The 57,671-nt window shown below is 44.6% G+C and carries 53 protein-coding genes and 1 riboswitch (2 of these 54 only partly in view); of the genes, 13 read left to right on the top strand and 40 right to left on the bottom strand.

The window, feature by feature from the left end; genetic code table 11:
- The 4 genes from metG to AWM73_RS01520 all read right to left on the bottom strand — a co-directional run.
- Positions 1-841, bottom strand: partial view of a methionine--tRNA ligase gene (metG, locus tag AWM73_RS01535; protein WP_060777768.1) — the start only. Its footprint begins 1,160 nt before the window's first position; only the first 841 of its 2,001 coding nucleotides appear in the window; it begins with the start codon at positions 839-841; the stop codon falls past the left edge of the window.
- Between the two features lie 108 nt (positions 842-949).
- Complete coding sequence (gene tyrS / locus AWM73_RS01530; RefSeq protein ID WP_060777767.1) at positions 950-2,212, bottom strand: tyrosine--tRNA ligase; 1,263 nt, start codon at positions 2,210-2,212, stop codon at positions 950-952.
- Positions 2,213-2,542: 330 nt separating this feature from the next.
- Positions 2,543-5,185 (bottom strand): magnesium-translocating P-type ATPase, encoded by a 2,643-nt coding sequence (gene mgtA / locus AWM73_RS01525; RefSeq protein ID WP_060777766.1) that lies wholly within the window; start codon positions 5,183-5,185, stop codon positions 2,543-2,545.
- Between the two features lie 209 nt (positions 5,186-5,394).
- A riboswitch (M-box (ykoK) riboswitch) is annotated at positions 5,395-5,563 on the bottom strand.
- A 134-nt stretch (positions 5,564-5,697) separates the two neighbouring features.
- Entirely contained in the window at positions 5,698-6,324 is a 627-nt protein-coding gene (locus tag AWM73_RS01520) for a cyclodeaminase/cyclohydrolase family protein (protein WP_060777765.1), read from the bottom strand.
- A gap of 314 nt (positions 6,325-6,638) precedes the next feature.
- On the opposite strand from AWM73_RS01520, the gene glnA reads away from it, so the two are divergent.
- Positions 6,639-7,976, top strand: a complete 1,338-nt coding sequence (glnA, locus tag AWM73_RS01515; RefSeq protein ID WP_013669162.1) for a type I glutamate--ammonia ligase — start codon at positions 6,639-6,641, stop codon at positions 7,974-7,976.
- Positions 7,977-8,061: 85 nt separating this feature from the next.
- Here the strand turns inward: glnA and AWM73_RS01510 are convergent, their stop codons facing one another.
- Together AWM73_RS01510 and AWM73_RS01505 are read right to left on the bottom strand one after the other, a co-directional pair.
- On the bottom strand, positions 8,062-8,769 hold the full coding sequence (locus AWM73_RS01510; protein ID WP_060777764.1) for a zinc metallopeptidase: 708 nt from the start codon (positions 8,767-8,769) through the stop codon (positions 8,062-8,064).
- Between the two features lie 71 nt (positions 8,770-8,840).
- Positions 8,841-9,806 carry an alpha/beta hydrolase fold domain-containing protein gene (locus AWM73_RS01505; protein WP_060777763.1) on the bottom strand — a complete coding sequence of 322 codons (966 nt, stop codon included), beginning with the start codon at positions 9,804-9,806 and terminating at the stop codon, positions 8,841-8,843.
- Between the two features lie 262 nt (positions 9,807-10,068).
- Between AWM73_RS01505 and AWM73_RS01500 the strand changes: the two genes are divergently transcribed.
- Positions 10,069-10,677 (top strand): YkyA family protein, encoded by a 609-nt coding sequence (locus tag AWM73_RS01500; RefSeq protein ID WP_060777762.1) that lies wholly within the window; start codon positions 10,069-10,071, stop codon positions 10,675-10,677.
- Entirely contained in the window at positions 10,670-11,983 is a 1,314-nt protein-coding gene (locus AWM73_RS01495; RefSeq protein WP_060777761.1) for a putative glycoside hydrolase, read from the top strand. The genes AWM73_RS01500 and AWM73_RS01495 overlap by 8 nt, the downstream gene beginning before the upstream one ends.
- A 46-nt stretch (positions 11,984-12,029) precedes the next feature.
- Here AWM73_RS01495 and AWM73_RS01490 read toward each other — a convergent pair whose 3' ends face one another.
- Both AWM73_RS01490 and AWM73_RS01485 read right to left on the bottom strand, forming a co-directional pair.
- Positions 12,030-13,199: a pyridoxal phosphate-dependent aminotransferase gene (locus AWM73_RS01490; protein WP_060777760.1), complete on the bottom strand. Its 1,170-nt coding sequence runs from the start codon at positions 13,197-13,199 to the stop codon at positions 12,030-12,032.
- Positions 13,196-13,690, bottom strand: a complete 495-nt coding sequence (locus AWM73_RS01485; RefSeq protein ID WP_060777759.1) for an Lrp/AsnC family transcriptional regulator — start codon at positions 13,688-13,690, stop codon at positions 13,196-13,198. The genes AWM73_RS01490 and AWM73_RS01485 overlap by 4 nt, the downstream gene beginning before the upstream one ends.
- Before the next feature lie 214 nt (positions 13,691-13,904).
- Here AWM73_RS01485 and AWM73_RS01480 point away from each other — a divergent pair, with 214 nt between their 5' ends.
- A complete protein-coding gene (locus AWM73_RS01480; protein WP_060777758.1) occupies positions 13,905-14,882 on the top strand; it encodes a DUF1002 domain-containing protein in 978 nt (325 codons plus the stop codon).
- A 90-nt stretch (positions 14,883-14,972) separates the two neighbouring features.
- Here AWM73_RS01480 and rlmH read toward each other — a convergent pair whose 3' ends face one another.
- The 9 genes from rlmH to AWM73_RS01435 all read right to left on the bottom strand — a co-directional run bounded on the left by rlmH (position 14,973) and on the right by AWM73_RS01435 (position 26,551).
- Positions 14,973-15,452 (bottom strand): 23S rRNA (pseudouridine(1915)-N(3))-methyltransferase RlmH, encoded by a 480-nt coding sequence (rlmH, locus tag AWM73_RS01475; protein WP_060777757.1) that lies wholly within the window; start codon positions 15,450-15,452, stop codon positions 14,973-14,975.
- Positions 15,453-15,825: 373 nt separating this feature from the next.
- Positions 15,826-17,109, bottom strand: a complete 1,284-nt coding sequence (locus AWM73_RS01470; RefSeq protein WP_060777756.1) for a S1C family serine protease — start codon at positions 17,107-17,109, stop codon at positions 15,826-15,828.
- 88 nt (positions 17,110-17,197) lie between these two features.
- Complete coding sequence (locus AWM73_RS01465; RefSeq protein ID WP_060779042.1) at positions 17,198-17,986, bottom strand: MBL fold metallo-hydrolase; 789 nt, start codon at positions 17,984-17,986, stop codon at positions 17,198-17,200.
- A gap of 61 nt (positions 17,987-18,047) precedes the next feature.
- Positions 18,048-19,706, bottom strand: coding sequence for a DUF2207 family protein (locus AWM73_RS01460; protein ID WP_060777755.1), 1,659 nt, complete (start codon positions 19,704-19,706; stop codon positions 18,048-18,050).
- Between the two features lie 15 nt (positions 19,707-19,721).
- Positions 19,722-20,621 (bottom strand): two-component system regulatory protein YycI, encoded by a 900-nt coding sequence (locus AWM73_RS01455; RefSeq protein ID WP_060777754.1) that lies wholly within the window; start codon positions 20,619-20,621, stop codon positions 19,722-19,724.
- Positions 20,622-20,635: 14 nt separating this feature from the next.
- Positions 20,636-22,111, bottom strand: coding sequence for a hypothetical protein (locus AWM73_RS01450; RefSeq protein WP_060777753.1), 1,476 nt, complete (start codon positions 22,109-22,111; stop codon positions 20,636-20,638).
- Positions 22,111-23,982 carry a cell wall metabolism sensor histidine kinase WalK gene (gene walK, locus AWM73_RS01445; RefSeq protein WP_060777752.1) on the bottom strand — a complete coding sequence of 624 codons (1,872 nt, stop codon included), beginning with the start codon at positions 23,980-23,982 and terminating at the stop codon, positions 22,111-22,113. The genes AWM73_RS01450 and walK overlap by 1 nt, the downstream gene beginning before the upstream one ends.
- 6 nt (positions 23,983-23,988) lie before the next feature.
- Positions 23,989-24,696 (bottom strand): response regulator YycF, encoded by a 708-nt coding sequence (yycF, locus tag AWM73_RS01440; RefSeq protein ID WP_060777751.1) that lies wholly within the window; start codon positions 24,694-24,696, stop codon positions 23,989-23,991.
- Positions 24,697-25,081: 385 nt separating this feature from the next.
- Positions 25,082-26,551, bottom strand: a complete 1,470-nt coding sequence (locus AWM73_RS01435) for a LysM peptidoglycan-binding domain-containing protein (protein ID WP_060777750.1) — start codon at positions 26,549-26,551, stop codon at positions 25,082-25,084.
- A gap of 487 nt (positions 26,552-27,038) precedes the next feature.
- Between AWM73_RS01435 and AWM73_RS01430 the strand changes: the two genes are divergently transcribed.
- Complete coding sequence (locus AWM73_RS01430) at positions 27,039-28,586, top strand: ClC family H(+)/Cl(-) exchange transporter (RefSeq protein ID WP_060777749.1); 1,548 nt, start codon at positions 27,039-27,041, stop codon at positions 28,584-28,586.
- 388 nt (positions 28,587-28,974) lie between these two features.
- On the opposite strand, the gene AWM73_RS01425 is transcribed toward AWM73_RS01430, so the two are convergent.
- Positions 28,975-29,172, bottom strand: a complete 198-nt coding sequence (locus AWM73_RS01425) for a CsbD family protein (RefSeq protein WP_013669868.1) — start codon at positions 29,170-29,172, stop codon at positions 28,975-28,977.
- Between the two features lie 187 nt (positions 29,173-29,359).
- Between AWM73_RS01425 and AWM73_RS01420 the strand changes: the two genes are divergently transcribed.
- Positions 29,360-30,343, top strand: a complete 984-nt coding sequence (locus AWM73_RS01420) for a biotin--[acetyl-CoA-carboxylase] ligase (RefSeq protein WP_060777748.1) — start codon at positions 29,360-29,362, stop codon at positions 30,341-30,343.
- Between the two features lie 103 nt (positions 30,344-30,446).
- Positions 30,447-31,001 (top strand): biotin transporter BioY, encoded by a 555-nt coding sequence (locus AWM73_RS01415; protein WP_060777747.1) that lies wholly within the window; start codon positions 30,447-30,449, stop codon positions 30,999-31,001.
- A 50-nt stretch (positions 31,002-31,051) separates the two neighbouring features.
- Here AWM73_RS01415 and AWM73_RS01410 read toward each other — a convergent pair whose 3' ends face one another.
- Complete coding sequence (locus AWM73_RS01410; RefSeq protein ID WP_060777746.1) at positions 31,052-32,074, bottom strand: lipoate--protein ligase; 1,023 nt, start codon at positions 32,072-32,074, stop codon at positions 31,052-31,054.
- A gap of 181 nt (positions 32,075-32,255) precedes the next feature.
- Here AWM73_RS01410 and AWM73_RS01405 point away from each other — a divergent pair, with 181 nt between their 5' ends.
- The 5 genes from AWM73_RS01405 to AWM73_RS01385 all read left to right on the top strand — a co-directional run bounded on the left by AWM73_RS01405 (position 32,256) and on the right by AWM73_RS01385 (position 36,994).
- Positions 32,256-33,698: an RsmB/NOP family class I SAM-dependent RNA methyltransferase gene (locus AWM73_RS01405; RefSeq protein ID WP_060777745.1), complete on the top strand. Its 1,443-nt coding sequence runs from the start codon at positions 32,256-32,258 to the stop codon at positions 33,696-33,698.
- A gap of 64 nt (positions 33,699-33,762) precedes the next feature.
- Positions 33,763-34,608 carry a Cof-type HAD-IIB family hydrolase gene (locus tag AWM73_RS01400; protein ID WP_060785013.1) on the top strand — a complete coding sequence of 282 codons (846 nt, stop codon included), beginning with the start codon at positions 33,763-33,765 and terminating at the stop codon, positions 34,606-34,608.
- A gap of 71 nt (positions 34,609-34,679) precedes the next feature.
- Complete coding sequence (locus tag AWM73_RS01395) at positions 34,680-35,462, top strand: threonine/serine exporter family protein (protein ID WP_060777743.1); 783 nt, start codon at positions 34,680-34,682, stop codon at positions 35,460-35,462.
- Complete coding sequence (locus tag AWM73_RS01390) at positions 35,459-35,956, top strand: threonine/serine exporter family protein (protein WP_060777742.1); 498 nt, start codon at positions 35,459-35,461, stop codon at positions 35,954-35,956. Before AWM73_RS01395 ends, AWM73_RS01390 begins: the two co-directional genes overlap by 4 nt.
- An 18-nt stretch (positions 35,957-35,974) precedes the next feature.
- Positions 35,975-36,994 carry an alpha/beta hydrolase family protein gene (locus tag AWM73_RS01385; RefSeq protein ID WP_060777741.1) on the top strand — a complete coding sequence of 340 codons (1,020 nt, stop codon included), beginning with the start codon at positions 35,975-35,977 and terminating at the stop codon, positions 36,992-36,994.
- A 110-nt stretch (positions 36,995-37,104) separates the two neighbouring features.
- Here AWM73_RS01385 and AWM73_RS01380 read toward each other — a convergent pair whose 3' ends face one another.
- On the bottom strand, positions 37,105-38,058 hold the full coding sequence (locus AWM73_RS01380; RefSeq protein ID WP_060777740.1) for a nucleoside hydrolase: 954 nt from the start codon (positions 38,056-38,058) through the stop codon (positions 37,105-37,107).
- Between the two features lie 186 nt (positions 38,059-38,244).
- Positions 38,245-39,663 (bottom strand): leucyl aminopeptidase, encoded by a 1,419-nt coding sequence (locus AWM73_RS01375; RefSeq protein ID WP_060777739.1) that lies wholly within the window; start codon positions 39,661-39,663, stop codon positions 38,245-38,247.
- Positions 39,664-39,862: 199 nt separating this feature from the next.
- On the opposite strand from AWM73_RS01375, the gene AWM73_RS01370 reads away from it, so the two are divergent.
- Positions 39,863-40,639: an alpha/beta hydrolase gene (locus AWM73_RS01370; RefSeq protein ID WP_060777738.1), complete on the top strand. Its 777-nt coding sequence runs from the start codon at positions 39,863-39,865 to the stop codon at positions 40,637-40,639.
- A gap of 68 nt (positions 40,640-40,707) precedes the next feature.
- Here AWM73_RS01370 and AWM73_RS01365 read toward each other — a convergent pair whose 3' ends face one another.
- The 19 genes from AWM73_RS01365 to AWM73_RS01275 all read right to left on the bottom strand — a co-directional run.
- A complete protein-coding gene (locus AWM73_RS01365) occupies positions 40,708-41,475 on the bottom strand; it encodes a uroporphyrinogen-III synthase (protein WP_060777737.1) in 768 nt (255 codons plus the stop codon).
- Positions 41,468-42,466, bottom strand: coding sequence for a hydroxymethylbilane synthase (hemC, locus tag AWM73_RS01360; RefSeq protein ID WP_060777736.1), 999 nt, complete (start codon positions 42,464-42,466; stop codon positions 41,468-41,470). The genes AWM73_RS01365 and hemC overlap by 8 nt, the downstream gene beginning before the upstream one ends.
- Positions 42,463-42,921 (bottom strand): precorrin-2 dehydrogenase/sirohydrochlorin ferrochelatase family protein, encoded by a 459-nt coding sequence (locus tag AWM73_RS01355; protein ID WP_060777735.1) that lies wholly within the window; start codon positions 42,919-42,921, stop codon positions 42,463-42,465. Before AWM73_RS01355 ends, hemC begins: the two co-directional genes overlap by 4 nt.
- 12 nt (positions 42,922-42,933) lie before the next feature.
- A complete protein-coding gene (locus AWM73_RS01350; protein WP_060777734.1) occupies positions 42,934-43,521 on the bottom strand; it encodes a cob(I)yrinic acid a,c-diamide adenosyltransferase in 588 nt (195 codons plus the stop codon).
- A gap of 2 nt (positions 43,522-43,523) precedes the next feature.
- Positions 43,524-45,029 (bottom strand): cobyric acid synthase, encoded by a 1,506-nt coding sequence (locus AWM73_RS01345; protein ID WP_060777733.1) that lies wholly within the window; start codon positions 45,027-45,029, stop codon positions 43,524-43,526.
- A 4-nt stretch (positions 45,030-45,033) separates the two neighbouring features.
- A complete protein-coding gene (gene cobI, locus AWM73_RS01340) occupies positions 45,034-45,741 on the bottom strand; it encodes a precorrin-2 C(20)-methyltransferase (protein WP_060777732.1) in 708 nt (235 codons plus the stop codon).
- Complete coding sequence (locus AWM73_RS01335; protein ID WP_060777731.1) at positions 45,731-46,516, bottom strand: sirohydrochlorin cobaltochelatase; 786 nt, start codon at positions 46,514-46,516, stop codon at positions 45,731-45,733. The genes cobI and AWM73_RS01335 overlap by 11 nt, the downstream gene beginning before the upstream one ends.
- A gap of 11 nt (positions 46,517-46,527) precedes the next feature.
- Complete coding sequence (gene cobA, locus AWM73_RS01330) at positions 46,528-47,538, bottom strand: uroporphyrinogen-III C-methyltransferase (RefSeq protein WP_060777730.1); 1,011 nt, start codon at positions 47,536-47,538, stop codon at positions 46,528-46,530.
- Positions 47,531-48,358, bottom strand: coding sequence for a precorrin-6A reductase (cobK, locus tag AWM73_RS01325; protein WP_076340203.1), 828 nt, complete (start codon positions 48,356-48,358; stop codon positions 47,531-47,533). The genes cobA and cobK overlap by 8 nt, the downstream gene beginning before the upstream one ends.
- 42 nt (positions 48,359-48,400) lie before the next feature.
- On the bottom strand, positions 48,401-49,141 hold the full coding sequence (gene cobJ / locus AWM73_RS01320) for a precorrin-3B C(17)-methyltransferase (protein ID WP_060777728.1): 741 nt from the start codon (positions 49,139-49,141) through the stop codon (positions 48,401-48,403).
- Between the two features lie 6 nt (positions 49,142-49,147).
- Positions 49,148-50,320, bottom strand: coding sequence for a cobalt-precorrin 5A hydrolase (locus tag AWM73_RS01315; RefSeq protein ID WP_158083602.1), 1,173 nt, complete (start codon positions 50,318-50,320; stop codon positions 49,148-49,150).
- Positions 50,304-51,056, bottom strand: a complete 753-nt coding sequence (locus AWM73_RS01310) for a cobalt-precorrin-4 methyltransferase (RefSeq protein WP_060777726.1) — start codon at positions 51,054-51,056, stop codon at positions 50,304-50,306. Before AWM73_RS01310 ends, AWM73_RS01315 begins: the two co-directional genes overlap by 17 nt.
- A 33-nt stretch (positions 51,057-51,089) precedes the next feature.
- Positions 51,090-51,644 carry a decarboxylating cobalt-precorrin-6B (C(15))-methyltransferase gene (locus AWM73_RS01305; RefSeq protein WP_060777725.1) on the bottom strand — a complete coding sequence of 185 codons (555 nt, stop codon included), beginning with the start codon at positions 51,642-51,644 and terminating at the stop codon, positions 51,090-51,092.
- Positions 51,634-52,260, bottom strand: a complete 627-nt coding sequence (cbiE, locus tag AWM73_RS01300; protein WP_060777724.1) for a precorrin-6y C5,15-methyltransferase (decarboxylating) subunit CbiE — start codon at positions 52,258-52,260, stop codon at positions 51,634-51,636. Before cbiE ends, AWM73_RS01305 begins: the two co-directional genes overlap by 11 nt.
- Entirely contained in the window at positions 52,257-53,384 is a 1,128-nt protein-coding gene (gene cbiD / locus AWM73_RS01295) for a cobalt-precorrin-5B (C(1))-methyltransferase CbiD (RefSeq protein ID WP_060777723.1), read from the bottom strand. Before cbiD ends, cbiE begins: the two co-directional genes overlap by 4 nt.
- Before the next feature lie 45 nt (positions 53,385-53,429).
- Positions 53,430-54,083 (bottom strand): cobalt-precorrin-8 methylmutase, encoded by a 654-nt coding sequence (locus AWM73_RS01290; protein ID WP_060777722.1) that lies wholly within the window; start codon positions 54,081-54,083, stop codon positions 53,430-53,432.
- 2 nt (positions 54,084-54,085) lie between these two features.
- Positions 54,086-55,474: a cobyrinate a,c-diamide synthase gene (locus AWM73_RS01285; RefSeq protein WP_060777721.1), complete on the bottom strand. Its 1,389-nt coding sequence runs from the start codon at positions 55,472-55,474 to the stop codon at positions 54,086-54,088.
- Entirely contained in the window at positions 55,471-55,941 is a 471-nt protein-coding gene (locus tag AWM73_RS01280; protein WP_060777720.1) for a flavodoxin domain-containing protein, read from the bottom strand. Before AWM73_RS01280 ends, AWM73_RS01285 begins: the two co-directional genes overlap by 4 nt.
- Before the next feature lie 253 nt (positions 55,942-56,194).
- Positions 56,195-57,671, bottom strand: the 3' portion of a protein-coding gene (locus tag AWM73_RS01275) for a peptide ABC transporter substrate-binding protein (RefSeq protein WP_060777719.1). The gene runs 164 nt beyond the window's last position; 1,477 of the gene's 1,641 nt are visible here — the last part of the coding sequence; its start codon lies beyond the right edge, outside the window; its stop codon occupies positions 56,195-56,197.

Below are 57,671 nucleotides of genomic sequence, written 5' to 3'. Positions count from 1 at the left end.
TGGTATGGAAACGAACAATTTCCTTGCCCACTAAATGGACATTGGCAGGCCAGAATTTTTGGTAGCGGGAGTCATCCTCTGAACCATAGCCTAAGGCAGTAATATAGTTGGCTAGGGCATCGATCCAAACATAAATCACGTGTTTAGGATTAGAACGGACTGGAATTCCCCAAGAGAAAGAAGTCCGGGTCACTGCCAAATCTTCCAGACCAGGTTTAATAAAGTTGTTAATCATTTCTTTCTTACGGGATTCTGGTTGGATGAAGTCAGGATGGTCTTCATAGTATTGTAAGAGGCGGTCAGCATACTTAGACATCTTAAAGAAATAGGATTCCTCTTTAACCAGTTCAACCTCGTGTCCGGAAGGCGCCTTACCACCAATGACCTTGCCATCCTCATCACGGTAGACTTCCGCTAATTGGGTTTCGGTAAAGTATTCTTCATCAGAAACCGAATACCAACCCTCATATTCTCCCAGGTAAATGTCCCCTTGGTCTAAGAGTTGCTCAAAAATGTCTTGGACAGCTTTGACATGGTAGTCATCGGTGGTGCGGATAAATTTATCATTAGAGATATCTAAGCTCTTCCACAACTTTTGCATGCCCTCAGCCATCCGGTCGACATAGGCTTTGGGAGAAATTCCTTCTTCTTCAGCCTTTTGTTGGATCTTCAAACCATGTTCGTCAGCCCCAGTAAGGAAGAAGACTTCATGGCCCATTAGGCGTTTATAACGGGCAATGGTATCAGCAGCAATGGTTGAGTAGGAATTACCAATATGTAGTTGGCCACTAGGATAGTAAATCGGGGTGGTTACATAAAAAGGTTCTTTAGTATTAGTCACGAATGAGTGCCTCCTTTAATTATTTCTAAATCAGTATAGCATAAAGCGGGTCGCCTTTAGAATGGATAGTTTATGCTAGTATGAGCAAGTTTTTTGTATACGGTCTTTTTAATCGGCAAAAGTCATTAAGAAATATTTCTTCTTACCCCGACGCACGACAATATATTTATCCTCGATGGCATCGGCAGGTGAAATCTCATAATCAATGTCTTGGACCCGCTCACCATTAATATAGATGGCCCCATTTTTAATGTCTTCACGGGATTGGCGGCGGGAGCTCTCTACCCCGTTATCCACTAGCCATACTGCTAAGTTAGCCGTCTCTCTAGGCACTTGGGCTCCAGGCATATTATTAAAGCCCTGTTCAATTTGCTTGGCACTGAGATTCTTAATGTCTCCTGAAAAGAGGGCTTCAGTAATGCTTAAAGCATCGGCTAAGCCTTCCTCACCATGAACAAAGAGGGTCATTTCCTTAGCTAAAGTCTTTTGGGCCTCTCTTTTATGGGGCTCAGTGGCAACTTTTTCGGCTAATTCAGCAATCTCTTCTTTTGATAGGAAGGTGAAGTATTTCAAGTATTTAACCACATCCGCGTCATCTTGGTTGACCCAAAATTGGTAGAACTCATAAGGGGAGGTTTTTTCAGGGTCTAACCAAACTGCCCCACCGGCAGTTTTACCAAATTTCGTGCCATCTGCCTTCAACATGAGGGGGATGGTTAAACCGAACGCCTTAGCTTCAGGCCCTTCTACCTTACGAATCAAGTCTAAACCGCTGGTAATATTGCCCCATTGGTCGGCCCCACCAATTTGTAAACGGACATCTTCTTCTCGGTATAAGTGTAAGAAGTCCATGGATTGAAGAATTTGATAGGTAAATTCAGTAAAGGAAATCCCATGTTCAAGACGCGAAGCCACAACATCCTTAGCCAACATGGTATTGATATTGAATAATTTCCCATAGTCACGCAAGAAGTCTAGTAAGGACAAGTCCTTGGTCCAAACATAGTTATTGACTAGGCGGAATTGGGCGTTAGGATCCTTGAGGAAAAGTTTTTCCATTTGGGCGGTCAGCTTACGGGCATTTTCATTAACAACCTCCATGGATTGTAATTGCCGCTCTTCACTCCGACCAGAGGGGTCACCAATGGAACCCGTCGCCCCACCAATTAAGATTACCGGACGATGGCCTTGTAATTGGAAACGCTTCAGCATGATAAAGGGAATCAAGTGGCCAATATGCAAGGAATCCCCAGTAGGGTCAACTCCACAATAGAGGCTGATCGAATGGCTTTCAACATAGTCTTTTAAGCCGGCTTCATCGGTTTGCTGGTTAATTGCGCCACGCCATTCTAATTCATCAATAATATTCATGGAACTACTCCTTCTTGTCTCATTTTAGTCTGTTTAAAGTTCTGTCAATTCTCTTATTAAGCAATAAAAAAAGTCCCTGCCAGACAGACAGGGACGATTGTTACCGTGGTACCACCCAAGTTGCTTAAAAAAGCCACTCTCGCGCGATAAGGTAGCGCCACCTAGCAATTCCTCTAACAAGTGTAATTCATCATTAACAGGTACTAGTTTCCACCAACCACTAGCTCGCTATCAAGTCAACTGTTAACCACTACTGGGCTTGTCTTGCTTAATATTCTTCATCAGTATAGGTAATTTCACCCTAATTGTCAAATCCAAGCCCCAGTATACTTAGAGCAACTTTCCATAATGTTTAACATAGAAATGTTTGACCAAGGTCACTAAGACCAGATAGGAAATCACAATAGCCACCAGTAAGAGCCAGAAAGATCCGGGTAAGGGGGCTAAACCTAGATAGAAGCCTAACTTGGTCCGAGGCAATAAACTACCAAAGATAATCCCAATGGTCGTGATCGTGGTAAAGATAAAGGATGGCCGGCTTTGAATAAAGGGTAGTTTTTCCGTTCTTAGCATATGAAGAACTAGGGTTTGTGACCATAAGGAAACCACGAACCAACCTGAATGGAACAAGGCTTCAAAAACTGCTTGTTGTCCCGTCGATAAGCTCCAATAAGTTCCGTTTAGGACTTGGGGAATAATCCAATGATAAAGCGCCACAAAGGAAAGCACATCAAAGATGGAAGAAATTGGACCAAAGTAAATCATAAAATTCTTCACATGCGAAGCGTCCCAGTTCTTAGGTTCCTTCAAGTAGGAGGCATCCATGCGATCCCAAGGAATGGAAATGCAGGCGATGTCATAGATCAGGTTCAAGACTAAAAGTTGGGTCGGCATCATGGGCAAGAAAGGTAAGAATAAGGAGGCCATCAAGATGGAAAAAGTATTCCCAAAATTTGATGAAGTCGTAATATTAATATATTTCATAATATTTCCAAATATTTCCCGACCAGAAACGACACCCTTTTCTAAAATCATCAAATCTTTTTCTAAAAGAATGATATCGGCTGATTCCTTGGCAATATCGACTGCAGTATCAACAGAAATCCCGACATCAGAAGTCGTTAAGGCAGCGGCATCATTAATCCCGTCACCCATAAAACCAACCACATGGCCGTTATCTTGGAGAATTTGGGTAATTTGGGCCTTTTGTTGAGGAGAAATTTTGACGAAAACTTGGTAGTCTTCCACCGCTTGAGCCAAGGCCTCCTCGTCCATAGCTTCCAAGTCAATCCCATTAATAATACTATCTGCCGAAATCCCTACTTGACGACAAACTGACCGGGTAACTTCTTCATTATCGCCCGTCAGAACCTTCACATCCACATGGTGGTCAGCCAGAGCCTTGAGGGCCGGTTGGGTGGATTCCTTAGGTGGGTCAAGGAAGGCTAGGTAGCCAATCAAAAGCATATCCGACTCATCTTCAATGCTAAAAGCATCCACTGCTGGTGGGTTGGTTTTTTGAGCAATGCCGATGACCCTTAGACCGTCTTCATTGAGATCTTTGACTTGTTGACGGATTTCTTGCCGGAGATCATCCGTTAAAGGAATGGCTTGGCCTTGTTTGAGAACCAGGGAGGAAATGGCTAGCATTTCTTCCACCGCCCCTTTGGTAATTAGTTGCCGTTTTCCCGCTTTATCTTCCACAACGACACTCATCCGCCGCCGTTCAAAGTCAAAGGGGATTTCATCGACTTTATGGTAGTAGTTAGGGTCCAGGTCCAGTTCCCGGTGGGTCGCTTCAATAATGGCCACATCCATCAGGTTCTTCAAACCGGTTTGGTAGTAGGAATTCAAGTAGGCATGGCGGAGTACCCCACTGTCTTCATCGCCATCACAGTTCAAATGCATTTCTAAAACAATTTTATCTTGGGTCAGGGTCCCGGTTTTATCGGTACATAAGACATCCATAGCGCCAAAGCTTTGAATGGCATTCAAGTTTTTTACAATGGTACCGCCCTTGGCCATGGTTTGTGACCCCTTGACCAGGTTAGTGGTCACGATCATCGGAAGCATTTCCGGGGTCAAGCCGACCGCAACCGAAATGGCAAAGATCAAAGCATCCAGCCAATTCTTCATATGGATACCATTAATCAGAAAGACTACCGGAACCATCACTCCCATAAAGCGCATTAAGAGGGTAGAAATTTTACTAATTCCGATGTCAAAGTTGGTGACTTCTTCTTCAGTGGTCACCGTTTTAGCAATATCACCAAAGAGGGTGTCCTCCCCGACAGCAATCACTAGCCCGATTGCACTACCACTAATAACATTTGACCCCATAAAGGCCAAGTTGGCCTCATCTACCACAGTCTCAGCATGGTCTGTAGCCTGGGCCATTTTTTCTACCGGATAGGATTCTCCAGTCATGGCCGCTTGGGAAACAAAGAGGTCCTTACTTTCAATAATCCGCAAGTCAGCAGGGATAAGGTCTCCTGCCGATAATTTAACCAAGTCCCCGCACACAATCTCTTCGGTTGGAATTTCGTTAAAATCGCCCGCGCGTTTGACATTGGCAGTCACTTTTACCATTTCTTTTAAGTGTTCCGCCGCATCATTGGATTGCTTGGATTGGATAAAGGATACGGTCCCAGAAATAAAGACCAGGACCAGAATAATCACTGAACTAATACAATCACGACTATCCGCCGCCGCAAAGACATAGTCAGTAAAGAATGAAATGATAGCCAGACCAATTAAAATTAGGGTAAAGGGGGTGAGATAGGCTTGGACAAGTTCTTCCATTAAGGAAGCTTTGTCCCCATAATCGATCACATTTTCTCCGTATTCTTCTCGCAAGGCTTGGACTTGGTCATCGCTGAGGCCGTTTTTATCAATTTTATAGTAGTTAAAAAGCTCGCCTTCAGAATAAGCAGCAAATTGCCGGTAGCGACCTTGGTTTTCAAATTTTTTCATCGTTATGCTCCTTTCTGTGGGAGCCTAAAGCTAAATCAAAGACCCTGGTAATGGCCTTAAGAGATCAAGCATTAAACTCCCTTGCTGTCGACTTTCCGCTATCTGTTCTTGCTCTTCCTCCATAGCCATCACCTCCATCTTTTCCTTGGCAAAATAAAAAGAGCCCCTACCCAAGAAAGTAGAGACTCCATAATTAATAAGCTCAGTTGATTGAGTTGCTTCGTCTGAGTTTTAGCACTGTATAACGTAAAGAAAAAATTCTTAGCTACCTGGAGAAAGCCTTATTTCGACAATCTCTGTTTTACCCATTGGCGTCTCTCGACATTTTTGGGCGATAGCTTATGTTTATACAGGAGCCTCTGCCTAACACTTCGGTATTCAAATTTTCCACATAGTATAGTACACTACTTTTTCTTTATTTGCAAACTCTTTTTTTACAAATTGTCCGCGCATTAAAGCGTCACCAGACTAGTAGTGGCTCTCAATCGCCAAATTTAGCCAAGAAAGCTGGCTTATTTTCCCTTGCGTTTTTCAATTTCTTCAAGTAGGGCTTGGTCCAGCTTTTCAATCCGGTCTAAGAGGGCACTTTGTTTTTTAGCTAAAAATTGGGCGCTGGCCTGGTCTTTAATTAAGGCCAAATTGTTTTCTACATTATGGTTAGAGCCCTTAAAGGCAGTCAACAAGTGGTCCCTAGCTACCTCAACGTCAGCTAAGATGCTTGGCTTAACGAGACGAGCGACGTTTTCTAGTAGAGCCAAATCATCAACCACTAAGGCAATGACTTGCAGGGGTAAGTGAGTCGCTTGGATTAAGGTCACTTGGATCTGTTCACTGCGGGCTTGTTTTTCATCCTCACTACTTGCCTTTTGCTTGTAAGCCGCAAAGAGCCGAGCAGAGACCTTTTCGTCTTCACGAGCAAAATGTAAGAAACTGTCACTGTCCCGGTCCATTTGGTGGGCTAGGTCAGATAAGTTAGCCGCTGTGTTGGCATCCTTGGAAAAGTCAGTCCGGTCCAAAGTCACCTTAGCCGCCATACTTGCTAAGGCACAAGCAAAACTACCAGTGACACAGGAAACCGCCCCACCACCTGGGGCAGGCGCCTTAGAAGCCACTGCTTTAATTAATGATTCTAGTTCCATTTCAAGCTCACTCTTTTCTTTTTATTTGGTTAAATAATCAAACATTACTCCCAAGCTCATTAAGGGCCAGGTAAATCACTTGCAATCCTATCGAGCATGTTTTCCTTATTTTAACCAAAACACCAGGGAAAGGCATCAGCTTTTTTGATTATTTTTACTTATTAATAATACCATAGCTAGATGGTGTTCCTGATATAAGAAAAACTTTAGAATTTATGAATAATTTTTTCTTGTGATCTTATTTTACATGTGTTATATTTTCTTACATAGAAATCGATTAACTAAGCTGTTAAGAAGATTGGAGTTATAAAAAGATGAAACAAATTAGCGAAGAGCAAATCCGTTCCGATATCAAAAAAGAAAATGTCCACTTTCTCCGCCTCGTCTTTAGCGATGTCAACGGCACCCTAAAAAATGTCGAAGTGCCGATTAGTCAATTAGATAAGGTTTTGGATAATAAACTGATGTTTGACGGTTCTTCTATCGACGGTTTTGTTCGTATCGAGGAATCCGACATGTATTTAATTCCCGATTTAAATACTTGGTTAATCTTCCCTTGGACCGCTGGTGACAATAAGAAAATCGGCTTACTGCTCTGTGATATTTATTCCACAGATGGCACACCCTTTATCGGTGACCCCCGCGGTAACCTGAAACGCTGTGTCCAACGTCTAAATGACGATGGCTTTAAGGAATTCAACCTCGGTTTAGAAGCAGAATTCTTCCTCTTTAAATTAAATGACAGTGACGAACCAACGACTGAAGTTAATGACCATGGGGGTTACTTTGACCTGGCTCCCGTTGATCTCGGTGAAAATTGCCGCCGCGATATCGTCCTTACCTTAGAAGAAATGGGCTTTGAAGTGGAAGCCAGTCACCATGAATGTGCCCCTGGCCAACATGAAATTGACTTTAAGTATTCTGATGTGGTGGATGCTTGTGATAAGGTCCAAATCTTCAAATTGATTGTTAAGTCAATCGCCCGCAAGCATAATCTCTATGCCACCTTCATGCCTAAACCTGTATACGGTATCGCTGGTTCAGGGATGCACTGCAACATGTCCCTCTTTGATGAAAACGGCAATACCTTCTACGATGAAAACAGTGCTGACGGCCTTTCCGAAACCGCCCACCTATTTGTTGCTGGGATCTTAAAACATGCCAAGGCCATCACTGCTCTGGGTAACCCAATCGTTAACTCCTACAAACGCCTGACTCCTGGTTATGAAGCCCCAGTCTATATCGCCTGGTCTGCCCAAAACCGGTCACCATTAGTTCGAATTCCTGCAGCTCGTGGCAATTCGACTCGGATTGAATTACGGTCAGTAGACCCTTCCGCTAACCCCTACCTCGTTATGGCAGCTTGCATCTATGCCGGTTTAGACGGGATTGAAAACAAACTCCCTGTTCCTGAACCCATTGACCGAAACATTTACAACATGACTTCAAAAGAGTTACGGGAGTCTCATATTGAACAACTGCCTTCTAACTTAAAAGAAGCGGTTAACTTCCTCAAAGAAGACCAAGTGGTACTCGATGCTCTCGGTAGTCACCTATCCAATAACTTCATTACAGCAAAAACCATTGAGCACGATGAATATGAAACCCAAGTCACCCAATGGGAAGTTGAACGTTACTTAAAAGCTTACTAATTGAACAGTTTTCAAAAAAAGCGTGGCCAAAAAATTGGTCACGCTTTTTTAATATGCAATCCTATTCAAAAAAGAATAAATAGATTTAGTCACGGCGATTGCCACCGAAAAGAATAATAATCCGCAAGAGCGAAAGTAAGGTAGAGACTGTCCCAGCTACATAAGTGAGAGCAGCCGCTCTTAAAGTAGACTTAGCATAGGGTAATTCTTCCTGACTCAGAATATTCATTTCGTCGAGACAACGAATGGCCCGTCTAGAAGCATCAAATTCAACCGGTAAAGTCACCAATTGAAATAACAAGGCCAAGGAAAACAAGGCAATCCCAATATTAATCAGGGTTTGATTCATTCCAAAAAGGACCCCAAGTAACAGGATAGGCATGGACAGACTGGAGCCGAAGTTAACCACGGGGACGATTTTTTCTCGGATCCGCATAAAGGCATAGTTATCAGCATCCTGCAGGGCATGGCCGCACTCATGGGCAGCAACACCAATGGCTGAAATCGAGCTCTCTTGGGAAACTTGGTCCGAGAGATAGAGATTCTTATCACGGGGATCGTAGTAGTCCGTTAATTTCCCACGCACCGTACTCACCCCCACATGACCAATTTGGTTATGGTCCAACATCATCCGAGCCACCTGGTCAGCAGTTAAGCCCCGGCGGTTAGTATAGCGGCTATATTTATCAAAAGTTCGGTTGACATTCCAAGAGGCAATCCCGGCAATAATGGCACCGATAATTAACAAGATAATGGTAGGATCAAACATGTAGAATAAAGGAAATCCAAACACTTTTACATCTTCCTTTCTGATCTTTATTGACTATTATAACAAGAAAGCCAATAGATAACTATAAAAAAGTATTAAGGCAAGACGACTTTAGCGATTAAATCAATGACTTCATCCTGCTCAGGAATAGTCAAGAAATGGAAGTTGTGAGTCAAATAATCAAAAGCATAAAAATCGACCGCCAGTCCCTTTTGCTTTAATTTCCGGTAAAAGGCTAAGACTTCTAAATATTGGACATCTTTCTTCCCCATAAAGAGATGGACCTTGGGTAAGGCCCCTGCCTGGTCAGCGTCTAGGGCAATAATTCTGCCCTCACTCGCTTGCCATAGACTGGCAATGGCTTGGTAATCAGAAAAGGTCATCAAGTAATCTTTTTGTTCCTCGTCTTGACTGCTAGTGATGCTATGTTTCGTCGTTACCCAAGGTGAAAGTAAAATCAACCCTTCAAGGATAAGATCACTACTGCTATCTCTTGCAATGGGTAAGGCAAATAGCGCACCAGTATCTGAAGCCATTAAATAGAGGTCTTCATCGGTATAGTCCAGACTAATTTCATCCAGTAAAGCCTCTAAACGGTCCACTTCTTCATCAAAATAAGCGTAGGAAAGGGGTTCAATATAGGGGATTAATAGGCGCAGCTTATTATCTTCAGCAAAATTTTCCAAAAACCGCCATTCCTTAGGCGAAATTGCTTCAATCCGATGCCCCCCATGGAAATAAACCACTAGTTTATCTGGACGAGAGTTTTCTGGGCTGAGCACATAGGCTTTCCCATTTTGATAGCTTGAGAGAGAGATGTTCATGCCATGTTTCTTGGGATAGCTTAAATCTCCCTGCCGAGCAGTCTTTAGCTGGTCTTCTAGGAAGTGGCGGTAATCAGCCTCATCAGCATTTTTTAACCGGTCTTTGAGCCGGTAGAAGTCCTCTAAGAGCCGACTCTTTACGCTCCGATCTTCTTGGTAAAGGGCATGATAAGCATAGCCCGCTAAACTGGCAACCACCGTTGCTGCATAAGCTAATAAACGTTTCTTTCTTGACATGAATGCTAACCTCTTTCTTTTAGCCCTTAAACTTACCTCTTATTATACAATTAAAGCGCGGTCAAGGGCGATAGCCTAGGTCAATGTTATCAAAATGTTAAGCTTTCTTTTTGAATTGACACGCATACTATGAAACCTTTACTAAGAGCAAATTGAGCTAAATGACGGAGTGAAAAGGAGAATGAAGATGAGTAGGAAAGCCTTTCTTTTTTTGTTATACTGAAAACAGTTTTATTTTATTTATAAGAAAAGGATGAGAAATATGGTAAAGAAATTGGGACTATTGCTAGTCATGGTCTTTACTCTGGTCGCCTGTGGCAAACAACCTGCCGAACAGTCAGCCCTAGAAAATATTGAAACCATCACTAGCCAACTGAATCAGATTCAAGCACAGGAAGCTGAACTGCAAAGTCACTTTGAAACTGATATCAGCAAAGACTCTTCATTGAGTCGCTTAGGGGACAAAAATAGTCAAACAGGAAAGAACCTCAAACTACGTGAAGAAGCCACTCAAAAAGCCATCAAGGAACTCACTGCCTTAAAACAAGTCAGTGAAAAAATTGAAGATGAAGGCTTACGCCAATCGCTTAAGGATACAGCTGGCCAAGTTGAGCAATACCTCAATGACTATCAAAACTTCTTAGAAGAAGAAGAGCAGTATTACCAAGAAATCGGCGAAAAGGATGCCACCATCGATACCTTTGAGGATACCATGGCGGTCCTTAATGAGAAACATGTCAATTTACAAAACCAATTAAAGAATTTAGAAAGTCAGCTAGAAAAGAGCCGTCAAGCCTTGCAAGATGTGCAAAACAAAGACCAAGCCCTAGCTGGCCCCAACACTCACAAAGGAGGTTATGACTTTGTCTAAGCAAGAATATCGTCGTCCTCCCCATAGAAGACGTTGGTTACAGATTTCTGCTGCTTTATTGTGTTTATTAGCCGTCCTCTTAATTATTGTTTTCTTTAACCGCGACCGCTTTCAAAATCAAGCAGCCCAGTCTTCACATACCAATAATACTAACCAAGTCGCTAAGGCAGAAAAGGTGGAGGTTAGCGACCAAGAATTACAAATCAACGAAGGCAACCAAGCCCTACTCCGAGTACCCAGTGTTAAACCCGAACGCTTCTACAAGGCTAGTCAGGTCAACATTGCCTACCCTAAAGAAGGGGTTCGCGGCATCTACCTGTCTGCCCATGGTATGGGAACACCAAGTATTTTGGAGCGTAACATTAACTTACTTGACTCCACCGGCTTGAACAGTGTAGTCATCGATGTCAAGTCTGACTGGGGCTCAATCGCTACCCAATTGCCAACCGATAATGACTTAGTTAAGAAGAACGAAGAAATTACCTTTAATGGTCAAGAAATGATGCAAACCTTTGAAGAGAAGCAAATTTATCCAATTGCCCGCATCACCACCTTCAAGGATACCTATGCTGCTCAAGCCCACCCCGATTGGTCCTTTAAGAAATCCAATGGTGAGATTTGGTCTGACGCAGGAGGTCAAACCTTCCTCAACCCTTATAACAAAGACGTTTGGGCCTATGTGGTCGACGTGGCTAAGGGTGCTGCCGAACTTGGCTTCAAGGATATCCAATTCGACTATGTCCGTTTCCCAGAAGGTTTTGAAAACTTTGGAACCAGCCTGGTTTACGACATGGGGGATTATGCACATTATGGTAAAGATAGTGTCGAAGGCCGCTGCCAGGCCATCACCGACTTCTTAGCCTATGCTCAAAAAGAACTCCGTCCCTATGGGGTCGATGTCTCAGCTGATATCTTCGGTTATGTCACCACCATTGGTGCAGCCCCAGGCATCGGTCAAGACTTTACCGATATTGCCAATACCGTCGATGTGGTTTCTTCCATGATTTATCCGAGTCATTGGAGTAATGGTGACTTTGGCTTCACGGCACCTGACCTTGAACCTTATGGGGTCGTTGATAACTATATGGATGTCGAAGACCTCCGCTTAGAAAATATCGATGGCGACCATGCCCATTCCCGTCCTTGGTTACAAGCCTTTACCGCTAGCTACTTAGCTAATGGAACTTATCAAGAATACACCAATGTTGAAATCGAAGAGCAAATCCAAGCCCTCCGTGACCATGGTGTTTACGAGTACCTACTCTGGAATGCCGCTAACGATTACCCAAGCAATGTCGATTACTAATTAAGAAAGCAAAAACACTTGTCCGAAAATGGGCAAGTGTTTTTTACTAGTCTTGTCTTAGTTTTTGGATAAAGTGCTTAAGTTTTTCGACCGCTGCTTCTAATTCATTTAAGGAATAGGCATAGGAGATACGAATATGTCCTTCACCGCCTTCGCCAAAGGCTGACCCAGGGACAACCGCTAATTTTTCTTCATCTAATAATTTCAAGGCAAATTCTTCACTGGAGAGACCAAATTCTCTAATATCTGGAAAGGTATAAAAGGCTCCTTGGGGCTCAAAGCAAGGGAGGTTCATTTCCTTAAACCGGGCCATCAAAAAATTCCGCCTTTGTTGGTAGGACCGCCGCATCACTTGAACATCATGGTCACAGTCTCTTAGAGCGACAATCCCTGCATATTGAGAAATGGTTGGGGCTGCCATAATGGTAAATTGGTGAATTTTTATCATTTGTTCCATAATCTCATGTGGAGCACATGCGTATCCCAAGCGCCAACCGGTCATGGCAAAGGATTTAGAAAAGCCATTGATGTAAATGGTTCGCTCCTTCATTCCTGGGAAGGCAGCAATCGACACCAGCTGCTCTTGATTATAATTTAATTCAGAATAGATTTCATCAGTGATGACATAGAGATCATGAGCCTCAATCACTGGGACTAAGGCAGCTAGCTCTTCCTTAGTCATACTTGCCCCAGTAGGATTGTTCGGGAAGTTAATAATTATTGCCTTGGTTTTAGGCGTGATGGCTGCTTCTAAGTCTTCCGGAGTCAGAATAAAGTGTTGATCAGCCCTTAAAGTCACAGGGACAACGACACCATCAGCTAGTTTAATTGAAGGGGCATAGGAAACGTAGCTAGGGTCAATACAAATAACCTCATCACCAGGATTAATAATCGCCCGACATACCATATCAATAGCTTCACTTCCCCCAACAGTCACCACGATTTCTGAACTGGGATCATAATGCAGGTCATGTTTAACATCGATATATTGACTAATAGCCTGACGTAATTCCATCAAACCGGCATTGGCTGTATAGTAGGTTTTTCCTTCACGAATACATTGCATGGCTGCTTGTCGGATAGGCATGGGAGTCATAAAATCCGGTTCCCCCACCCCTAAAGAAATGACATCAGGGATTTCATTGGCAACTTCAAAGAAACGGCGGATGCCAGAAGGGGCTAATTGGACCGCTTTATGACTGATTGACTGGCTCATTGGCTAATCACCAACCGATTTCTACCATCCGTCTTCGTCTTAAATTGGGTCCCGTGGTCCTTATAGCGTTGCATAACAATATGGGTGGCAGTCCCTTGAACATGATCTAGGGTGGCTAATTTATTAACAAAACCTGATATCTTGTGCATAGGGAGTCGCTTGGTTAAGACAAGATAGTCATAGGCCCCACTCATTAAATACAGGGCTTCCACTTCATCGTACTGACTAATCACATCAGCGACTTGTTGGTAGGAAACGCCCTTATGCAAGTTCACTGTGATTTCTATCATGGCCGATGCATATTCATTATCCGTTGCATCCCAGTTGACCATGGCTTGGATACCAGAGAGGATATTAGCGTCTTTGAGCACCGTCTTCATCTCTACGACTTCATCTTTGCTTAAGGAAAGCATGTCGGCCAAAGTTTGGTTACTTAGGCTGGCATCTCTTTCTAATAAGCGTAATAATTCATGGGCTTTTTCTTTATTCATTGTCATCGCCTCTTTCATCTTCAATCGCTTTACAATTTTTTGATAGAACTATTTTAGCGCATTATGACCTCCTTAAAGCTTATTTATTTCTTAAAATAAAATTTTAGTTTTCGCGCAATTTTTTAACATTCCTTAGCCTCCCCTTAAGGAAAAGCTAAAAGATTATCTTTTTAGCCATGTTATAATAGAATTAACAATTAAGGAGGTTTTTCGAATGAATCAATTGAAACGTAGGCTCTTGGCCGTACTCGCTTGCCTAATGGCCATAACCCTCTTCATTCCCCAAACAAGTGCCCAGGCAGCTATCAAAGGATCTATTTTTACTTATGGTGAGTCCCTCAACCAAGGTCAATTCCAAGAGACTCAAAAGCTCTTAGGGGTTGATGCCAATGCCCGGGCTGTCCAAGTGAATATTAATGAATTGAACGGCCTATTACATGATAATTACCCCTACTACCAAGTTTATTCATCCGCTTATATTGCCCCAGCCAAGCACAGTGGGGTCAATGTAGAAATCGTCACCCCTAAAACCATTACCGCCATTACACCCTTACAATACGAGAACGCAGCCCTAACAGCCGGAGCAACCAATGTTGATATTAAAGTCGCTTCCGCTGTTCAAGTGGACGGTTCCGGTGCCTTGGCAGGTGTCTATAAGGCCTTCCAAGACAGCGGCCAAGCCTTAGATGGTAAGGCAGTTTCTGTCGCCCAAGAAGAATTACAAACCGCTTCAACCATTACTAAGGAAAACCAAAACAAAGAAAACTATTCCGACGAAACCTTGAATGCTGCCATCGCTGATATGAAAAACCAAATCCAACAAGCCAAGGAACAAAATGGTGGATCGATCGATGGCAATACCATCCAAGTCATTGTTAATAACGTCATCAATAATTACAATCTTAATGGCGTCCTTTCTGAAGAAAACATTCAACAATTACGGGACTTAATGACTAAATTTAGCCAAATTGAACTGACTGAAGAGCAAAAAAACGCTCTTTCCAACTTTGGACAAACCCTAAAAGAAAAGAGCGGCCAATTAGTGGATTCCGCAAAATCCGCTTGGGATAATATGGACGAGACTGATAAAAATGGAATCACCGATTTCTTCCACAGTCTCTGGCAAAGCCTCTTAGGCATCTGGGATTCAATCTTTGGCACCAATTATGCCCAAAATAACCAAGGCCAATAAAATTTTATAGTTAAAACCAAGCCACTAGGCCCTGGATAAGTTTACTTATCCACAGAGCCTAGTGGCTTTTTTGACTTTTGTCGCACGCTTTTATTTATGATAGGGTTCGTGGTGGATAATGCGAAAGGCCCGGTAAATTTGCTCGCTAAGCACCAAACGCATCAATTGATGGGGAAGGGTCATCCGCCCAAAACTGAGTAAGAGATCGGCCCTTTGGTTGACAGCTGGACTAGTCCCCAAGGATCCGCCAATTACAAAGACAATGTCGCTCTTGCCATAGGTCAGGCAGTGATCAATTTGCTGGGCCAATTCTTCCGAACTTAAGGCCTGCCCCTTGATAGCAAGCACAATGACATAGGCCTGGGAAGAAATCTTAGCCAGTAGGCGTTGGCCCTCTTTTTCGATGATTTGCTGGTTTTCCAAGTCACTAGCATTGTCTGGGGTAGGCTCATCCTTAACCTCAATCAGCTCTAATTTGCCATAGCGTTGCATTCGTTTTTGGTACTCAGCAATCCCCTGTTTCAAATATTTTTCTTTCAATTTTCCCACGCTGAGGATGGTAATCCGCATCTCAAGTCACCCTTTTCTTCAAATTCTTCTTCATCATAGCATAACTCCCCCTTTTCACAAGAACTTATCCACAATTTCCTCCACAGATCCACAAGTTGTTAATAATAAAGCCTATTATGAAGGGGTTTTTACCCAGAAATTTTGACCTATCCCAAGTTTTCACTTTTTATACACATAATTACCCACATGAAAGAAGCCCTTTGTGACGGGACTTATCCACTTTTCAACAAAGTTATCCACAGTTTCACAAAGTTTTTCCCTGATATTGTGCATAAGGCTTGGGGATTATGTTGATAATAGAAAACACAAGCTAATAAAAAAGCCCCAGTGAGCCTGGAGCTTGCATACAATATTATCAAAAAATTTTAGTCAACTAGGCATTATGGTGGTCTTGAGGCCGTAATTGAACGGTAGTGGTTTGCTTCTTACCATTGCGGTAATATTCAATTTCAACCTTTCCATTCGGGTCTGAACCATAGAGGGCTTGGCGCAATTGAGTGGTATCCTTAATTTCATGGTCGCCAAAGCGAGTAATTACATCATACTGCTTCAAGCCTGCTTGGTCAGCTGGAGAATTAGGGTCGACCTCCATTACCACTACTCCGTCTTCAACTGCTTCAGGCAATTTCAACATTTGTTTTTGCCGTTCCAGCGGGAATTGGTAGAGACTAGCCATGCGCAAACCCAATCCTGGCCGGGTTACATGGCCATCTTTTTCTAACTGGCTAATAATTGTGGTCACGTCATTACTTGGGATGGCAAAGCCCATCCCTTCCACTTGGGCGGTGGAAATCTTCATGGAATTGATCCCAATCACTTGGCCGGCAGAGTTCACCAAAGCGCCCCCTGAGTTACCTGGATTAATGGCGGCATCTGTTTGAATCGCAGTCACGGTCCAATCACTTTGCCCGTCTTCATCTAAGTCGGTCGGTACTTGCCGGTTCAAGCCGGAAACAATCCCTGAGGTCACCGTTGAGGCAAAGTCAGAGCCTAGTGGCGAACCAATAGCAATGGCTGGTTCTCCCACTTTTAATTGAGAAGAATCGCCAAATTCTGCCACGGTTTTAGCATATTCCGCTGGCATGGCTAAAACTGCCAGGTCAGTCCACGGGTCGGCCCCTACCAAGTCAACTGGCACTTGGGTTCCATCAGCAAGAATAATCTCCAGGGCGTCACTCCCCTTAATCACATGGTTGTTGGTAACGATATAAGCCTTATCGCCATGGACCTTATAGATCACTCCCGACCCCTCTGAAGCGGTTTTTAGTTCATCACTATTGCGGCTGGGTTGGGTAAAACCAAATAAGTCATAAACTTGGTTGTTAGGACGGGCCAAGTTCACCACAGAAACCACCGAGCCGGCAACCTTATCCACCACAGCAGAAACATCAGATTGAATCTCCACACTGGCTTGTTGGGTCCCTTGTTGCCCCTTATTTTCGCTCTTATTTTGGCTTTCGGCATTGACTTGGCGTTCAACCATGGTTTTCACTTCGTCTTCAGAAACCTTATCTTGGTTGGCGTAAGCGGAAACCCCACCCACTAAGCCAGCACCGATTAGGCCACTGATAATAGCGGTTCCCCATTTGGAATTGATAGCATTTTTAGTGTCATCTTTTACATTATGATTTTTATCAGGATTAACTTCTTTAGGCATATTTTTCCTCCACTTGTTATATTTGTTCACTTCAAGGATTTTAACTATCTTAGAATGAATATTTGAAAAATATATGAATATTTTCTCATTAAAGGGTAAATAGATCGGTGGGTTGGTAATGGTGGGTCTCATAAAGGTCGAAATCATAGCCCACCCCAAGGCCGTTCTCCTTTAAAATCGCCGTATTGGTTTCAAGGGCCAGGGCATTTAAGTTATTTTCCCTGGAAATATGTCCCAAGTAAACCCGTTTGGTCCGCTCACCAATCATTTTAGTCAAGGCTTCAGCCGTTTCAACATTAGACAGGTGGCCCCGATCAGAAAAAATCCTTTGCTTTAAACGCCAAGGGTACTTACCCATTCTTAACATATCATTGTCATAGTTGCTTTCAATCATCAGGGCATCAGAATTGTATACCAGGCCAGCTAAACGATCGGAAACATAGCCTAAGTCTGTCATCATGGCGAATTGCTTGCTATCTTTTTGGAAGGCATAGAACTGCGCATTGATAGAGTCATGACTGACAGGGAAACTAAGGATATCTACATCGCCAAAGCTAATCCGTTCCCCCGGCTCCATAATAATCTTTTGGTCGGCATCTAACTTGCCACATTTCTGCTCAAGATAAGACCAGGTATCGGCATTGGCATAGATAGGGAGTTGGTAACGCCGGGCCATAATGCCTGCTCCCTTGGAATGGTCAGAATGTTCGTGAGAGATAAAGATAGCATCAAGGTCCTTGGCGTCCCGGCCAATTTCCTGGAGCAATTCCTCAATACGCTTACCACTTAAGCCCGCATCAACTAGGATATTCCGCTGTGGGGTTTCAATATAGGTCACATTTCCTGTTGAACCACTGGCTAACATACAAATGCGCATGGTAAAATCTTTTTGCTCTGCGTCTTTTTCCAAAACATCCAAACTGCATTCTCCTCGTTTCTTACATAAAATCTTTTAATTGGTATTGGTTCACAGCCTCTAAAGCCTGAGCTAAGTTGCCGCTTAAAGGCTGCTTGGCTTTTTTAGCCTGCTTAATCAGTCGGTAGTTGTCCCCAGTCACAAAGCTATAGAGGTAGTCTTTTTGACTGTATCCTAAGGACTGGTCTCGACCTTTAAGGCTGTTAAAATAAGTCTTCCAATATTTGACAAGTTCTTGCCCCTGGGCATTATAAATCGGCAGGGTATAGCGTCTCAGTAAGTAAATTCCCACTAAGCAAAAGGCCAGGGCTAAGAGCCAAATATAGCCTCTATTTATCTCCCAGATCAGCCAAATCACTAAACCCGCTAGGACGATAAAGACAGTGACATAAAGCCACCATAAAAAGCCATAAAAGCGGCTTCCAACCTTATCTAATAGGTGAAAGTCCTGTTTGCGTTTTTTATCCAGCTTGCTAAGGGCATGCAATAAGTTGCGGTAAGCCTTCGTCTTGCCCTTCTTTTTCAGACCCAGACTATATTTAAAGCTGGAAAAATCAAGATCCCCACCCTCCTGTTGCTTACTAAAAGCATCGAGGACAACTTGTTCATAGGGATCATCACTTTGACTAGCCAAGACTTTAAAGTAAGGGTAGAAGCGGTCATCAGCGTTTGCAAAACGTAAGGCTAAGTGCCCCTTAGCTACTAAGGATAAAAGGACCAGCCACAACTTATCATGCTGGCTGTAATTCTTCTTCAATAGTTCGCTGACTTCGACTGGATTGAGCTCATGTCTGTGGTTGACTTGCTGAGTATCCGCTGCTTGTCGAATCTTTTGCTTACGTCTGAGCAAGAAGTAAGTGTAAAGGATCAATAAGGCGACTAAGGCTAAACTGACCCCCATCACTATCCAGTAGCGTTGGCGGTACCAGGCTTGTCTGGCTGCTACATGCTTATCAATCTCTCGGTTAATTTGCTCACCCTTAGAGACAGGGCCCTCCCCTTTGATATTAGGCATCATTTCCGCGGGAAGGACCATTTGCACATTGAGCATACTATCTGCCTTAAGGTCTCTTACTTGAACTTGTAAGGTCGACTCATCCAGCCACTTCTCTTGGATATGGGCTGGGCTAGTTAGCCAGGCCTTATAGTGGTTTTGGTCCACTGCCTGGGGAAACTTAAAGGTAATTTGAGCGGAGTGAATATCGAAAGGCAAGAGCAAAAAGTCCTTTTGCATAATCACTTGATTGCCGTACTTGGTCCAGACATCCTCAATATTGGCAATATAATTAACAATTTCATCGTCTCCAGACATGGTATTGTAGAGGTCCACTTGGACATTATTGCCGTTTTGGTGGAGGTCAAAGGTTCCTACCGTGTGGGAAGTACTCTGAACAAAAGGAAAGGCTTCGCTGGCTGAATCCATCCGCATATCGATATTTAATTGACGGAGGTGGCCACTTTCGCCTGTACTAATCACATGGCTTAATTGGTCGACTTGCTTATCAAACTGATAGCGAACTTGTTCGTGCTCCTTAATATCCCCTTGTTGGTCAAATTCCACCTTAACCTGGTAATCCGCAACTGAAATTCCTTGATTATCTGCTGCCAAAACCGAATCAGGAAGCAGGCAAAACAGGCCTAAAAGGATGCTTAAGATCAGAGTTGGGAATTCTTTTTTCATGGTTTGATCTCCTTCCTAGGCGGCTTGACGATTTTGACTCCCCGCCTTGTCGCCATCACTTGAGGGATTAACTGGCTGAGAAGCGGGGGCATTTTGAACGATCGTCCCATTAATGGCATCAACAAAGGTGGTTTTAGTGGTATGGTCATCCAACTGCATCATAATGGCCCAAACCGGTTTAAAAACAATAATATCATCAACTGATAAAGTTTGCTGGTAACAAATATTGGCTGACAAAATATTGGCCTTGGAAGGGATCTCATTATAAAGATATAAGTTATCAATGGCATTCTTTTGGGTGATCAAAGGGCGTTCTTCGCCTTGTGGGCTCACGTCATGGACATGGCTCAATTCATAGGAGACGATTTCATTTTGATCATTTAAGTGAAATAGTAATTCAGCACTAGAATCCATGGCCAGTCTGTCGGCATAGGTGTTTTGCCCATAGTAAATAATTTTGCGTTGGCGGTTATAGATCAAAAAGTGATATTCTTGGCCATGCTCAATCGCTCCAGAAGCTAACAAGTCCTCGATCGGCTTTAAGGCCTCTGGGGACAACTGGGTAGGGTTTTCCACATTGTTCTCTGTCAGCGCGGGTAACTTAATCGGATTTTTGAACTCGCCATAGAGTTCCTCAGTCGAATCCCGCCACTCTAACTTCTGTTCCTTGGCACGGTCTCCTCCATCGGTGGATAGGCGACTTTGTTTGCCTGCAATCAGTGGCAACTGGACGTCATCTGAAGAAGGGCTAAAGTTCATGGTCACTTCATTATTCTTTAATTCCTGTTGGATATTAATGTTGGACTGGATAGAAGTCGTCTCCATAAAGCTCTTTCCAAAGAGAATATAGGCCAGGAAGATATTTAAGGCGAGAAAGACAATAATCAATATATTTTCAATTTGACGAAAATTCATAAGACTTCCTCCCTCTAACGGCTCTGAGCCTGGTTCATTTCTTTAAAGACTTCTTCATTATTACTATCAACTTCTGCTGGTTGGGCCTCCTGGTCGCTGCGATTGTGTTTGATATAGACCGGAACGTCGTTTGCCGTATTCCGTGTCACATAAGCCTCATTTTTTGTCATGTCGACTAGTTCATCTAACATAAAATAGGTTCCATCTTTTTCAATCATCCAACAAGGCACTAAGGAAATTAAACGATTGGACTTGGAGCTAGGTACCCAGTAATAGCCAATATTTATCGAATCAATATCCTTACTGCTAATATGGTTGACTTCAAGCAATTTCATAATACTGGTAGCCGGTTGCATTTCAAAATTTTCCGTCAAATCATTCAAGGGCGTTTGAATATTGAGTGCTGAAAATTTAGCTTGTAGGGTATGGTCCTTAGGAAAACCAATTCGGATTCGTGAAACAAAATTAGACCCGTAAATAGGAATGCCGCCAACGACTTTTCTAAAGGTGACATTCTTTTCTTTATGGTTATATTGACTATAGATCCAATTATCATTATTGGCCTGGATGCGTTGGAGGTCATTGTAGGCTTGTAAGATGACCGACAAGGGATCAGTATTAAGCTCGTAGTCAACGGTTTGGTTGAATAAGATTTCAAAATTACTATTATTAATGACTAAACCCTTGTTTTCAGTATAGTAGCGAGCAGACTCAACATCACTATAATCATTGACTTGGTCAGGAAGGTTAAATAAGAGCTGCAAGTAGGCAGCATTGGATTGACGTTCCAAAATGTAGGATAAGGCCTTAACCTCAACCTTGTCATCGAGCAAGTAGTGGTAAGGAGTTTTCAAATCAACCCGCTTAACTGGCTTAAAACCACTCTTATTCTCATCGATACTAGTCTTCAAGTCATCAAAGTTAGCCGGCGCTTTTAAAGGCAGACTATAGACCAGGCCCTCTTCCCGGTCAATCAAGTAAAGAATTTGACTATCCCGGGGATAGGAGATGAGGTTGATGGGAATTTGTCCCAATTCACCACTAATGTCATCACTGGTCAAGCCCAAAAGTTGGAGAGGGATCTGATCCGCGTACTCCAGCTCGATCATTTCCTTATTATGACTTTCTTGGATATAGTCAGCCAGTGATTCTTTCTTAAGACTTTCCAAGTCAAGCTTATCCACTTTTAACTGGGTCATCTTCTCATTAAAGTGGGTTAACAAATTGGCTTCCCGGCTTTGCCAAAAGCCTTCTCCATCCGTGTAGACCAAAGAAACTGGCCGGAATACTTTTAAGAGCGGCGTCTTATCCCCCGGATTAGCTATTTGAGTCGGGGTCAGGGCAGTGGTTTTCGCTTCCATCCCCTCATCCCCTGACCAATTACTAGATAAGTTAGTGAAAGGCCCAATAATATTAAGGGAGAAAAAGATACTCAGTAAGACTAAAAAGGTTAATAGAAAATGAGGCAAGTTTGTCCAAAATTTTCGCATTATTCCCAATCATCCTCTCCCATATCAGGTTCAAAGGGCAGAGAAATAAAGAAGGTTGATCCCTTATTCTCAATACTATTGGCCCAAATTTTTCCGTGATGTAATTCCACAACTTCCTTAGCGATAGCCAAACCGAGTCCTGAACCACCTTGTTGGCGAGACCGAGCCTTATCTACCCGGTAAAAACGGTCGAAAACATGTCCAAGAGCTTTTTGTGGAATACCTAGTCCTTGGTCTTGAACACTTAATATGGCCTCGTTATGAGTGGTCATGAGACGGACCGTAATCGTCCCCCCATCCGGTGAATACTTGATAGCGTTGTTTAAGATATTATCAATCACTTGGGTGAGGCGGTCTTGGTCAGCCTCCACCCAGATCGGTGACTTGGTTAATTCGCGTTGGATATGGTATTCTTCATTGACATAATCCTCTGATTGAATCATCATATCGAAGCGGTCCAAGATATGGTTGACTAAGCCTTGGAAATCGATCAATTCCAGGTTCATTTCCTGGCGGTTAGAGTCCATCCTGGAAAGGTTCAAGAGGTCACTAATCATTAGAATCATGCGATCGGTTTCCCTTCGAATGCCACCGAGAAATTCTACCGCTAATTCAGAATCCTTAAGGGCGCCATCAGCCAGGGCTTCACTGTAGGATCTGACACTGGTCAAGGGCGTCCGCAATTCATGAGAAACATTAGAAACAAATTGGCGGCGGTCACGTTCAATCTTTTCATGCTCAGTCACATCGGTTAAGACCCAAACTAGACCACTGACATAGCCCGACTCCCTTTGGATGACAGATAACTCACCCTTAATAATGGATTCTTGGCCATCATCAGAAGTAAAATGCATTAAAATATCACTTTCACTATTCAATAACTCACGGAAAGTATATTTATCCCTTAAATTAAGGACTTCCATAATGGAATGACCCATAATTTCAGCTTCTTTTTTGCCGATTAATTCACAGGCCCGGTTATTGGTAATCATGACCCGGCTACGGCGGTCAGTGGCAATCACGCCATCGGTCATATGTTTTAAGACCGAGTCTAGCCGTTGGCGTTCAGATTCCGTGGATTCTTGGGCTTCGCGTACTCGAACTGATAGATAGTTAATCGACTGGGCTAAAACACCCATCTCATCATTACTATAGACCTTAACCTGGTCACTATAATTTCCATCGGCAATCTTCTCAATTTGATTGGTCATTTCTTGGACTGGGCCGGTAATCCCTCTAGAGATTAAGACCGCCAGTAAGATGGAAAAGACCAAGGCCAAGCCCGATGAAGTGATATAAATCAATCCCGTATTTTGCACTTGGTTGTAGACGCTTTCAATGTTGACCGTCACACTTAAAACCCCGATCAAAAGACCGGAATTATCCGATGAAAAAATAGGGACAACATATTGTTTAATTCGTAAGTTCTCTTCATTATCATACATTTCCTTACTCAGACTGGTATTATTATAGAGAACTGTACGGATCATGTTATCAGTCGTTTGTTGGCCCACATTGGCCTGGTTGCTGGGGTTGCTTGAAGCTAGAATCTGTCCCTTATCATCAACCACCAAGGTTTCTAAAACATTGCTAACATTAAAACGACGCAATGAATTAATTAATTGCGCCTGTTGGTCACTCGTCTTATTATCTTCATTTTGAATAATGGGGCGAACACTATCCTCCAAGAAGCCAATTTGCACATTCATTTGATCATCAAAGCTGCGCATCATTTCCTGTTCCAATTGTTGGATAAAATACGCCCCGGCAAATTGCAAACCAAGTAATAAGAGCAAGATAATGACCAAAGGAATCTTTAAATGAATCGAATTAAGAAAGGAAATTTTCGATTTTTCTTGTTTTTCCTTCATTGCTTCCTACTCCTGGTCATTATCTTGGAGATAATACCCCACCCCACGGCGGGTCATGAGTAATTTAGGATGGCTGGGGGTGTCCTCGATCTTTTCACGTAGACGACGCACGGTCACGTCCACGGTCCGAACATCGCCAAAGTAGTCATAGCCCCATACCGTCTGCAAGAGGTGTTCTCGGGTCATGACTTGGCCTAAGTGCTTGGATAGGTAATGAAGGAGTTCAAACTCACGGTGGGTCAGGTCAACTTCCTTACCATTTTTAGACACATAGTAGGCATCTTCATGAATGGTTAGGTTACCGACATTTAATTCATTACTTTCTTCTTTTTCTTCTGCAGCCTCAACGTTAACCTGAGAACGGCGGAGGTTGGCCTTAATCCGTGCTGAAAGCTCCCGGTTGGAAAAGGGCTTGGTCACATAGTCATCGGCTCCCATTTCCAAGCCGAGCACCTTGTCAATTTCTTCACCCTTAGCGGTTAACATAATGATGGGAACACTGCTGGTCTTACGGATCTCACGGCACACTTCCAAGCCGTCTTTTTTAGGCAACATTAAGTCCAAAACAATAAGGTCGGGTTGGTAGCTGGCAAAGCTTTCTAAGGCTTCTTCGCCATCGAAAGCTGCCAGGGTATCATAGCCTTCCTTTTGAAGGTTGAAGGTAATGATATCTGAAATTGGTTTTTCATCATCAACGACTAAAATTTTTTTCATTATTAAAACTCCTTAAGTGTAACAGTTACAGCAGATGACGATATGGCTAGAAGAAAAACCATAAGCATCGTATGACTGGAACCCGTTTTAGTTTAAGAACTTCAATTTTCCATCTAAATTTCCCTATTTCCACCAATCTAAGTCAACCACTGCGGCAGGGTCGACAAAGAATGGTCAATAGATTACTCTCTAATTTATACATTATACCGTGAAAAGGGTGAAAAACCAATGCTGGCCCTTTTATTTCTGACTTCTCGCATGGCTTCTAAGCAAAAAAGCGAGTCTTGGTGGTGCCAAAAGCTCGCTTATAATCATGTATCATCCATAAAATTTGACTAAATAAAAAACGAGTGGGGTAAACACTCGTTTTTTATTACTTGATTTATTAGAAATGGATGTAGGATGAGGCTGCTGCAGAACCAGCATCAACGGTACGGTAAGTCACGTTTGGTGAACCACCGAAGTTCATTTCTGAAATACGGATGGAACCATCTGGGTTAACCCCTTCAACAAAGGCAACGTGGCCATAACCAGATGCACCTGCAACACCGGCTGGGAAGGAAACCACAGAGCCGACGGTTGGTGTATTTGATACTGGGATACCATGATTACTTGCAGTATATGCCCACTGGTTAGCGTTACCCATAGGACCAGGAACTGGTTTGCCTAAGGCATGTAGGCGGTTAATCACATAATAAGTACATTGTCCTGCTGGAGCTAAACCACGTGGGTCAACACTCCCATCGTAAGCAGATAAGACAGTCGCATTGTTTGTGCTTACTGGTTGGGCTTGGACTTGGGTATTAGCTGCTTGGTAAGTTTGGGCTTGTAATTGAGCCTTTTCAATTTCAGCTTGTTTAGCAGCTTGGGCTGCCTTTTGTTCTTCAGCTTCCTTAGCGGCTTGAGCGGCTCTTTGGGCTTCGGCTTCCTTGGCAGCTTGTTCCGCTTGGGCTTGCGCTTGAGCGGCCTTTTGCGCTTCAGCTTCCTTAGCGGCTTGAGCAGCTTTTTGAGCTTCTGCCTCTTTAGCTGCTTGTTCTGCTTGAACTTGCGCTTCTTTAGCAGCTTGGACTTGCGCTTGTTCTGCCTGAGCTTTTTCAGCAGCTTCTTTTGCTGGAGCAGCTTCACTAACTACAGTTTCTTCAACTTTTACTTCTTTGGCTGGAGCTGGGCTAGCGACTTCTGCTTCAACAACTTCTGTTTCAGGAGCGACTTCTGCTTCTGCCACTTCTGGACTTGTTGGTGCTTCAACTGGACTGACCTTTTCTTCTACATGTCCTTCATTGGCAGTCACTTCAGGAAGTTCAGTAACTAATTTTTCTTCTTCAACAACTGAAGCTTGAGGAGCTGCTTGGTATTCAGCAACTGGAGCTGGGCTTTCTTGTAAAGCCACTTTCACTTGTAATTGTTGACCAATTAAGATTAAGTCCCCTTGTAAACCGTTCAAATCACGAATGGCTTGAGCAGTGGTGTTAAATTGAGCAGCAATTTTGTTTAAAGTGTCTCCAGCAACAACCGTGTAAACGCCATTAGCATCTGCAGTTTGGCTAGTAGTGGTTTTTGCAGCAGGTGCTGGTGCTGGTTTTTCAGCTTTAACTTCTTTTTTATTAGAAGCTTGAGGTGTTTCTGCAGAAGGAACGTCTAAGGTTTCCCCAGCGAAGATAAGGTTAACATCTTCAATGTTGTTACCGTCACGTAATTCTTCAATAGTAGTATTAAATTGAAGTGCTAACTCAGATAGGGTGTCTCCTACCTTAATGGTATATTCAGCCGCATCAACATTTGGTGCGATAACAGCAGCCAAGGCCGCTGAAGTCAGTACAGATGTTCCTAACATGATTTTCTTTGTCTTTTTCATAATTCTGTTTTACCCCCAGAAATTTTTTAAAATTTATTAAAATCTATTTATTCACAATATCTATTATATATGCTGGGGAATTTTTTTGGGTAACAAGTCGATTACAAATTATTTCATTTTCACCTTCTTAGTGAAAAATTAAAAGCTTATCTTTTATAAGCCATATCTTTTTAAAGAATTATTAAATATTGCTATGGCCCCTTTCCTGGGGTACTTTTTTCTTCAAATCAATTTTTGGACGAAAATATTCACTTTCTCTGTAATATTTCTGTAATATACTTTGTAATATTGAAACATTTTCTGTCTTTTTTGCGAAATAGACCGATGCAATTCAAGAATTTTCCTCATTTTATTTGGAATTAGCCTGACTTTTCATCAGTCGCTCTGAAAAGCTCTAAGTGAGTTTTTTCTCGTCGTCTTGACAGCCTTGCTATAATGGAAGTGATATCGTCTTGGACGATTAACACTCTAGAAAGAAGGCTAAAAAGTGAAAACAAGTCCGTTCAAAACCAATAAATTGCAGACCGAAGTGGCTAAGTCACACGCCCTCTCAATCATCGAGGCCATTGCCGTAGGAGCCTTAGCGGGATTCTTCGCAGTCCTCTACCGCTATTTATTAGGCTATGCTTCCCAGTGGCACACTTGGCTCTTTAGCCAAAATCATTTAAGCTTTATCGCTATAACTATCATTACGGTCATCCTGATGGCTTGGGTTACCGGCTACTTATTAAAACGGTCCCCCCTCTCTGGAGGCAGTGGCATCCCTCAGGTGACGGGAGAATTACTGGGACAATTTAATATGCCGGTTCTTTCCTTATTATTATCAAAATTTGTAGGGGGGCTTTTTGCCATCATTAGCGGGATGTCTTTAGGACGTGAGGGTCCTTCCATCCAAATCGGAGCGGCTGTGGCTAAGGGTTACAGTAAAAAACGCCAGACCAGTCCTGAAGACACTCGCCTCTTAATTACCGCCGGAGCCGCTGCCGGTTTAGCCGCTGCCTTTAATGCTCCAATTGCGGCGAGCTTATTTGTATTAGAAGAAATTCATAAGAGTATTTCTTCCTTTATCTTAATTCCAGCCCTGATTTCAGCTATCCTGGCTGACTTGATCTCTAAATCGCTATTTGGTTTACAGCCCTCCTTTGCCCTAAAAACACCAAAAAGCTTTCCCTTAAAACTTTATTTTGCTCTTATCCTTTTGGGGATAGCCTCTGCTCTTATCGGCTATTGCTTTTCCAAGTCACTTTTAGCCTTGCAAACCACCATGCAAAAGTTTTTTCCAAAAATAATTCACCGAGTGATGGTCGGTTTCCTATTGGCTGCTTTAGTTTCCTATGGTTTTTCTTGGATAACCGGGTCAGGGCATGAACTGGTTTTTGACTTTATCGCCCAACCCTTTTCCCTGAAGCTCCTCTTAATCATTCTCTTTGCCAAGATTTTCTTTACCGCCTTTTGCTATAGCACGGGGGTTCCGGGCGGAATTTTTCTTCCTACATTGGCCATTGGTTGTCTCAGTGGGGCTAGCGTTTTTATGCTTATTCAGCTTTTTCTTCCTATTGATTCAGCCTTATTAACTAATTTCATGGTTTTAGGCATGGTTGGGGTTCTAACGGCTGTAGTACGCTCTCCCTTAACTTCTATCATTCTCGTTGTGGAAATGGTAGGCAATCTCAACAACCTCCTGCCCTTGGCCATTGTGGCTGCCCTTGCCTATGTCATCTGCGAAAGACTGGGCCTGGCGCCTATTTATGAAAGTCTTTATGAACGGATGCAGGACAAAGCAGCGACAAAGCTCACCAAGAAAAAAATTAGCCTCACTTACCAAGTGAGTGTCCTCTCCCAATTTAACCAGCTAGCCGTTAAAGACTTAGCCTTTCCGCCTAGTGCCCTGCTCTTAAATATTGAGCGCAAGGGGCAAAGTATCACCCCACATGGTGATACCACACTCCAAGCCCTAGATACTGTAAAGGTCTTGTTAGATGAAGACGATTTAGCCACTAGTAAAAAATATATCCACTCTATGAATAAAGATTAAAAATAAGGATGTGAGGACGCCGTCAGAGACTTGAATCGCTGGAGGAAAATACCATAAGCACAAAAATTTGTGCGTTGGAATTTTCTGAAGCGACTTCAAGTCTGGCGTCCGAACTCAACTAGAAGGATGTGAGAAAGGATCAGGGAGGGAGATTCCTTGGAAGAAAAGATGAAACGATCAGCAAAGCTGATCGTTCAACTTTTCTGAAAGGACATCCCCTCACCCTTCCGAACTCAACTAGAGCGTGCAACAACCGCGCCAGAAGGCAAGACCGCTACGTATACTATAACCGTAACTCGCTGACACTTCGACCAACTATAGCAACTGGAAGAAAAAGAGGCTAGGATAAATCCTAGCCTCTTTTAAATGATAAATTGATCTGTACTTCTTATTCTTTGTCGTCTGAAAAGCTATTCTTAACCCCATCAACTGCTCCCTTTACGGAGTCCTTCACATCGTTAACTGCTTCTTTAGCTTGGGCAGATAGGTCTTCAGTCTTGCCTTCGTTTTCGGTTTCTTTGTCATCAAATACTTTTCCAGCGGTTTCTTTGACTTTACCCTTAATTTGATCAAATTTTTCTGACATAACTTTTCCTCCTTTTATCTTATATTCCCATTTTAACACGATCAAAGAGGTCTTTAAAATGATATGGTTAGCCTATCGCTTGCGTCACCCTTGTTTAAAAATAAGTTGACAAAATTATTCTGATCTTTGTAAAATATAAAATGCTTATAGCTAATCGTTAATATTATTCAGAAAGGAAGATACTTGCATGACAACCAGTCAAGCGGTTTTAGGGCAGCTTATGGTAGCGCCTCTTAGTGGCCAGGTCCTAGCCGACCAACTCAACCTCTCCCGTAATGCAGTATGGAAGGCGGTTGAAAGTCTGCGTAAGGAAGGCTTCATCATCGAATCGGGAAAGCAAGGCTATCAGATTCAGGCCCTACCTCAACGGCTAAATCACAATTTATTGACATATTACCTGGACCAAGAGAAAAGCAAGTGGAAGCTCATTCTTTTAGATGAAGTGGGGTCTACCAATGAGTATATCAAGGCCTATAAGAGTCAACACCAAGATGACTTGGTTCTTTGTGCTAGTCAAAAACAAACTGCCGGAAAGGGACGTCTAGGGAAAAGCTTCTATTCTTCCTTAGAGGATGGCTTGTATGTCAGTTTGGCTCTGAAGCCCAATTGTTCTAGCCCAGCTGAAGTGCCTCTCTACACCCTCTTAGCGGCCAGTGCCGTGATCGACACTTTGGAGAGTTACTTAGCTGAACCCATCCAGGTCAAATGGGTTAACGATCTCTTCTACCAAGGTCACAAGGCAGCCGGAATCCTTTGCGAAATGGTCTCTGACTTAGAGATTCCTAGTGTGTCTTATATTGTCGTCGGTTTGGGTTTAAATTTAGCCGGTGACTTGTCTAAAGTGGCTGATATTAGGGAAATTGCTGGGACCTTTTTTGGAAAAGAATTGCCTAAAGACTTTAATATTAACCAATTTTTGGCTGACCTTATCCATTGTTTTATGACCTACCATCACCACTTTGCCCAAGGTGAGTTTCTAGATACCTATAAGAAACACCTGCTGGGTCTGGGTAAAGAAGTAAGCTACCAAGAAAACCAGGTCAATAAAACTGGAAAAATAAAAGGGATTAATGAACAAGGCCAGCTCTTAGTGGAAGATAGCGCAGGAAACATCCATGCTCTGCTCAGCCCCAATATTCATTTTGGGAGTCAACAATTCGTTAGCGACTAGCTAGAAGCAAAAAACTTATTAAGCAAAGATAATTTTTCTTACTTAATAGGGACAGCGGCTCATAAGCCCTGTTAATCGATCTTTGCATAAGGAGAAAACAAAAATGAAAACCAAAGAAATAACTCGTATTGCTTTAATGATAGCCTTATTGGTTATCGCTTCTCAGTTAACTATTCCGATTGGGATTGTTCCCTTTACCCTACAAACCTTTGCAGTTAACTTAATTGCCCTATTTTTAAAACCTAAGGAAGCCTTTCTTACCACCTTGCTCTACTTATTGGGCGGATTAATCGGCTTACCTTTCTTTGCTGGCTTCCATGGAGGCTTCCAAAGTGTCCTAACCCCTTCTTTTGGCTTTATTATTGGCTTTCTTGCTGCCGCTAGCCTGGTTTCAACCTATTTAGCTAAGCAAGTCAATCCAGGGCCTAAAGAATATCTAGTTGCCCTAGTCATTAATTACTTAGTGACCAATTCAATTGGTTTTGTCTATATGGCCTTTATTTTAAACAGCTATATGGGAAAGGGGCTTTCCATCGGTGGACTTTTAGCCATTGGGATCACTCCCTTTATTCTGGCTGAAATCCTCAAAAGTGCCCTGGCCTTTGTCTTAGCCCTGCGTTTACGTCCACTCTTAAAACGCAGAAACTTACTTGACTAAAAAAAGTGTGACCAAGCTAATCAACTTGGTCACACTTTTTTCATTTATAATTAATTCAGGATAAGAGAGACTAAGTCCTCGATAGGAAGCTTGCCAATATTATCTTGGTAGTGGCCAGCTTTTAGTCCTGCAGCAATTCCAGCTTGGTCATAAGTCTTTCCAATCATGGCTTGGTCGACTTGGTCCGGTTGTCCAAAACTCATATCTCCATAGGTCTTGAAGTCAGTAATAACTCCATCATTAATATTAAAGTTAAAAGCTACGGTTCCTACCCCAAGGTAATAAGCTGTCTTATAGTAATGGAAGCCAGGATTTGACCCATAATTCCATTCATCCTTCCCATAAAAATCAGCCACCCGTTGGTCAATAATCGCCCAGTCCTCATCGGTTAAGGTATAGCGTGGGATACTATCCAAGTCCTCTGTATGGAAGATCTCCTTAAGCAGGGCCTCCTTAAATGCTTCTGTAGATAAGTCAGCTAACTCACCCTGCAATAGCGGTTTTAAGTTAGAAACTCGTTTGTCCACTGACTTGACCCCTTTGGTTTTCAACTTATCTTGGTTAGGGGTCAGCACCCGACCCGCTTGTTGGGTATCCAAATCATATAAAAGGGTCCCACCAGCTGCCAAGGCGTTTTCTACCTTGACCATGGACATGCCAGAAATTTTTAAGTCGTCCACCACAATATCATTACGGCCTTTGAGTTGAACGCCTTCAATTCCTAGAGCAGTCAAGGCATCAATAATCGGTTGGGCATAGTAAGAAAAATCACCATAATGTGAGGTATCACCAACGACAATATTCTCAAAGACAATGTTCCCATAGTCTTGATAAACAGCTCCCCCACCACCCGTACGCCGGACTAATGTGATATCATTCTTTTCTAAATAGTCCAGGTCAACTTCTGCATAGGCATTTTGGTTTTTACCGATAATGACACAGGGGGCATTAATATACATAATTAAGCCGTGGCCCTCCAGGGCTAGGTCATTGATCAAATAATTATCCAAAGATTGGTTCACAATGGGATCATAAACCGCTTGACCATGGCGTGACGTATCAATAAAAAACATGGAAAATCTTCCTCCTCATTCATATTCTAGCCTCTAACCGGAAAATTTTTTTATTATTTTACACTTTAAATTATAGCATAGAAGCCGACTTATTTTCTGAGCCTTTGTCTGTTGAAATCTTATTGGAGCACGGCGCATTCTATGGTAATATGCACTTATTAAGCCAGAAAGGAAAATAACCATGTCGCTTGCTTTGGAATTTATCGATAAATTTAACCAGCTCTTGGGTGATGAAGCTGCTGACTTCTTCGCCGCCCTTAATAAAGGAGAGGCCCAGAAAGCCTTTCGGATCAACCCCCTAAAAGCCAAGGCCCAAGCCATTTGCCAGTCTTACTTATCAGAAGATTTAACCCCCTGTCCCTATAGTCCATGGGGTTATCTAGGCCAAGTAGACGGAAACTCTCCCATCCATCAAGCCGGCCTAGTCTATAGCCAGGAAGCCTCAGCCATGGCGGTTGCTAGTGTGGTTCAAGCCCAGCCGGGAGAAAAAATCCTCGACCTCTGTGCCGCACCAGGGGGGAAGTCCACCCAAATTGCTGCTGATATGCAGGGTCAAGGGCTCTTGGTCGCTAATGAAATTATTCCTAAGCGGGCCAAAATCTTAGCTGAAAACATTGAAAGAATGGGCATTTCCAACGCACTCGTGACCAACCATGCCCCCGAGAGTCTGGCTGCTTATTTTCCGAGCTTTTTCGATAAGATTCTAGTTGATGCTCCCTGTTCCGGTGAGGGCATGTTTACTAAAAGTCAAGCCGCTCGTGAGGGCTGGACCAAAGAAACGCCTTTTCTCTGCCAAGAGCGACAAAAGGAAATTCTGAGCCAAGCTGTTCGGATGCTAAAAGCAGGTGGTCAATTAATCTATTCCACCTGTACCTTCTCCCCAGAGGAAAACGAAGAGATTATTGCTTGGCTATTGGACCAGGGTGACTTTGACTTAGAATGGATTGATCAATTTCCTGCTGAAACGATCTCTAGGGGACGAAGTGACTGGAGTCAATCTGACTATGACCTCTCCGCCTGTGTAAGAATTTGGCCTCATCGTTCCATCGGCGAGGGCCACTTTATTGCCCGCCTCAAAGCCAAAGACAGTCTTAATACTGACCAAGTAGTGGCGAAAACTAAGAAGGTCCGCCATAAGAAGGGTAAAAAACATGCAAGTAAGGCTAAGTCTTCACCCTACCGCTTATTAGAGCCAGAAGAAAGGAAAAATCTCGCTTCCCTTAGCCAAAACTTCCCTAGTGAGGACTACCAACATCGAGAGCTGGTAGCTAAAGGCGACCAGGTTTGGCTCCTTCCCCCCGGCATTACTTATCAGATGCTGGTGGAGGGTCCCCTCAATCAATTACACAGTCTCCGTCTGGGTCTCCACCTAGGAAGCTTACTTAAAAACCGCTTCCAACCCAGCTACGCGTGGGCCATGGCCTTGGCCCCCAAAGCCACTTACCCTCAAATTGAAATCAGCTACAATGATTGGAAAAATTATGTCCAAGGCCTCACCTTAGCTTATCCTGGCAACCAAGCTTGGGTCCTCTTAGTTTACCAAGGGATGGTCATTAGCTTCGGCAAACAAGTCCAAGGAACCGTTAAAAACTTCTTTCCCAAGGGATTGCGTTTTCACCCATGACAATGGGAAGTCAGAGGCGCTTCTGCTATACTAGGGGCAAAGAATCGGATTTTGACAAAGGAGGATGACTTACTTGATTAAACTATTTGTCACTGATATGGATGGGACCCTACTCAATGACCACCATGTCATTTCTGATGCTAACCGCCAGGCGATATTGGACTTAAATGACCAGGGAATTGAGTTTATGGTAGCTACCGGACGGGGATATCACTCAGCCCAACCTTTACTAGATATGCAAGACTTACGCTGCCCGATGATTAATTTAAATGGGGCAGTTTTTACTGATATTAATGGTCAAGCCAGCCAGCAAAAATATTTTTCCGGACAACTCCTTAGTGAACTGCTGGATTACTTTAACTATTACAGCATTAATTATTCCATTATGACCCAAAACCAATACTATCTCTATAATCCGGAAACTTTCGCCGACCAAATTAAAGCCATCAGCCAGGGCGATCCCAAGGCCATGGCAAGCGCGGCCCAATTTATCTTTGATACCAATTATATCCGTGATATTAAAGACTATATTAATGGAGAAAATGAGCCTGCCTTAAAAGTCATGGTCTTTTCTGAAGACCATGCTATTCTCCAACAATTTATTGAGCATTTTGATAGTCATCCGGAATTAGCGGTCTCTTCTTCTGGACCTGATAATTTAGAAATTACCCAGCGTGATGCCACTAAGGGCAATGCTTTAATGGCCTACGCCCAGTCTAAAGGCTATCAAAGCGATGAAATACTCACCATCGGCGACTCTCATAATGATATTTCCATGTTCCACCCGGTAAAATATTCTTATGCCATGGCTAATGCCAGTCAATTGGTCAAAAACCAGGCAAACTACCTAGCACCTAGTAACAAAGAAGATGGGGTCGCCCAAGTGATTGCTAACTTACTAAAAGAATGATACTAGTAATCGGATCAGGCCACTTCACCTCTGCCAAGCACAAGGGCAAATACCATTAGAAAGTGATGTCTATGGGGCAACAGCAAGTCAAAAAACTCTTAGAATTAGCCTTACTTGCCGGACAAATTATGTGTGAAAGTCAGGCAGAATCTTATCGGGTAGAAGATACCATGAATAAGATTCTTAGTCTTTCCCAGGCGGCTTTTGCGGTCGGCTGTTCTTTTTCAACCAATTTATTGGCCATTATCGACGATCCTAAATTTGAGAGCGGAGCTTATATGGGGGTGAAACGGATCACCAGCCACAGCAATAATCTCAATAAAATTGGGCAAGTGACCCGGATAACTGATTATTTCGTCCAAGGTCAGCTAGACATTGACCAAACTTATACCCTCTTATTGGACATTCGTTCGGGACGTAACCTCTATAATCCTAACCGTGCGGCCTTGGGAATATGGGGAATGACTTTTTGCTTTACCTTTCTTTTTGATGGTGGTCCCTTTGAAGGCTTAACGGCAGCTATTAATGGCCTAGTCTTGGCGCTTTTATTTCTAGCTGGTAACCGCTTTAATTTTGGGACTTTCTTTACCAATGTCATTCAAGCAAGTGTCGTCACTCTCCTACCCCACCTATTTCAGATGTATCTGTGGCCTGATTTAGCCAGCGGAACCGTGGTGATCGCCTCTCTCATGCCCCTAGTGCCAGGAACGCCCTTCACCACCGCTGTCCGTGACCTTTTCCACGAGGATTTCATCGCCGGCTCTTCCCGTTTAGTGGAAGCCCTTCTCACTGCGGGCAGTCTAGCCCTGGGTTCAATCATCGCCTTTCTTATCTTAGAAGGAGTCTTTATATGATTGCTTTATTTCTTTACCATGCCTTTTTTTCACTGACCGTAGGCTTTTTTTGCGCCTATGTCTTTGAGGTACCGAAAAGAATGATTTTCCAAGTCTCCTTGATTGGGATGTTTGGCTGGTTAACCTACTACTTCACCCAGGTCCTAGCGGGTTCGACTCCAGTCTGGTCCTCTTATTGGGCCAGCCTAGTCATTGCCGCGATGTCCCAGTGGGCAGCCAATCGTTTCCACCAACCAGTGACCTTGTTTTTCATTCCGGGTTTTATTCCCATCGTCCCTGGTGGGGGACTTTACCGGACTGCTCTCTATCTTTTTCAACGCGACTTTGACTTGTTTTCTAGTCAATTGCTAGAGACCTTTATGAGTACTGTGGCTATCGGTTTAGCTATTTTTACCGTTTCTAGTATCAGTTACCTAGGGAACCGGACCACTTCAGCCAAGTATATTCGCCGGGATAACCGTAAACGTGTGCGGGCCTTATTCCGTAAGCATTAAAAATAAGGAAGGATCATGATGACAATAAAAAAATTACTCCTACTCTTAATGACCGGTCTGCTCTTTGCCTGTGGTCAAAAACCAGATTCCACTGACCCGAAGCAGGCTAGCCAGGAAGGCCAAGCAGAAACAGCAAGTAAGCCCCCACAAACTGATCAAAAGAATGAAACAAAGCCAGCCAGTGACCAAACGACTGAACTGGACCAGTTAACCGTTTTGAGTCAGACTGAGGACTATGTTCAATATGAATTAAATGTCGTACGGGATGGTTTTAAAATACACGGTAAGCTCTTCTTGCCCAAGGGCGACCAAGAATCCTGGCCTTTGACCATTCTCGCCCACGGGATTAACCAAACCGATCTCACCACCACCCCTTACGCCACCCATTTGGCTAAACGTGGGGTAGCCGCCTATGTTTTTGACTTTATCGGTGGGGCTCCCCTAAATAGCAGTGATGGTGACTTTTCCGATATGACTGTGTTAACTGAACTGGCTGATCTGGAGGCAATCTATCAAAAGCTCACTGACTATAAAGCAATTGACTCCAGTCAAACTTACCTATTGGGAGATAGCCAGGGCGGTCTCGTGGCTACTATGATGGCAGCTAAGCACCCTGAGGATATCCAAGGCATGATCCTACTCTACCCCGCCTTCAATATGCCCAGCCTAGTCCACGACTTTGTCCCTGACAAGGAAGAAATTCCTGACTCCATTGATATCATGGGGGTATCGGTTAGCCGTTACTATATCGAAGACATGCTTAAGGTGGATGTGGAAGACATTATTACTTCCTATCCTGGCCCAGTTCTCATTGTCCATGGGGAAGATGATGTCCTCGTTCCCCCAGTCTACGCCCAAAAGGCTGCCGAGCTTTTCCCCAAGGCCCATTTAGAAATGATTCCTGGCGGTAAGCATGAATTTTCCGGCTCCGACTTTATCAAAGCCCTCTCCTATATCGATAAATACATGGTCAATCAACTCGGCGATGAACATTACCAACTCACTATCGACGAAGAAGAATCAGCCGATAAAGGCTAGGTCGATCGAGCTCACTCAGATAAGTAAGCAATTAAAAAGTGCTAGTATCAGCCTCTTAAAAGACTTAAGAGTGATACTAGCACTTTTATTTTATTGGACCGTATTTATTTTTAATGCTCTTTAAAGTGCTGGGTCAAACGGGTCATAAATTCATTTAAGAATCGGTCCACATCAACCGCCACGGCTACCCGGACACTCGGATTGGGATCATTTAAACGGTCATTATCGCCAATAGTCCGTCCCCGACTTTCGCCTTCAGTTTCAACCTTCATGGCTAAAGGTAGGCAGTCAACTAAGTCTTCTTGAACGGCAACCGCCACGGCTAGTGGGTCATGGAGGGCACAACCCTTTAAGTGGGGCGAGGTGACTTCGTAGGATTTAATGTAATAGTCCACAATATCAGCCATCTTTTCCCCAGCCTCAGTGCCTAAGTCCCGCCAAATTTGGGTTTCCTTATAGGTCAAGAGGGTGCGCAAGGTCACGTCTAAGCCCACCATGGTAACTGGTAAGCCCGACCGGAATAATTTGTCAGCGGCTGCGGGGTCTTGGCTAATATTAGCCTCAGCAAAAGGCGAAACATTACCGCAAACCGTCAAGGCCCCACCCATAATGACAATCTCACCGACTTGGGCGAGGCTATCAAAGTCTTTATCCATAGCGGCTGCCAGGTTAGTCATCGGGCCGGTGGCTACAATTTTTAGATCTTTGCCGTAGTCCTTAGCCGCTTTTAGGATAAAGTCAACTGCATTTTCAGAGCCTTGCTTTACCGGACGGTCGCCCAGGTCAACCTCGCCCAGGCCATTTTTACCATGGATTAGGGCTGAGACCTCTTGCACTTCGAAGTCTTCCTTATCCGAAGCATGGTCCAAACCGGGATAAACCGGTACTTCTCCTCGACCAAATAAATCCAATAACTGACTGGCATTTTTAAGACCTGTTTCCATCAACACATTGCCATAGGTCCCCGTGATACCAATCAAGTCGACTTCTGCTGAAGCACACGCATAGGCAATGGCCAAGGCATCGTCAACCCCTGTATCTAAGTCCAGTATCATTTTTACCATAGAAGATCCTCCTCCTTAAATCCTTAAACTTGCTTTACTTCAATTTTAACCGCTTTATCCCCATTTTTAAAGCTTTAGCCCAGTCAGGTTCAAAATAAAACCGGCCCCTTTAGCCATTTAAGGCTAAGTGAGGCCGATTTTCGTTTAAATTAAGTTATCTCCATTACTAGCAAGGAATATGGACTCCTACTTGGGTTCCGCTTGTCCTTTAACAAATTGGTATAAGGTTTTGACCGGAACACCTGTTGCTCCTTGAGGGAGGTAGCGGTAGGCTTTTTCACCGAAAGCAGGGCCAGCAATATCCAAGTGAACCCATGGCTTACCTTCCACAAAGTGTTCTAAGAAGACCCCAGCGGTAATGGTTCCCCCATTGCGTCCGGTAGAGTTTCTTAAGTCGGCATTGGTCCCCTTAACAGCTTCCCGTAATTCTTCTGGAGCAGGTAGTTGCCAAATCGGTTCGCCGACACTATCAGCGGCTTGGTCCACTGCCTCTAAGAGGTCAGGGTTATTAGTCATGGCCCCAGCTGTCCGTCCACCGAGAGCCACTAAGCAGGCACCAGTGAGGGTGGCTAAGTCAATCACGCATTCGCTATTCACCTTAGCAGCCGCATAATAAATCGAATCGGCCAAGGTTACCCGACCTTCAGCATCGGTATTTAAGACTTCAATGGTAGTGCCTTTCATTGAACCAATGATGTCCCCATTTTTGTAGGAAGTCGCCGAAACGAGGTTTTCCGTGATAGCGGCAACACCCACAACGTTTTTATTGACCTTGTTTTTGGCTAAGGCGTAAATACTTCCAATGACGGCAGCCGCACCAGCCATGTCATCCTTCATATCGATCATGGAATTAGCTGGTTTTAAGGCGTAACCACCAGAGTCATAGGTAATCCCCTTGCCGACTAAGGCGATGGCCTTTTCTTCTGGGCCTTGAGGGAGGTAGTTCATTACCAGGAAGCGGGGTTCATTCACCGAACCAGCATTAACGGCCAGGAGGGCTTCCATGCCCAAGTCTTCAATTTGTTTTTTATCGAAGATTTCTACTTCTACCCCAAGTCCACTTAATAAGTCTTTGGCTTGGTCAGCCATTTGGGCTGGGCTGAGATGGTTAGAAGGTGTATTGACCAAATCTCGAGTGGCATTAATTCCTTCCACTAAATGGGTCACTTCTGCAACCACTTGGTCAAGGTCTGCCACCTTTTTAGCTAAGTTAATCTTAGCTAGGGAACTGGTATTTTTTTCACTGAGGTAACGGTCAAAACGATAGTCGCTTTGTAAGAAACCTTCAATAACTCCTTCAAGGGCAGCACGGTCAGTCGATGCAAAAGAAACATTAGCCTCTTCAACCTTAGCAGCCTTTAATTCCTTAGCTGCTAGAAAAGCGGCCAGTACATAAGAATCGCGTTGGGGCTTTTCGCCTAGACCGACTAAGACTAGCTTTTGGCTATTAGGGCCCAATGAACTATAGACTTGCTTGGCTTCTCCCTTAAAGTCCAGTTGCTCTTTTAAATAGTCTTGTGTGGTCTGGTCGACCATAGTCAAGTCTTGACCAGCCTCCACTAAGTAAACATGATTGGTAAAATTTTCATTGCTGACAAATTTCATCACTCATCCTCCAATTCTTCATTACTTCTGTCAATGCTTTCATTATACCAAGTTTACTTATTTTAGCTAGGTTTAGGGGTTAATTTGAAGAAATCGATCACAGCGGGTAAGTTTTACCAAGGCCTGCCTACCGGATCAATCGCCTTTACCTGGGCTTTTCGTTATAATGGTCATAAGAAAATATTCAGGAGGTTTTTCCATGACTCTTTTACAGACCACGCTTTACTCAGACAGTTTGCGCATGGATGTCCATGTCAATATCATTTTCCCTCAAAACTGCGCCCGGACTCCAAAAGATAAACGCCAAAGCTTAAAGCCCCCTTACCGAGTGCTCTATCTCTTACACGGCCTATCCAGTAATGAGGATGGTTGGCTCCGTTTCACTTCACTGGAGCGCTATGCCCGTGACTTAGACTTGGTCATTGTCTTACCTACTACCCACCGCGGCTGGTATATCAACAATGCCATTGGTTACCCTTACAGCAATTTCATTAGTGTTGAACTACCCGAAATTATCCAAACGATGCTGCCGGTTTCGACTAAACGCGAAGATACCTATATTGCTGGTGCTTCTATGGGTGGCTTTGGGGCTTTAAAAGCAGCCTTCACCTATCCGGAAAAATACGGCTACGTGGCCAGCCTATCAGGAGTTACCGACCTGGTCAATGTCTTTGCCCAAGGACCTGATCCCGAGTCACCTTTTGAACATCAAATGCTCTTTGACGAGGAGTCTCCCGCTCAGACGGACAATGATATCTATTACTTGGTCCAACAAGCCATTGATAATAAAATCGACCTTCCCAAAGTTTATTTAACTTGTGGGACTGAAGATGACTTAATCGAACAAAACCGTCACTTCAAGGAACGCTTTGGCGAGGTTTTAGAGCTCTCCTACCATGAGAATCCTGGTGAACATGGTTGGGACTACTGGGATCCAGAAATTAAAAAAGTCCTTGACTGGTTACCTACTATTTAAAACTGACTACTTATAATAATGAAAAACAGCCTAGCTTAAGAGGAAAGTTTCCTTAAGCTAGGCTGCTTTTATTTAGAATAAGCGATTAGGCTATCTACTAGGCCAGCAAAATTAGACTGGTCGGCTTCACGATAGGGTTTAATTTGAGAGCTAGTCTTTAGAATGGCTTGGCTGGCCAAGGGACCGATTGTCCAAAATTTTAAGGCAGCCCCCTGCTTTTCAAGGGCTGCTAGAGTCAGTATATCTACCAGAGCCTGCCAGGCACTGGCACTGGCAATAGCGATGGCTAAGGGATCTTTAGGACTAGCCTGACTTAAAAGGGCTCGGAGAGTCTGACTCACTTGCCAGTTCACTTGGTTTTGATAGACCAGCCACTCTTGAATGTTTAAGTCAGGCAGGTAGCTTTGGCCTAAGGACTGGTACTTGCCCCGACTTTTGGGACTAATGGGCACGATCAGCCGCCCATTTCTAAGCTGGCCCTGGTCCTTCATCGCTTTTAGATGACTAAAAGCCTCCTGACTGGTTCCCCCTTGGGTCAGGGGCTGACAAGCAATGGAATAGCTTTGGCTGAGGAAGCGTCCCGTTTGCTGGCTACTGGAAAAATAGTAATACTGACTTAAATCCTCACTGGGGAGTAAGTGCTTAAAGGCGGCTTGACCGGCCATGCGACTGACAAAGAAAAAAGCATCGCCCTCTCTAAGGCTCAGAGCGTCAACCTGGTCCAGAGGCTCCAGTTGGATGACCGGCAACCAGTCCACCTGGTAGCCTGCTTGCTTTAAGCTTGCTAACTGTTTTGAGCTTAAAGAACGGGAAGCTGTCCATAGAAGTCTAGTCATTGGGGGCACCTTGCCCTAACCACTGTCCTGCCCCTTGGTCCAAAAGGTCTTGGTAAACTGCTTGACCTAGTTCTAAAGCTTGGTCAAGCGGAGCTTCTAATTGGCTACGAACCAAGGCTAAGCCGTCCTGACGACCAATCATAGCGGTTAATTGGATCGCTTGGCCCTTAATCTGAGCATAAGCCCCTACGGGATAATTACAATCAGCTCCCAGGGCTTTGAGAACGACCCTCTCACAAGCTACTGCCTGATGACTTTCAGGATCATCAATGGCCTGAAGAACTTCTCTGGTCTGATGATCATCACTTAAACATTGAACTGCCAAGGCCCCTTGACCAACCGCCGGGATCATTTCTTCAAGACTAAAAGCATGGGCCTGGAGTTCATAATTGTTGAGGATATGGGCGTCACTATTACTTTCTTTTTGGTTAAAACGCTGGGAATCAAAAGGATAGTCAAGGAGCTGCAAGCGTCTAAGGCCCGCCGTAGCGAGGACCAGGGCCTGGAAGTCGCCGCGAGCGAGTTTATCCAAACGGCTATCGATATTCCCACGGACATGGACAATCTCCAAATCCGGTCTTAGAGCGCGCAGTTGGGCCAGGCGGCGTAAACTCCCTGTTCCTACCCTAGCGCCATCAGGCAAGTCGCGCCAGTCCTTACCTTTAGCGGTCAGAATCACATCACCAGGGTCTTGACGCTTAGGAATAGCGGCCAAGACCGTCCCTTTAGCTAATTCACTAGGAACATCTTTGAGACTGTGGACAATAAAATCAACCTGGCCTTGGACTAGGGCCTGCTCAATCCAACGGACAAAGACCCCCTTGCCCCCAATCTTAGATAGGGGGGAAGACTTATCCTTGTCTCCCTTAGTGGATAATTTAACTAATTGAAATTCATCCTGCGGGTAAATGGCCTCCAAAGCCCTGATAACTTCTAAACTTTGTTGCATGGCTAGCCGGCTGCTTCGCGTTCCAATACGATAAGTGGTCAAATCCGATTCTCCTTGTCTTTCAGATAAGATGCAATACTTTCTCCTAGGCCTTTAGCTCCTGCTGGTGACTGCCCTTGACTGGATATAGCAATCACGTAGCCTTCATGATTAATGGTTTTCATATTAAAGAAATTCGATGCTCGCTTGTCTCCGGTCTGGTTGATCAATTGTCCTGACTCAAGATCTTCCGCAATAGCCTGGTTGACCTCTGAATGGTCAGTACAGGCAAAGATCATCTGGTAACCATGTAAATCCAGCGGGCCCTGGTAGGATTGTTTCAACCATAGCAAGTGGCCTTCTCTAGCCCACTTGGCAATCTGCTCAGTCACTTGAGGGGCTAAGACAGTGACTTGCCCCGCCTCCTTAAGAAGGCTCTGTAATTTTCGCTCAGCGATCCTCCCACCGCCAATGATGAGAACTGACCAGTGACTGATATCTAACATGACTGGATACATGGTTAAGCTCCTTTATAACTCTTCTGTTCCGAGACTACCTTGGGAGAAAATATCCCGACTATTTTTATAGGCGACCTCACTATAATTCTCATAATGGTTTAAAGCCCGGGCCAAGCTAAAGAAATAGTCCGATAAACGGTTAATATAGGGTAAAACTTGGGGATTATAATCCTGGCTCACTTGGCTAAATTGAACCAGCTGGCGTTCCAAGGTCCGTGTCTGCGTCCTCAGCATATGGCAAAAGCTAGCGGCCTGACAGCCCCGGGGGAGGACAAACTTTTTAATGGTGGGGGTTGCTTCAGTATAGTCATCAATCCAGGCTTCTAACTTGTCAGCCAGACCATTTTTTACCTTATAGGGGCGTTCTTGATCTAGGGTAGCATAATCACTCCCGCAATCAAACAAATCTTGTTGGATAGCCAGGAGTTGGTTTTGGACCTGATCATATTTAGGATCGACCAAGGCGGCCAGATAGCCCACACTGGCATTTAACTGGTCGATGGCCCCATAAGTGCCTACCCGGTCAGAAGCCTTAGAAACATTGTGGCCTCCGTAAAGTCGGGTCATCCCCTGGTCACCGCTTCGTGTATAAATTGCCATTTTTATTCTTCTCCTTCAATAATTCGGTCTAATGCTTGCTTATCAATATGGTTAAGAACATGTTGGGCGAGTTCCTGGAATTGGTCTTCCATCACTGCTGCATAAGTTTGGGGAAGCTGGCCTTGAAGTTTGACACCTTTTTTCTCAGCCAAGGCCTGTAAATAAGCATAGGTCCAGGCAGTATTATCGAACAAGCCGTGTAAATTACTTGCGATTAAACGTCCCCCAGCTAAGCAATAGCCTTCTTCAGCCACAAAGCTTGCCCCGTTTCTCTCGACTACCTGGGCAAAGGGTCTTAAGGGGTCCTGACTTTGAATGGTATAAGTTCGCACTTCATAAGCCGCTAAGGAATAGTCCTCCCCCCCTGCTTCATCTAGGGGACAAGTTGTTTGACAGTGGGACTGGTAAACATCATGAGCCCCGGTTAAGCTTGCCTGATAGGGGAAAATACCCAAAGCGGGATAACTATGTCCATCTTGGTCCCTTAAAGATTGTCCCATAAGGGTTTGTCCTGCGCCTAAAGCAATCAAGTGACTGCCCTTAGATACTGCTGCTTGAATAGCTGATGCCAAGCCCCGGTCTTCTAGATCTTTTAGGGCTCTTGGAGGATTGGCAGTTCCTGGAATAATGATCAGGTCCGGTTGCCCGACTTGCTTAGCCTGTTTAGCATAACGCAAAGAAACATCTTCAAAAAGCGATAAGCTATTCAAATCAGTAAAGTTAGCAATCCATTCCAGGGCAATCACACAGACATCCAGGGCCTTAGAAGCATCATAGCTGGTCTGCTCCATATGTAAGTCGCAGGAATCTTCACTTTCAATCACATGGGGTAAGTAGGGAACCACCCCAATCACCTTGACTCCCGTTAAGGCTTCAATTTGCTCAATACCCGGATCAAGCAAAGAAACATCGCCACGAAATTTATTAATAATAATGCCCTTAATCCGCTTACCCTGTTCTTTTAATAGGGCAATGGTTCCGTAAATCGAAGCAAAGACCCCTCCTCGGTCAATATCAGCCACTAAGACCACCGGACTATCAGCAATCTCTGCCATCCCCATGTTGACAATGTCATGGTCATTGAGGTTGATTTCAGCAGGGCTCCCAGCCCCTTCTAGGACAATCAGGTCATTTTCTTGGTCCAATTGGTCCATGACTTCTCTCAGCATGGGCTTTAATTGGGGCTTTAACTCGTGGTAGTCGCGCGCATCAAGGTCCCCATAGACCTGGCCTTTAATAATAATCTGTGATTGGGCGTCTTGGCTTGGCTTCATCAATATTGGATTCATCAAAACATCGGGTTCACGGCGGCAGGCCTTAGCTTGGACCACTTGGGCCCGGGCCATTTCTGCCCCGGTCTTAGTAATATAAGAATTCAGAGCCATATTTTGCGATTTAAAGGGAAAGACACGCAGTCCTTCATTAGTATAAATTCGGCCAATAGCTGCTGCCATAAGGCTCTTACCAACATCGGAAGCGGTCCCTTGGATCATTATATGTTTAGCCATGAAGTTAGGCCTCCTTTGACTTCCGGACGATCATGGTGGAAAAGTAAGAAATGCTCTCATCACCTTGCCAGTCACTCAAGTCACCATAGACCTTTTCTTCCTCCATAGTGGCTTGGCTAATGATGTAAGCTTGGTCGCGGAGATTTTCTTCATCCAGAAGGGCTAGGATTTTCTTGAGATGGCGTTTGATCTTCATAATGACGATAGTGTCAGCCGATTTTAGACTTAAGCGAATCAGGTCAGTAGATGTTGTCGCTGGTAGGACAGTAAAACTTTCCTCATCAATCACCAAGGGCAGCTGTAGGGCTGCCGCCATGGCTTGGTATGAAGTAATCCCAGCAACCACTTCCACAGGATAATCCTGACCTAAGCGTTCTTCGAGGTAGGTAAAGGTGGAATAAGTTGAAGGGTCTCCCAGGGTTAGGAAAGCAAGACTTTTGCCCTGGTCAAGGTCTTGGGCCATGGCATGCGCCACTTGGTCCCACTGCTTGGTCTTGACTTCCTGGTCCTTAGTCATGGGAAAATGATAGGTTTTTACCGGAGTATGGCTGGGAATATAGGGCTCAGCAATTGAAAAGGCCAAGCTGGCTTGACCTTTTTTCCCGGTAGGAACATAAATAATATCGACAGCCTTAAACTTTTCAATGGCTTTTAGGGTCAAATAGCCCTTATCCCCTGGCCCAACGCCGATTCCATATAATTTAGCCGGCATGGTCGTCCTCCATCAATTCGCCCAGGTGCTTAAGGTAAAGTTGACGAATGGCTGGGTCTTCTCCTAAACCCTCCAAGTGGATCATGACATGGAAGCCATAATTTTCAAATTGCGTTTGCCAGGAATCGGGGTCCTCCGAAGCCATATCATTATGGGCATGGTCCCCAGCCACCAGCATGAGGGGACGCAAGTGGACGGTTTTGACGCCTTTTTGCCGTAAATCCTTGATAAAGTCTTCCTCCAATTCGGGATAACTTTCCACACAGCGTACATAAGCCGGTTTATCGGCTAGCATATAATCGAGGGTCACATAGCTAGTAAATTGTGGCGCTTGGGTCCCATGGGCCATATAAACCATAACTTCATCTTGGGAGAGGTCTTGGATGTCTTGGTCCAAAACTGAAAGCAGGTCCTGGTAGTCTGTATAGATATCTAAGAGTGGACGGGCAATATTCACTTGGAAGTCTTGGTCTGCTGTTTCTCTTTGGGCCTGGTAAATCTTATCGACCTCACTGCCAGAAATCACATGGAGGGGTTGGACGTAGATTTTTTGGTAGCCCTCAGCTTTTAAAGACTCTAAGGCTTCTAAGGGGGACAGCCGGGTCAAGCCTTCTTGTTCTTGGATACGTTTCCTTACAATATTTGAAGTATAGGCCTGATAAACCGGCCAGTCGGGATAGGCCGCCTTGAGCTCTTGATAAATAGTTTCGATGGTTAATTCACGGGTCTTTTTAAAAGTGGTCCCGAAACTTACTAGTAAAATGGCACTTTTCATATTGAACTCCTTTATTGCTTACTAAAATGGTGGATAAAATCATCAACACTACCGTGGAAATGGAGGGTTTCTGTCGATAAGTTATCCTGCCAAGGATTAATGGGCTCTTGACTAATCATAATGTCTGCCTCCTTTAGCGCCTCCTTGGCTAGTTGTTTTCGACTAGGTTGAGCTCCTTTTGAAGGATAAAAGATTAGATCAGCTCCCAAATCTTCCAGAGCCAGGCAATCGGTCAGAGGCGTCTGTACAGACACAGCAATCTGATGTCCAAAAAGAGGAGCTTGACTGAAGAAGTCGAGCTTTTGCTGATCAGTGACTACCTCCCCAAGAACAAAGAGGGCAGGAGCTTTTATCTGAGCGGCTTGACAATCATCAAGCATATGGCCTAGGTCAGAGACCAAATAGCGCTCTTGGGCCCTTCCTGCCCACTCGATAGCTGCCATGGGGGTCTTTTCGTCCATGCCAGCTCCTATAAGGCCACTAACAATGGCTTCTAGGGCTTTAACCGCCATTAAAAAGACTGCCGTTCCCTGGCTATCAGCAATGGCCTGATAATCTAAATCCGTTTTCCCTGCTCGGCTCTGACCGGTATAGATGTGTAAAGAACTTGACTTATCCCGGTAGGTAGCCGGGATGCCGGCATAGGCTAAACCTGCAATGGCTGAAGTGATACCGGGAATAACTGCAAAATCCACACCTGCTTCTGACAGGGCCATAGCTTCTTCCCCACCCCGACCAAAGAGATAAGGGTCACCACTTTTCAAGCGGACAATGACTTGGTATTCCTGGCTGGCTTGGAGCAGTTGCTGGGTAATCTCTTTCTGAGAATGAGAGTGTTTGCCAGGCTTTTTGCCAACATTAACCAGAAGGCAGGAACTGGGGGCGAGTTGCAGTAGATTTTGATTAATGAGACGATCATAAAAGATAATATCGGCCTTCTGCAGGCAATCATAGGCTGCTAAGCTGAGATTGCCTAAGCGGCCTAAGCCGGCGCCGACTAAATAAACTTTACCGCTAGTCATCACGATTCTCCTTACTGTGGCCATCACTTGAGGATGATTGCCCTTGTCTTAATAATTGACGGCTTAAGGAAAGGACCTCATCGATGTCATGGGTCATTTTGGGATAAGCCACATAGGGCCGGGTAATTTCAATCACATCCATGCCCCGGTCTAAGGCAGCAGAAACCTTCTCATCCATCCCACCGGCCTGGCCACTTTCCTTGGTAATCATGATCTGAGCATTGACCTTTTTATAGAGCTCCGTATTTAAAGCCTTGGAATAAGGCGGCTTAATGGCGTGGATTTGCTCAGCTGACAATCCGGCTGCTTCACAATGTTTAACCACGGAAGCAACCGGAAGGACGCGGACGACTAAGCGCTCGGGCCCTAAGACTTGGGCAAAATCACCTACCGTCTTCGACCCAGTCGCTAGATAGATATGGTCCTCAATACCATGGCCTTTTTCTTGCCACAAGCTTTCGGCACTTTGACAAGCTTGGGCTAAAGAAGTCACTTGCTGAATACGAGGGTCTGCTTGTGATAAGGGACGTTCGAAACGTAAGTAAGGAATTCCTAGCGCTTGAGCAGCAGCAATGGCGTTCTTAGAGACCAAGTCAGCAAAGGGATGAGTCGCATCCACCACCATGTCAATGGCATGGTCTTTAAGATAAGCCTCCATTTCGGCTTGATCCATCCGGCTTTGGATTACCCGGTCCTTAAATTGCTTAGAGTAAATCTTGCCATAGTTAGTCGCCACTGAAAGGGTCACCTCACAACCCCCTTCAAGTAGGGTCTCCATTATTTTTATGCTATCCGAAGTCCCACCAAATAGAAGTATCATCAGCTCATCCTTTCTCCTGCAAACTGTCTTAAACAAGTCACTTTAAATCCCATATTTATCTTCATAACCACGAGGGGTATACATCCAATTTTGGTAAACCTTGGTAAAGCGATTACCCACAATCACCGTGGTGGTCATATCAACGACTTCCTCATCGAGCTCATCGATAGTAGTAATGATGGTTTCTTCCTCCTTACGGCCCACGTCCTTAACGATTCCAACGACAATATCGCCGCCCTTATAGGACTTAATAATCTCTAAGGCCCTGGCTAAGTGTTTGGGCCGGCCCTTAGAGCGAGGATTGTACAAGCAAATCACAAAATCGCCCTGGGCAGCAGCATGGAGACGCTTTTCGATCATGGACCAAGGGGTCATCAAGTCACTCAGACTAATAAAGCAAAAGTCATTCATTAGGGGCGCACCAAGGTTAGCTGCTCCAGCAATCCCTGCACTGAGGCCAGGAATGACCTTGACTGGGATATCTTCTTCTTGACTGGCCAATAACTCAAAAATCAAACCAGCCATAGCGTAAATGCCTGAGTCGCCACTGCAGACCACCGCAATATCTTTATCGTTTTCTTTAGCCAATTCAATGGCTTTTTGACAACGGTCAATTTCACCCTTCATGCCGGTAGAATAAACTTTCTTACCTGCGATCAAGTCTTCAATTAAGGCAATATAGGTCTTGTAACCCACAATAATTTCGGCCTGGCCAAGGACTTCAAGGCATTCCTTGGTCATTAAATCCTTGTCGCCCGGTCCCAATCCAACAATATATAACATTTTTTATTACTCCTCTTCTTGATAATAAGCTAGGGTAAAGGTCACTCCCTTATGGGCATAACGCCCGCTAACCACATGGCCCTGGGATTCTAGATGAGCCGCCGTCTGCGAAACTGAACTCACGCCGACCACCTTTTTAACAAAATCAGAACCCGGATAGTAGCTTTCGAAGGCTAGTAAGTCTTCCTTGGAGAAGGTTTTAAAGTTAAAGTAGTGGTCCTTGGCTAGTTGTAAAATGGCGTCTTCTTCTGCTTTCAGATCAATAGATACCACGGTTTTAATACTTTCCCAGCGCAAATTTTTCCCTTGGAGGAAAGTCTCTAATTCCTCTAAGAGTAAGGAATAAGGGGTATTTTTACGGCACCCGATTCCTAAAATATAGCGGCGAGGAATCATTTTCACCACTGGCAGGTCCTTGGGCAGGCTAAAAGAACTTTTCTGGCGATTAGTCACCAGCACTAGGCCTTGGTAAGCTGCCAAAGTAGTGGGGTCAAGTGAGCTAGTTTTTGCTGCTGTCTCCGAGCAATTCCCTTTGGCCAGGGTCTGATAACCCGGAGGCGAGGGAAAATTGAATACCGTCTCATTTAAGTAGAGAATAGGCGCCTCTTCGGCAACCAGCAAGTTAAAGCGCCGGGTTTGTTTCTTAAAATCACTATAGACGGCCCCATAGTTAAAGGCCAGGTCATCAATTCCGATCCGGCCTTGGCTATCGGTTGCTGTAGTAATCACTGCCTGGCTAGAGAGGCTTTTAGCCAGCAAACGGGCATAGTGGTTAGCCCGACCAAAGTGGCCCGCTAAGAGACTAATCACATGTTGACCGCCTTCATCTAAAACCAGGACGGCTGGATCAGTCATCTTATCTTCAATGACTGGAGCCAAGGCTCGAACCACAACCCCAGTCGCCATGATAGCTATGACTAGGTCGGCTGCTTGAAAAGCACCCTGGAGAGAAAGGACCGCCCGGCCTTGTCTTTGACTGTATTCGTCGTAATGAGAATCTAGAGGGGCCTGGTCAGTTGTCCTCACGTAAAGTTTAGCTTGCGGAAAGCATTCGGCTTTAATCTTCCGCCCCAATTCTCTGGCCTTTTGGGTGATCGTAACAATGGCTACCCGCTTATTTTCCTCGCCTCGCTGCATCCGTTCTAAAAAGCGGGCATCGATCTTAGTTTCTAAAGCCATGGCTAAAATCCGCATCGTAGAGCTTGGAATAATAGAATTCTTTCCCTAAGAAGTCCCCCACTAAGATCAAAGCAGTGAGCTTAATCCCAGCTGCTTGGGTCTTTTCAGCAATGTCAGACAGAGTGCCAACCACTTGCTTTTCTTCTGGCCAAGTCGCCTTATAAATCACCGCTGCTGGGGTGTCTTTTGAATAGCCGCCTGCCAACAACTCTTCCACTACGCCCTGGATATTTTGAACTGAGAGGAAGATAGCCATGGAAGTTTGGTGACTGGCTAAGGACCGTAAATTTTCTTTTTCGGGAACGGGTGTCCGTCCCGCCATCCGGGTAATGATCAGGCTTTGACTGACCTCTGGAACGGTATATTCAGTACCAATGGCTGCAGCTGCTCCTAAGAAGGAAGATACCCCGGGAATAACAGCAAAGTCAATTTGGCGTTTCTTTAATTCTTCAATTTGCTCCCGGATCGACCCATAGAGGGAAGCATCGCCCGTGTGTAAACGGACCACTTCTTTATCTTGGGCGATGGCTTCTTCAATCAGGTCTAGGATTTCATTAAGGTCTAACTTGGCACTGTCATAAGTTTCTGCCCCATTCTTACAATAGTCGAGCAGGTCCTTGTTGATGAGTGAACCAGCATAAATGACCCGGTCGGCTTGGGCTAGCGCCTTATAGCCCTTTAGGGTAATGAGCTCCACATCGCCGGGGCCTGCGCCCACAAAAGTTACTTTAGCCATAATTAACAACCTTTCTGTTCAATTCGCTCTTATTTACTTCTTACAAGAAATAATGGTGGTGGGATTAAAGGGCTTGAAATAGTGGCCCGGTCCCATGGTTTTCCTGGTGGCTGCTTGGAGAGTTTGGACCTCTAAGTCTTGCCAGGGTCCGCCCTCAAGATGGGTAATAGCCTTATTAGCGTTTTCCATTAGGATAAAGGTCAATACCAAACGACCTCCTGGCTTCAAGAGCTCATGGGCCCAGTCAATAATTTCCACTAACTTGCCCCCACTACCGCCAATAAAGATGGCATCAAAGTGCCCCAAGTCTTCATTCATAGGCGCTTCCGCTAAGAAGACCTGATAATTTTTCAATCCAAAGTGGGCCCGGTTTTCTTTGATTAAGTCCACCGCCGCTTCTTTATGTTCAATGGCATAAACAGCTAAATCAGGATATTCTTGGGCGGCTTGTAGGGAAATACTCCCGGTCCCGGCACCAATATCCAAAAAGCGTTGGGCTTGGTGTAATTCCAAGAGGTCTAAGGCGACCGCCCGGATGGGGGCCTTGGTCATGGGGACTTTGCCCCGGATAAAACAACTATCTTTCATTTAAAATCACCACCACATTCATCGCATAGTCGCGGTCTTCCACTTGGCTCAAAGGCCGTTTCTCGATCCGCTCATTGTCATAAGATAAGTTCTCTCCAATAACCATCTGGCAAGCTGCAAGGTCTTCCTCCCCGCCCTCCTTTAGAAGGGCTTGGGCAATTTGATAAGGCCCCCACTTGTCATCTGTTACCATGGCGACTTTAGGAAATTGACTGATCCAATCAATATTAGGCTCGCGCCCATGGCTAGAAGTTAAGTAGACATCATTCATCGCCATACCCGTTCTGGAGAAAATATATTGGAGGGAAGAAATGCCGGGATGGATACGGATGGCTTGATTGGGTAAATTCCGGTAAAGGTAATTACCTATCCCATAGAGCATGGGGTCTCCAGAAGCCAGAACTGCCACATCTTCGCCCTTTTCCAGGTGAGCCTTTACTTGGGGTAAAAGTTCCCCCAGCTTGCCCAGAATATGGGACTTCCCCTTAATATAGTCCTTCAAGGAGTCCAACTGCCTCTGGCTCCCATAAACATGGGGCAGGTCATTTAATAAGTCAACAGCGCGGTTGACTAAATAATCCGTCTGCCCCGGGCCAATACCAATAACATGAATCATCCCCAAATCGCCTCCAATTCTTCCAAAGGTTTAGTCATCACGGTAACATCGTGGTCACTGAGAAAAGTAATGGCCTCCACATGGATATCGGGAGCCCGGAATTTGAAGAGCTTTAAGACCCTGGCCTTAATTTTATCCACAATGACTTGGTAAACTTGGCCATAGCCTGCTTCTAAGATGAGTTCAGCCTGGGCTTCTGTGGTAATGGCCTCATTAACAGCCTCTAATAAGTCTAGGGGGGCTCCTAAAAGGGCCAAGTTAGCCAGCATGATTTCGTTTCTGGCATCAGCATCCTTGGAATGAGTGGAAAAGATTCCCCCTGCAATTTTAATAAATTTACCCAAGTGGCCAACCAGTAGGATATCAGTAAAACCAATCCGCATGGCCTCTAATAAGACATAGCCCACGAAATTACTCATCTGCACAATATAATCAGGATTCAAATGGGTGTGTTCAGCGATAAAGTCATTGCCATAATTTCCCGGCGTTAAAATTAACTTATCTAGTCCTAAAGCCTTCTTTTGCTGCATTTCTAAGGTGATCGATTCTTTCCAGGTATCTTCCGACATAGGGCGAACGATCCCCGAAGTTCCCAGGATAGAAATCCCACCTAAGATACCTAGTTGGGGGTTTTGGGTCGCCTTAGCGGTCTCCTCTCCTCCTGGTACTGAAATCACGATGTCAACCCCTTGGTCGGGCCCCAAGAGTTGGCGGGCAGCTTCCTGGATCATTTTTCTAGGAGTGGGATTAATGGCCGCATGACCAGGCTCAATTTTTAAGCCAGGTTTGGTCACCCGACCTACCCCTTGGCCACCATCCAGGGTGATCTGACTATCCTGGCGACGGGTCACGGTTGCATAAATATCCAAACCATCGGTGGCATCGGCGTCATCGCCACCATCTTTGACCACCGAACAAGAGGCCTGGTCTTGGCTAAGCTGACAGTGGTCAATTTCTAAAACGAGGTCCACTCCAGCCGGTGTCTTTAATTGCACTTGGTGGACTGGTTTTTGGGTCAGTAACATTTCCACACCTGCCATGGTCGCTGCGGTGGCGCAGGTTCCCGTGGTATAACCCATCCGCAGGCGCTTTCCGTTGTAAGATAAATAACCTGTTTCTTTCATCTCGTTTCAGCTCGCTTTCCCTGTCTATTTGACTACTTGACCTGCTTAATTTTGATAGATGGTATCTTTAATATCATATTGGATAGCATTAATAATAGCAGCCGCCACATTAGATCCGCCTTTACGGCCTAAAGCTGCAATGCTAGGAATGGGATAGTCATGGAGGGCTTGCTTGGATTCAGCAGCTCCGACGAAACCTACCGGCACCCCCACCACAGCTTCTGCTTGTAAACGTCCCGCGTCAATCATCTCGAGGATCTTATAAATCGCCGTTGGAGCATTCCCTACCACAAAGGCTTTGGGGCCCTCCAGCTGGGCAGCTAATTCAATGGCTGCCATGGACCGGGTAATCCCCTTGTCTTCAGCAATCTGATAGGCTCTTGGGTCACGGATAAAGCAGTGGGTTTCAGTACCAAGTTCCCTTAAAATCCGCTTATTAATCCCCGACTGGGCCATAGTGGTATCGGTAATCAAATGCCCGCCAGAACGAATCACTTCTTGGACCACTTGAGCGCCTTGGCGGTCAAAGACCAGGTTGTGTAAATAGTCAAAGTCCGCTGAAGTATGAATGGCCCGCTTAATAATGCGCTCCTCGAGTTCATTTTGAAAGTGAAAGTCAGGAAAGTCACGTTTGATTTCCGCATCAATAATTTCAAATGAACGGTCAGTGATGCGTTCAGGTTTTTTAATATAAGCCATCTCTAGTCCTCCTTCATCCAGTTAATCATTTGGTCAATAAGTTTGGGGTCTTGGTAAAAGTGTACATGTTGGTAGGCCGCATAGGTCTTATCTTTTTGAAATCCCCCTTGCCATTCCTTGACCCGCTTGCCATCGCGGTCCTTGTATAAGTTCCCAATCCTTCTTTCTGGACTGGTAAAGGTGGAATAATGAAATTCATGGCCCCTCACCTCATCTCCGGCTTGGCCGTAAAAGGAATCGCTTGTAAGGGACATGGTGCAGTAGCCAAAACGGCGTAAACGGTCTGTCATTTGACTCTGCCCTTGAAAAATCCCCACCATGGGATAGTCTTTATCATCCTTAACAAAGCGACTCCCTAAATACATGAGGCCCCCACACTCTGCCAAAATAGCCTTGCCAGCTTGGTGGGCCTTTAAGAGGGCAGTGCGCATGGCTTGGTTTTTAGATAAAGTGTCGGCGTAGAGTTCGGGAAAGCCCCCGCCGATATAATAAAGGTCCGCATCGGGTAGGACCTGGTCATGCAGGGGGCTAAAGCTTTGAAGCTGGCCACCCCGCTTTTCTAATAAGTTTAAATTATCAGGATAGTAAAAGGAAAAGGCTTCATCATAGGCATAGGCCACCTTAAAAGGAGACTCCTGGTCGGTCTTTTCAAAAGGAGCCAGACTAGAGTCAATGGCTGCTTGGGCCTCTTTAAGTTTAGCCGGGTCCAATTGACAACGCTTTAAAATGTCATCAATAGCGATACTTTCTTCCATAGCCTCTGCCACTTGGCTGACTTGGTCAACTAAATGGTTATTTGCTTCTTCAAGGGCCAGACCGAGGTGGCGGGAAGGCAGGGAGAATACTTCATTACGGGGGAGATAGCCAAGAACGGGCACATCATTATAACGTTCAATGGCATTTTTGATTAATTGGTAATGACTTTCTGAAGCCACCCGATTAACCAAGATACCGATAATATTGAGACCAGGAATCAAACTGAGATAGCCCTTGACCATGGCTGCCGCTGAGGTCGACATGGACCGCCCTTCAATGACTAAGAGAATGGGAATATCTAAGGCCTTAGCAATCCCGGCACTGGAGGCATTAAGAGCGTCAGACCCAAAGCCATCAAAGAGGCCCATGACCCCCTCAACTACGGCAATATCACTGCCTGCTAGGTGACGGGTATAGAGAGCTCTTAAGACCTGGTCATCAGGGACTAAAAATTGGTCCAAATTAATTGAGGGACGTTGGCTGATCTCTTGGTGGAAACGGGTGTCAATATAGTCCGGGCCCACCTTGTAGGGTTGGACCTTGAGTCCCCGCTTAATCAAGGCTTGAATCAAACCTAAAGTCAAGGTCGTCTTCCCCACATTACTCGTCGCGCCGGCAATCATTAAGGCTTTCATCGTTTATTCCCCCTTTCAATTTGTAAAAAGGCCTGGGCAATAGCAGCTAGGCCCTGAACTTCTTCATCGTAATCGGGATAACCATCAATTTTTACTCCTGGCGCTAGTAAGTGTCCCCCACTTTTTTCAATCATTTCTGCAAAGTCATCCACGGCCTTGGCATAAATGGGATAGTCCCGGTCGCCAGAACCAAAGACGGCCAGGGCCTGCTTTAATTTAGGGTTGGCTTGGATCAAATCAGGCAGGTCTTCGTAAAGGTCTAATAACTCTTCAGGGATTTCGGCATGGTTGCCATAGGTATAGGAACCAATGGCTAAGCCATCGACATCTAAGAGGGCCTCATAGTCATAGGCATCAGCTCCCACTAATTGGGCCCTTAAGCCCAGGTCTTCCAAGAAGGAGGCCAGGATAAATGCCGCGGCTTCGGTATTGCCTCGCAAGCTACTGTAAACAATGCATATCTTCAATGCCAAGTCCTCCTAACAGAAAAAACGATTATTCAACAAATCAGGGTTTGCTCAATAATCGTTTTTTAATCATTTATCGCACGCAAAAATGACAGCCCTTTTTCGCCTTATTTATCAAACCCTGAGACATAAATAAAACTTCCTTTTATTACTGGCATTCTGACTGATACCTTAAAGTAAACACAGTAGCATAGGGACTGCGTCGGACTCGCACCGACTTCCCCAGTAATAAAAGGGAGGACTTCGATAGTATTTAATTACTTTGAATGGAAGCTAATCGAAAATCAACTTCGGGTCCAATGGGGCGGTAGATAATTCCTTGAACCCGATCGCTCCTGAGATGCCATTCATTTTGTTGGTAGAGCGGCACCACAACGGCTTGATTTTTGATTAATTCTTCAATTTTTTGGGCCACTTGGTAAGGCCAGTCTCGATCTTGATTATAAGGGAAAGCAAGGTCAGTGATCAACCGATCCAACTCAGGATTTTGATATCGCCCGCGATTGAAGGAATTGTCACTTTTCAAATTTTGATAATAAGCCAGGGGATCATCATAGTCTGCCCCCCAAGCAGTCAAGGCAAAATCAAAGTCTTGACGGTTCATACGGTCAATCCGATTTTTCTTGGGCACATTTTGCAACTCGATGCTTAAGCCGTCAAGGGCTTGCTCGAGAGTTTCCTTTAAGTATTCAGATAATTTGCGGCTATTCTCATCATCATTAGCCAAGAGGGTAAGTGTCAAGTTCTGCTTCTGATTCGCCGTCTTATAGCGGTCAAAAGACTCTTGGGCTTGGTCCAAGTCGTACCAAGCATCCATAGCCGGACTGTCGGTGATATCTTCCCCCGTCGCCGGGTCAACCACTAAGTGGCTAGGAACAAAGGTGTTTAAGGCCTGAGCCCCTCCACCAATGAGGTCTTCAACCGAACGACTGTCAATAGCATAGGCAATGGCACGTCGCAGGTCAACTTGAGCTAAATCGGGATTCTGGTGGTTAAACTCCAAATAGTCGGTCCAGGCCTTGACTTGTAAAGTCCCCTCCCCTTTGGCTTGGTAATTTTTGGCAATTTGACCATGGAGGGGCATTTGGTCGAGTTGTCCCGATTCAAATAAATTGACTCCAGTGTTTTCTTCCTTAATCACCTGAACTTTGACTCCATCTATAGCGATTGAGTGGCGGTTATACTGGTCACTCTTGCGCAAGTCCCACTGGTCTTGGCCTGCCTGCCAGTTCTCAATCACAAAGGGGCCATTCCCTAAGACATGGTCACTATCCTGACCGTACTGGTCTCCCTGAGCCTTAACATAGGCCTCATTGACAGGATAAAAAGGCGTAAAGGCTAACAGCTTGGTGAAATTGGGATTGGGATAGTCGAGTTGGATTTCTAATTGATAGTCATTCAAGGCCTTGACTCCGAGTTGGTCCAGGGGGGCTTGCCCGGCCATAATGGCCTTTGCCCCTTGGATTCCCCCTGCTAAATTGGCATAGGGAGCTGCTATCTTGGGATTGACTAAACGTCTAAAGCTATAGACAAGGTCATGGGCCGTGACTGGCTGCCCATTTTCCCACTTAGCATCCTGGCGCAGGCTAATCCGGTAGGTCAGGCCATCTGGGGAAATTTCAGGAAAATCCTGGGCCAGGTTAGGCTGTAATTCATTATTTTCATCCTGCCAATAAAGCCCGTCAAAGACCTGGCTAGCGTAGGTCAGGCTGGTAATGTCATTGGCCTTT

The organism is Aerococcus urinae (assembly GCF_001543175.1).
GTDB lineage: Bacteria > Bacillota > Bacilli > Lactobacillales > Aerococcaceae > Aerococcus > Aerococcus urinae.
The sequence above is the reverse complement of the archived record's forward strand: the minus strand, read 5'-3'. Positions and strand labels throughout refer to the sequence as shown.

Coding starts and splice junctions, on each gene's coding strand:
- cobK (WP_076340203.1), bottom strand. CDS start 48,358: ATGATACTTCTATTTGGTGGGACTTCGGATAGCATAAAAATAATGGAG.
- cobA (WP_060777730.1), bottom strand. CDS start 47,538: ATGACTAGCGGTAAAGTTTATTTAGTCGGCGCCGGCTTAGGCCGCTTA.
- AWM73_RS01365 (WP_060777737.1), bottom strand. CDS start 41,475: ATGACTAGACTTCTATGGACAGCTTCCCGTTCTTTAAGCTCAAAACAG.
- AWM73_RS01290 (WP_060777722.1), bottom strand. CDS start 54,083: ATGGCTTATATTAAAAAACCTGAACGCATCACTGACCGTTCATTTGAA.
- AWM73_RS01380 (WP_060777740.1), bottom strand. CDS start 38,058: ATGGTAAAAATGATACTGGACTTAGATACAGGGGTTGACGATGCCTTG.
- cobI (WP_060777732.1), bottom strand. CDS start 45,741: ATGCCGGCTAAATTATATGGAATCGGCGTTGGGCCAGGGGATAAGGGC.
- AWM73_RS01420 (WP_060777748.1), top strand. CDS start 29,360: ATGACAACCAGTCAAGCGGTTTTAGGGCAGCTTATGGTAGCGCCTCTT.
- AWM73_RS01435 (WP_060777750.1), bottom strand. CDS start 26,551: ATGAAAAAGACAAAGAAAATCATGTTAGGAACATCTGTACTGACTTCA.
- AWM73_RS01490 (WP_060777760.1), bottom strand. CDS start 13,199: ATGAGCCAGTCAATCAGTCATAAAGCGGTCCAATTAGCCCCTTCTGGC.
- AWM73_RS01400 (WP_060785013.1), top strand. CDS start 33,763: ATGACTTACTTGATTAAACTATTTGTCACTGATATGGATGGGACCCTA.
- mgtA (WP_060777766.1), bottom strand. CDS start 5,185: ATGAAAAAATTTGAAAACCAAGGTCGCTACCGGCAATTTGCTGCTTAT.
- tyrS (WP_060777767.1), bottom strand. CDS start 2,212: ATGAATATTATTGATGAATTAGAATGGCGTGGCGCAATTAACCAGCAA.
- AWM73_RS01370 (WP_060777738.1), top strand. CDS start 39,863: ATGACTCTTTTACAGACCACGCTTTACTCAGACAGTTTGCGCATGGAT.
- AWM73_RS01415 (WP_060777747.1), top strand. CDS start 30,447: ATGAAAACCAAAGAAATAACTCGTATTGCTTTAATGATAGCCTTATTG.
- glnA (WP_013669162.1), top strand. CDS start 6,639: ATGAAACAAATTAGCGAAGAGCAAATCCGTTCCGATATCAAAAAAGAA.
- AWM73_RS01465 (WP_060779042.1), bottom strand. CDS start 17,986: ATGCGCATTTGTATGTTAGCCAGTGGTTCAACAGGAAATGTGACCTAT.
- AWM73_RS01455 (WP_060777754.1), bottom strand. CDS start 20,621: ATGAATTTTCGTCAAATTGAAAATATATTGATTATTGTCTTTCTCGCC.
- AWM73_RS01405 (WP_060777745.1), top strand. CDS start 32,256: ATGTCGCTTGCTTTGGAATTTATCGATAAATTTAACCAGCTCTTGGGT.
- AWM73_RS01505 (WP_060777763.1), bottom strand. CDS start 9,806: ATGTCAAGAAAGAAACGTTTATTAGCTTATGCAGCAACGGTGGTTGCC.
- cbiD (WP_060777723.1), bottom strand. CDS start 53,384: ATGAAAGAAACAGGTTATTTATCTTACAACGGAAAGCGCCTGCGGATG.
- yycF (WP_060777751.1), bottom strand. CDS start 24,696: ATGAAAAAAATTTTAGTCGTTGATGATGAAAAACCAATTTCAGATATC.
- AWM73_RS01390 (WP_060777742.1), top strand. CDS start 35,459: ATGATTGCTTTATTTCTTTACCATGCCTTTTTTTCACTGACCGTAGGC.
- cbiE (WP_060777724.1), bottom strand. CDS start 52,260: ATGATTCATGTTATTGGTATTGGCCCGGGGCAGACGGATTATTTAGTC.
- rlmH (WP_060777757.1), bottom strand. CDS start 15,452: ATGCGGATTACCATCCTCAGCGTGGGAAAATTGAAAGAAAAATATTTG.
- AWM73_RS01375 (WP_060777739.1), bottom strand. CDS start 39,663: ATGAAATTTGTCAGCAATGAAAATTTTACCAATCATGTTTACTTAGTG.
- AWM73_RS01285 (WP_060777721.1), bottom strand. CDS start 55,474: ATGAAAGCCTTAATGATTGCCGGCGCGACGAGTAATGTGGGGAAGACG.
- AWM73_RS01480 (WP_060777758.1), top strand. CDS start 13,905: ATGAATCAATTGAAACGTAGGCTCTTGGCCGTACTCGCTTGCCTAATG.
- AWM73_RS01520 (WP_060777765.1), bottom strand. CDS start 6,324: ATGGAACTAGAATCATTAATTAAAGCAGTGGCTTCTAAGGCGCCTGCC.
- AWM73_RS01345 (WP_060777733.1), bottom strand. CDS start 45,029: ATGGCTAAACATATAATGATCCAAGGGACCGCTTCCGATGTTGGTAAG.
- AWM73_RS01350 (WP_060777734.1), bottom strand. CDS start 43,521: ATGGCAATTTATACACGAAGCGGTGACCAGGGGATGACCCGACTTTAC.
- AWM73_RS01355 (WP_060777735.1), bottom strand. CDS start 42,921: ATGTATCCAGTCATGTTAGATATCAGTCACTGGTCAGTTCTCATCATT.
- AWM73_RS01315 (WP_158083602.1), bottom strand. CDS start 50,320: ATGGCTTTAGAAACTAAGATCGATGCCCGCTTTTTAGAACGGATGCAG.
- AWM73_RS01500 (WP_060777762.1), top strand. CDS start 10,069: ATGGTAAAGAAATTGGGACTATTGCTAGTCATGGTCTTTACTCTGGTC.
- AWM73_RS01395 (WP_060777743.1), top strand. CDS start 34,680: ATGGGGCAACAGCAAGTCAAAAAACTCTTAGAATTAGCCTTACTTGCC.
- AWM73_RS01485 (WP_060777759.1), bottom strand. CDS start 13,690: ATGAATAAAGAAAAAGCCCATGAATTATTACGCTTATTAGAAAGAGAT.
- AWM73_RS01310 (WP_060777726.1), bottom strand. CDS start 51,056: ATGGCTAAAGTAACTTTTGTGGGCGCAGGCCCCGGCGATGTGGAGCTC.
- cobJ (WP_060777728.1), bottom strand. CDS start 49,141: ATGTTATATATTGTTGGATTGGGACCGGGCGACAAGGATTTAATGACC.
- AWM73_RS01460 (WP_060777755.1), bottom strand. CDS start 19,706: ATGAAAAAAGAATTCCCAACTCTGATCTTAAGCATCCTTTTAGGCCTG.
- AWM73_RS01450 (WP_060777753.1), bottom strand. CDS start 22,111: ATGCGAAAATTTTGGACAAACTTGCCTCATTTTCTATTAACCTTTTTA.
- AWM73_RS01425 (WP_013669868.1), bottom strand. CDS start 29,172: ATGTCAGAAAAATTTGATCAAATTAAGGGTAAAGTCAAAGAAACCGCT.
- AWM73_RS01470 (WP_060777756.1), bottom strand. CDS start 17,109: ATGCCTAAAGAAGTTAATCCTGATAAAAATCATAATGTAAAAGATGAC.
- AWM73_RS01385 (WP_060777741.1), top strand. CDS start 35,975: ATGACAATAAAAAAATTACTCCTACTCTTAATGACCGGTCTGCTCTTT.
- AWM73_RS01410 (WP_060777746.1), bottom strand. CDS start 32,074: ATGTTTTTTATTGATACGTCACGCCATGGTCAAGCGGTTTATGATCCC.
- AWM73_RS01305 (WP_060777725.1), bottom strand. CDS start 51,644: ATGAAAGATAGTTGTTTTATCCGGGGCAAAGTCCCCATGACCAAGGCC.
- walK (WP_060777752.1), bottom strand. CDS start 23,982: ATGAAGGAAAAACAAGAAAAATCGAAAATTTCCTTTCTTAATTCGATT.
- AWM73_RS01335 (WP_060777731.1), bottom strand. CDS start 46,516: ATGAAAAGTGCCATTTTACTAGTAAGTTTCGGGACCACTTTTAAAAAG.